We start from the raw sequence: 57,671 nt of genomic DNA on the forward strand, positions 1-57,671 counted from the left end.
GAATCCGACTACCAATGGCAGGAATGCGCGTCCGTCAAGTCCGACGATGCGCATGGCCTTGTCCATGACGAATGCGGCTCTCGAAAGATATCCCGAATCTTCGAGCAGCGAGAGAATCATGAACATGATTCCCATCGGAGGGACGAAGGTCAGGACGGTGACCGCGCCATTGAGCACGCCGTTTATCACCAGGTCATGGAACCATCCTTGAAGTGCCTGCGAACCCAGAGATACGTTGAAGACCCAGTCGATTGCATCCGTAAGCCACTGCCTCAACGTGACGTCGACGAAATCTATGCAGGGGTTGGCGAGTGTGGTGATCGATTCGAATACGAGATACATGACAGCCAGAAACACGGCAATTCCTGATACCGGGTGCAGCAGTATGCGGTCTATCCTGTCGGACATCGTGACCCTGTCAGACGAGGGATTCTGCCGTGCCAGATCATGCATGATGTCGGCGACCCAGTCGAATCGCTCGTCCGCTGTCTCCTCGACCCAGGCGGAGACTTCCTTCTGGCCTGCCTGTGCATCTGGAACCGCGCGGACGCCTGTGGCGCGTCTTTTCTTGCCCTGCGTTCGCCGGTGTCCGTTCGGACTCGGTGTCGATGGTGTGGATAGCGCCGACTTGATTGCCTTCAGGAGGCTGGTCCTTCCCTCCGAAGTCCGGCCATCGACGCCGACAAATTCGAGATCGGGGAGTGCCATTCGCAATCCGTCCAAGGTCACAGGAGAGCCTTGCCTCTTCGCAAGATCAAGCATCGTGACGGCGACGACTATCGGACGGCCCAGATCGATGAGCTGGCTGAGAAGATACAGCGATCTTGATGGCGACAGGGCATTGATGAAGGCTACGATCACGTCGGGAACCGCGTTTGCCTCTATTCCCATTGCCGCCTCGCATGCGACCTGCTCGTCCGGACTGATCGCCTCCAATGATGATGTTCCAGGAGTGTCGACCAGGGTCCACTCCTCTCCGAGATGTCGCAGATGGGCGGTCTCGATCATCACCGTGGTCCCTGGGGCGTTCATGACCTTTGCGTTGCCGCCCGCAAGAGCATTGAACATGGTGGATTTGCCGACGTTCGGATTTCCGACAAGCACGACATGCGGTTCCCCCGTCCTCCGAGGTGCGCTGCCATTGCTGGCAGCGTCGGAAGCGCAGGTGCACCGCGAAGCATGCCATTCATGGATGCGTTGCGTTGTCATGATGATTTCCTCAGGTGTGTGGCTTGTCGACGTCTCTTTGGATTGCAGTCGCTCACCGGGCTCGGCAAGCTCGCTGCACCATGTTCTGAATGAATGAATGATTGATTGAATCCTAGAAATGCCATAATGTCATTGCACTCCCAGACCCTCATGCGACCGGTGAGCAGCCGCTAGCTGGGACGAACAAGGATGTGCGTCGCCGTCGATCCGTCCACGGCGATTCGATCAAACCCATGTGACACGACGCGGCCTCCGAAGTTGGTCTTCTGAATGACCGTGATTCGCTCGTGCTCTCGGAACCCGAGCTCCTTCAGGCGAAAACGATAGTGCTCCGCGAGGTCGATCGCGCAGATTTCAATTTCCATGCCGAGTGGGCAGGTGCGCAATGTTTGGGTCATGCATTCGACAGTACTGTCATCATACGGTGTTTGTAAAGGTCTGCCCTTGCGCCATGAACGGCCGCTGGGAGTTGCGTTCGATCACGAGGTCCGCCACGGTCAGATCTGCCGTGCTGAGCGCATTCTCGAGAAGCATGTGCGCGACATCCTTCGGATTCATGAAGCTGCGCTGTTTCTCGATGTCGACGTAATCCCTGCTGTCCGTATAGAAGTCGGTGTCGATGCCGCCCGGATAGAATCCCATGACTTTCACGCTGCTTCCCTTATATGCCGCCTTGAGACTTTCGGTATATCCGCGTTCCCCCCATTTTGCGGCGCAATAGACGGATTCATGGGGATTGCCCCGCAATGCGGCTGAGGACATCACGTTGACTATCTTGACGTCGCGTTCATGCGTGGCCTTCAGGATGGCGGTGGTCCAGGCGATCATGCCGCGAAGTCCTGTCAGGCAGCGTTCGACGTCCGCCGACGAGTAGTCTGTCGGAGACTTGAACGATGGCTGGCCGGCATTGTTGATCAGCAGGGAAACATGTCCGATTGCTTCGATCGCCGCCACTGACGAAAGCGTGAAATGGTCATCTGAGACATCTCCGACGAATCCGTGGTATCGGGAACCCAGAGAGGATGCCAGCGAAGCCATCGCCGTGGCGTTGAAGTCGATGCCGCAGACGGTAAAGCCCCGTGCTATGAGCTCCTGCACCATTTCCAGTCCAAGACCCGCCGCTGCGCCGGTGACCACCGCAATGGGTGCCGAATGATGTTCCATGGGATCCCTTTCGCCCTTGACGTGAAGCCCATCTGTGGCTGCGGTCCGACCGCATCCCTTGAGCGTTCAGACAAGTCTATATGAGCGCTTTCATGGACTCGCCATGTCTGCGATCGGAAGCCCTATGTTTCCTGGATTCGCATGGGTCAGAGAAAGGCGCCCACCATGTCTTGGCTGTTCGGGTCGCTGCTGATCGCGCTTGCCGATATGCTTCGAAGGATGTCCGCCAGCGTGACCTGCCTCATCGCATCCTCCGCGGCTTGCTGCAATCGAGCATATTCCTTTTCCAGAGCCTGCTGGATGTTTGCCCCAATGATGCAGCGTGGGTTGGTGTGCTCGTCGACTTCGATGAGCTTGGCCCCTCCCTGGATGCTGGTGAAGACGTCATGCAGGGTGATCTCTTCGATAGGTCTGCTCAGCGTCGGTCTCGCCTGACCGTTGACGGTGTGGATGAGATCGCTCTGTCGCAGTTTCCCCATGATCTTGCGAACATTGGTGGGATTGGTCTCTATGCTTGCGGCAAGCGCGTCGCTCGTGATCGCTTCGGTCGGGGAGAAGACGGCGATGTATGCGAGGATGTGCACCGCATCGCTGAGCTGTGTCGAATACCTCATGTCGGTTCTCCTTCTTGCCGTATCTGGTCGATGCCGATGTGGCAGGCAGCATTTCAGCATCATCGGACTTGACGCACCAGCGATTATTATATATTCTCAAGCTGTACATTATAAATATACAGCAAGTGGTTGATGACATGTGTGCATCGATCCCTGCATGAGCTTGGTCACCTTGGACTTGGTCACCGTGGTTTCGGTCACCGTGGTTTCGGCCACTGTGGTTTTGAGGACCTGGTTTTCTGGACTTGCGCCTCTCCCTCTGCGATGCAGGGGTGTGAAGCTTCGCAGGTTCTTCGGTGCTGTGCAGCGGGATCGTCCTGTCTCAACGGCGAAAGGAATGAACAATGACATATTTGGTGACTGGTGCGACCGGTGGTCTGGGTGGATATGTGCTTGGATATCTCAGGAATCTGGTGCCATCCTCGCAGATCGTCGCGTTGGCTCGCAGCCGAAGCAAGGCTGCGGATCTTGAGAAAGACGGCATCGCCGTTCGCGTGGGGGATTATTCCGATGCCGCATCGCTGAGAAAGGCCTTCGAAGGTGTCGACCGCATGCTGTTCATTTCGGGTGCGCCTGGCAACCGCGAGGCGGAACATGCCAACGTCGTCGATGCGGCGAAGGCCGAGGGTGTCTCCTTCATCGCATACACGAGTTTTGCGAATGCGGGCAATGTAGACAACATGCTCTCCTCCGATCACCAATTCACGGAGGACCTGATCGAACGCTCGGGTATCGCGCACACCTTCCTTCGGAACAACTGGTATCTCGAGAACGAGGAGACGCTGCTGAGGCTTGCGCTTGAATCCGGTGAACTTGACTTCTCTGCTGGCGACGCAACCGTTGGCTGGGCCTTGAAGCGCGAATATGCCGAAGCGGCGGCTCAGGTTTTGGCGGGGCTCAAGGCCAGTCCGAGCATACTTGAGCTCTCTGGTCCGGCGCATACGTATCGCCAGCTGGCTCAGGCCCTGTCGCGGGCATCGGGCAAGTCGATCGAGGCGCGCGATCTCGATGGGACCCATTTCGTGCAGGCCATGGGAGCAGCCGGAATCCCCGAGGCTGGCGCGAAGGGAATTCTTGGCATACAGGAGCTCATCAAGGCGGGTGATCTTGAGTTGCAATCCCAGGATTTCGAAGCCGTTCTCGGTCATTCACTGACAGCATTTGACGAAGCGGTGAAAGAGGTGCTGCACCTATAGTTCGCGTCTGAGATGCACTTGCCGCGGCCTGTGCCGAACGTCCGCCTGCCGGGATGGTGCCGTCGAGGACCATGGGACCGGAGCCCTACCGATGGGTAGATGCGATGCAGTCGGTCGTGGCATGCCATGAATCAGAACGGTGCATAAATAAAAGGGAAGCCCCCTTTCGGGGGCTTCCCTGCAAGTTCAACATAGGCAGAATCTCTGCACAACATCCTTGTCGTAACGGTAAGTCCATCCAATGCCCGTCCAACATAATAGTCCTCGTGACCATATACCTTTGTGGGCTTCTGCTCTTCTGTTTTCCTTGCAATTACTATTATGCTCATTCTGCGCCACGTTTCAACCTGGAATGGGAGCATATTTGACATTGTGATGTTTTTTTGTTTTTTGTTATCAGAAGTGAGTTGCAAAGGCATTTTTGTCGCTTGATGTGCCCTATCCTGATTCGAATGTGCGGTTCTGTGCGCTACCGAAAGAACGCGGCTTCTTCGGCGTGTCGCGTTCGGGATTTCACATTCGACCACATTGCCGAACATGGCTTGAATGCTGCGACGAAGCGGATTTCAATGGCAGCATGACCATGGAAAAAACATCGTTGGCGACACCGTCGCCGAACATGCATTTGGGGATGGATCGCATTGTGCTGTTCACTGCCCCAAGCGGCGGAACAGGGCTTACGACCCTCGCTTCCATGTTCGCTCTGCGTACCAGCGCCGCAGGTGCGAAAACGGCGCTGGTCGACTTGAATGTCCATTCTGGCGGCATGGATGTCACACTCGGCATCGAAGGCGAGCCCGGACTTCGGATGAGCGGGATCTCCGCACCTCTCGGACGCCTTTCCGGCGCGGCCTTGGATGCGGAGCTTCCGCATTGGGAGGGAATCTCCGTATTGGCTGCGGATCCCTGGAACAACGCGATTCCAAAGGTCTGGGAGATCAGAGCCGCAATCGAGGCCTTGGCGCAGACCCATGACGTTGTCGTCCTGGATTCCGGACAGGCGATTGAGTTGGAGGAATACGGCCTTTCCGATCAGATGCGTGCCGTCATGCTTGTCGAGATGTCAGTGCTCGGCATGGCGCGTGCGAAGAGCCATGTCACGAGAGTGACCAGACAGGTGAAGCACGCGGACATGCAGGTCGTCGGCATCCATCCACGCATGGCATGCAGCCAATCGGTGCGTATGCATGAGGCCGATGCGAGGGCATATCTGCAGCTGCCTGTGATCGGTTCGATCATGCCAAGAAGAGCCTTGGGACTGTCGATAGTTCAGGGCCTTGGAATTCCAGGGATACCCAGGTCATACCGGCATCTCTTCGACAGGCTCGTTCATGATGTCCTGTCATTTGCAAGCGCTCCGTCACCCGTTTCCCGACGTCGACATGTCACAAGAAGCTGAGTGAGCGATGCTGATAGCGACGAAAGACCCTTCACCGATGGCGAGAGGCGGAAACGAGGTCGGTCTTAATGCGATTTCATTCGGGCCATTGCGAGAATTCGCGAACGACGTCAGAGTGACGGATCTGGCGATCACGTCCGACGGACGCGTGTGGACTGACACTGGCGAGGGCATGAGAGAGCGAAGCAGACCTCAATGGCTGCGCTCGCCGCATGTGGTGCGCGAATTCGCCGTGCAGCTCTGCGCCCAATTCGGCAAGAGGCTTGATGATTCATGCCCGATTGCGGACGCCTCGACCTATGACGGATTGCGAATAAATGCGGTCATCGCACCCTTGGTTCCTGGTGGAGCCTCGATTTCGATCCGTTTCCCAGACAGAGTCCAGGCCTCGCTTGCCTCCTTGCGCGACGAAGGAATGATTGTCGGGGAATGGGTTCCGCTCCTGAGAAATCTTGCTCGAAGACGGGCGAACATGCTGATTGCCGGTGGAACCGGCACTGGGAAGACCACACTGCTGAAGGCTCTGCTCAGGGAATGCCCGGAAGGCGAAAGAATCGTGACGGTGGAGGAGACGCGGGAACTTGGTGACATCGGACGCCTGAACCATGTTGCGATGGCAACGCGTGACGCGAATGTCGAGGGAACGGGCGCTGTCTCCTTGAACGCGCTGTTGCGTGCCACGCTGCGGATGCGCCCAGATCGTGTGATTCTGGGGGAATGCAGGGGCAGTGAGCTCGCTGACCTATTGATGGCTCTCAATTCCGGGCACCGTGGTGGCATGACCACCCTGCATGCAGACAGCGTCGAGCGTGTGCCAGCTCGTCTGCTTTCGTTGGGATTGCTGTCAGGACTGACCGAACGAAGCTTGAATATGCTCACGATGGGAGCGTTTGATTTCGTCCTTCACCTGGTGAGGCACCAAGGCCGACGTCGTCTGGCTCAGATCGGAAGGCTGGAATCATTCTCCGGCAGTGGCATCGCAGGTAGGAGCCTTGCGATCTGGGATGGATTCAATCCCGTTCAGCGATCTTCCTCGTGGTCGCATGTGATGTCGCGGTGGAACGATGAAAGTCTGGATTTCGCTTCGCTTACCTCCGAGATTCCCATGGTCAGGTACGAGGCGAGTGATGTGGCGCAGGCATCGACTCAATCCGTCGGTCATCCCGGCGTCTGGCCGACATGCCAGAGAGAGGATGCCGAACATTCATCACAAAGGCAGCCCATCGCAGGCGGGTGGAGTCATGCCAAGCCATAGCCTGGTGCGAGCCGTCATGCTCATCATGGGATCGTTCGCGTGCGCCTCGTCCCTGTGGTGGGTGTGCGCTTCAGTGCCTGGACTGCTTCTCAATGCAAGGTTGAGATCGATGAGTCGGGTCTGTGAGGGTTCGGCATCGTCCGCGCGGCCCGAAGCGGAAGGTCTGGATTATGCCCATCCGCCCAGGGTCGGCAGCCGCCCGATGGGAACCGCGGCACTTGTGGCATCGTTGGCGTCGCTTATGCGCAACGGCTCTGATGTCGTCGCCGCATTCGAGGAACTTGCAGGACGTCGGTTTGCGACAGGGAACTTGACCTTCCATCGCGCATATGCCCTTGTCAAGGATTCCTGCCGTGGCGATGTCCAGGACGGTGAGGCGACCAGCGCCGCTCACCATCTGCTTGCAGCCTATAGACTCAGTGCCCGGTCCGGGTGTGAGATGGTGAGATGCCTTGATGCGGTCGGTGCTTCGCTGAGCAGGTCGAATCATCTGGAAGAGCTGCGGCGTCAGGCGCTTTCGATGCCCATGGCAACCATACGGCTGCTGTCCTGGCTACCGGTGGTGTCGATGGGCTTGGGGGAGCTCATAGGTGCGAAGACCCTGCTGTTCCTGTTCACCACCCTTTCCGGAGCGGCTTGCCTCGCATCGGGGCTTGGGCTATACGGTGTGGGACTGCTCTGGACTCATGCTCTTACCCGGGGCTTGCGCTCGTCTGGGACAGTTGCGACGAAGGATGGGCATGGCGGGCGCAGCCCAATGCATGGCCCAGGCGCATCAGATGGATCTCCACCTCGGGCTTGCATTTTTGCCATTGGAGTTTCGCAGTGATGAGCGCACTGCTTGCAGCGGTTATGGCCTGCTGCCTGGCCTGGGTCTGTCTGCGTGGAAGCCGTCACGCGCAATATCGGCCGAAACGGATTGAGCTCCATGTTTCGCTGCCATTCATACTTGAAATGGTGACGGTCTGCGTGCGGCTGGGCGCTTCGATTCCGCGTGCTCTCGAAATGGTGGGAACGGCGCTTGAAGGCGAGTTCGGTGAGGGCCTGTGCGCCGTCTCGCAGGAGTTGCAGGCCGGAACTGCCTGGCATGAGGCGTGGATGCTGACCGGACATGCACCTTGCATGGATGGCACCGCCGATCAGCAGAGTGGCCGCGATGGCAGATACGCTTTCTACGCTTTTCGTGACAGTGGCGCATTGGGTTATCGGGGATTCACGGCACATTATGCACGGCTTGCCGAAGCTCTTGAACCCTCCTGGAGACACGGCGTCTCGCCCGTGCTCAGGATCGAGGCGGTAATCGAGCAGCTCGACAGAGATTATAGGCGCGACATCGAAGAGGCTGGTTCCCGTCTTGCCGTGAGGGTGCTGTTACCGGTCGGCCTGTGCTTCTTGCCGTCGTTCATCATGGTCGGTGTGATTCCATGCCTGGCAGCGTTTGCAAGCGATATGTTCTGAGAGTCTCATGCAAGGGCAAGCAATGGGTGAGGACTGTGACAGTGAGGGCTGTGACAGTGAAGACGGTGACGGTGAGAACTGTAGCGGGTGAAGCTTCGGTGGCTGCTTGTCAGATGCAGGCGAGGATGAAGCCGTCGCCGCTGAACGATATTCCACATTCGACCACATTGCCAGACTCCGGTTTCGTCATCGAGATGGCGTCTTCATAATGGGACGACCCCTATGCAAACCATTCGCTTCCAAGGAGCTCATCATGAAGGACAGAAAACCGGATTCATCGACTCCAATCCAATCACGGCCTGTGCGGGACATGGGCAGGCTTCATGGTCGACGGATCATGAATATGCTCATGAATGCGCTCATGAATATGCGAATGCGAGTCCTGCTTCAGATATGCAGGGCTCAGCGAAGCGTCCACATGCTCGCATCCCACCCTGAATCGGGCATGGCGACCGCGGAATACGCCGTGGTTCTGATTGCGGCAACCGGCTTTGCTGGATTGCTTGTGGCGATTCTCAAGTCAGGTGCGGTGAAATCCCTGCTGACCGAATTGGTTACCCGTGCGCTCAACGTGTAGCAGGCGCCAAAGATGGGTGTTTGTGGAATGGCGAAGGCACATGAGCAACCTCATTGCCGGTGGGCGAGGGACTGACTCGTGCGGCGACCGTGGCACCGTCACAGCGGAGTTCGCCATCCTGCTGCCCATCGTCATGGCGCTGGCCATGCTGGTTCTTGGGCTGACGCGGACGGTGATCGTTGGATTGAACTGTCAGGAAGCGGCGCGCACGGTTGCCCGCGAAATCGTGGTGGCCGGGGATTCAGCGCGCGCAGCCTCGCTCGTGCATGCCATGGCGGGTGGCTCGGCTACCGTCTCCCTCGCAGGCGATGCCGATGCCATAACCGTTTCGACGCAATGTCCAATAGTTCCTGACTCACTTGGAGTTCTGCCACTGCGGATGACGGGTCGTGCAGTCGCGTTTCGTCATGAAGGGAACTGACATGGGTCTGCCTCCTTACCTTCGAATCCGACATGCCCGAATCCGAATCGTTCTGCATCGCCATCTGATTCAGTCCACTGCTGGGCTGTGGGCAGGCAAGGATCGAGGTTCTGGAACGATGGCCGCTGTGGCGCTGACATGCTGCGTCGCCGTGGCATTGACGATAGGTCTTTTACTCGGTGCGGTATTGACTGCGCGGGCCCGCGCGAGAACTGCTGCCGACGCAGCCGCGCTCGCCGCTGCAAGTGCATGGCATGAGGGAGTGCCTGACCCATGCGAAGTGGCGCGGCAGACATCTGCTGCCAATGCTGCTGCAATCGTGGAATGCTCGGTGGCCGGTGACGATATCGTCGTCACCACACAGGTATCGATCCCGATGCCAATGATTCCTTCGGTAACATATGAGTCACGGGCAGGTCCTCGAGAATGTTGAGTGCTCGCTATGACAGCCGGCCGCGTTGGCGACGGAGTGGATTATGGCTCAGAACGTATAAGTTCGGTCCGGATTACTATGCTTGAAACGTTCAGGGCACAGTCGAGAATGGGTAAGGTTGGTTAGTATGGGACTTGCATTATATCGACGGTATCGTCCGGATACATTTGCTTCGGTCATTGGGCAGAATCAAGTGACCGTTCCTCTTTCGAGGGCCTTGGACTCTGGCAAGCTTACTCATGCCTATCTGTTTTCAGGCCCGCGAGGCTGTGGCAAGACCAGCTGCGCCCGTATTCTTGCACGATGCATCAACTGCGAGAAGGGGCCCACAAGCCATCCTTGCGGTACCTGCGAGAGTTGCAGGGATCTGGCCACCGGCGGTCCCGGCTCGATTGATGTGGTAGAGATCGACGCTGCCAGTCACAACGGCGTTGACGATGCGCGTGAGCTGCGCGAACGCGCAGGTTTCGCGCCTGCAAGGGATCGATACAAGATATTCATACTCGATGAGGCCCATATGGTCACCCAGCAGGGTTTCAATGCGTTGCTGAAAATCGTCGAGGAGCCTCCCGAGCATGTCATCTTCATCTTTGCTACGACAGAGCCGGACAAGGTGATTGGCACCATCCGTTCAAGGACGCACCACTATCCATTCCGTCTGGTTCCGCCCGAGATAATGGGACCTTACCTTGAGCAGGTCTGCGCCAAGGAGCATGTCAAGGCAGGTTCGGGGGTCTTGCGGCTTGCCATGCGGGCAGGTGGCGGTTCGGTAAGGGACACGATGTCCGTGCTCGACCAGCTCATGGTAGGTGCCGAGGATGGTGTCATCACGCATGAGGCTGCGAGTGCATTGCTTGGTTTCACTCCCGATGCGATGATTTCCGAATCGATAGATGCCATTGCCCAGCAGAATGGCGAGGCTCTCTATGGTGTGATCGAGAAGGTCGTCATTGGAGGATTCGATCCGAAGCGATTCGTCGAGGATCTGCTGTCACGGATTCGTGACCTTCTTGTGGTTGCGGTGGGAGGATCCAAGGCACGGACTGTTTTGGAATCCGACGACGATAATGAGGATTTTTCGGAGTTGCAGCGTCAGAGTGAGTCCCTTGGGTTGCGTTCGCTGAATGATATCGCCGACGCCATCAATGCGGCGCTGTCCAACATGGGCGGCGCCATCTCTCCTCGAATGCGCTTGGAACTGCTGGCTGCGAGAATCCTTGCCATGCGGGCCGATGAGCTTCATCCGCAGTCGAATGCTCCATCGGATCAGGCGGCTGAGAGGCCGCAGCATGCTGGCCGGGCAAACCGCTCTGGAGCCGATGGAGAAGCCAGCCGCAGTGGTTCGGGATTCATCGGTTCGCAGCGCAACGCGGAAGTGCCGAAGACGGCAAAAGATGCCGAAGACGGCCAGTCCATGGCCATCGACGAGGCTCCGGTCAATGCTGCGGTCAGCGGTGAATCGCATCAGGAGGTGTCCTCTGCGGCTTCGCAGGAGCTTGGATCGAATGCCGCCCCCAGTGCCGCGACCGGCAGCGGGCAGACAGGTGATGGCGGCACTCGCAGCGATGCGGGCAACATGTCTGAAACTGCTCAAACTGCTCAAACTGCTCAAACGAGTGCCATCGGCACCGACGAACGATGGGATGCATTGGTCAGCGCTCTGCCAGGCGATGTCAGGGAATATGTCGATAGGGGCAGAGTGCCCTCCGTGAAACTGATGGACGCGCCGAAGGGCAGAAAGCGTCTGCTGATGACCTTCGATGTGCCACTGAGCCAGCATGCCTTCGCACTCGCGGTCTCACGTGAATCGGTTCATGGCCAGACAAGCGTGCCGAAGATAGTGATGCATGCCGTTCAGCAGGCATTCGATACGGAGACCATGATTTTCCCCTCCGGTGTGGCAGCAAATGGTGAGCAGGTCGGTTCGACCCGAAGAATGTCTCCCGAACAGGTCGCGAACGTCAAGCGTCAGATAGCCTTGCAGAAGGCGGGTCTTTCGGCATCGAACCTTGGTTCCGCGATGAAGCCCGTGGCGAGTTCGCACAACGAGGCAACCAGGCAGAACCATGGAGGGGCGGCCTCGCAGGGGCATGCCGATTCGCCGACGGATGGCCATCATCGAAAGCGTCCGCAAGGCGGTAATGACGGTCATGGCAGTCAGAATGCCGCGAATCCCCATGGTGTTCGGGATTCGCGGGTTGTCGAGAGCGAGCAGGGCTGGCCAATGCCTCATGGCAATGAGCATGCCGGACGAACCGAGAGTTCCAATCGTTCGGATGACTTGCGGCACTCGCATAACGTCAAGCATGTCGCGTTGCCGGACCTGAACAATTCGGATGACCCGTGGGCTCCCACGGTCGCAGCGGATTCGAATCCTTCACAGACAGCTGAGACGAATCCGAGTGGACAGCCTGACGCCAATGACGCCGGCACGAACTCAGCAACCGGTGCAGTCTCAGCAGCCAGCGCAGCCTCCACGCCAGGTCCAGTCTCCACCGCAGCTGCATACTCCGCGACAGGTTCAGGATCCGTGCCAGCTTCGGACGACAGATCGAGGGGCTCGGTGCAGGCTGCGAAGTCCAGGCCAACCCAGCTCGTGCGCGTAGACATGTCTGAGAACGGCCAGGACGGCCCGCATGCGGAGCCGCAGGGGAACGCTCATTCGGAAAAGCGAATGGATCCCTCGCAAGACACCTATTCCATGGACGATCCTGCGCTCAACACGGATCAATCCCTGAATATGGACGATATCAGGCAATTGTTCAACGTAAAGAAGATAGAGGAATTCGCAGCGGACGATCCGAAGAATCCAAGGAATGTCCAGCGCCGCAACAACCAACAGCATGCACAGGGGAATGAGTAATGGCACTCGCTTATGATGGGGCAATCCAGCAACTGATAGATTCTTTCGCACGGTTGCCGGGAATCGGTCCGAAGGGTGCGCAGAGGATAGCGTTCTATCTGCTTGGCGCCGACCAGCAGGAGGCACAGGGGCTCGCTGATGCGATAACGACGGTGAAGGCCAGAGTGAGATTCTGCGAGATCTGCGGAAACGTATGTGAGACAAGCCCATGCTCGGTTTGTTCCGATCCACGGCGCGACCACGGCACGATCTGCGTGGTCGAAGAGCCAAAGGACGTGATGAGCATCGAGCGGACGCGCGAGTTCCAAGGTGTATATCATGTGCTCGGCGGCGCCATCAATCCGATGTCGAACATCGGTCCCGCCGATTTGAGGATTCCCAGTCTTCTGGAGCGTCTGAAGACGAACGAGGTCAAGGAGATCATACTCGCGCTGGACCCGAATATCGAAGGTGAGGCGACGACGACATATCTCAGTCGATTGCTCCTTCCCCTCGAGATCAAGGTGACGCGTTTGGCCAGTGGACTGCCAGTCGGCAGCGATTTGGAATACGCCGACGAGGTCACGCTCGGCCGTGCCCTGTCCGGCAGACGTCCGGCATGATTCTGCCCGTCTGGACAAGATGGTCAGCTTTGCCCACCTGGAATGTATAATCGTTGCAACTGAAGAGAAAATGTCGTGCCTGATGAGTTCGGCTGTGAGATTGGATTGATGTGTCACTTATCGTTCAGAAGTATGGCGGCTCCTCCGTCGCAGATTCCGATTCGATCAAAAGGGTCGCAAAGCGAATCATTACCACAAAGAAGGCCGGGCATGACGTTGCCGTGGTCGTCTCTGCCATGGGGGACACGACTGACGATCTGATCGACCAGGCAATGGACATCGATTCGAATCCTCCCGCTCGCGAGATGGACATGCTCATGACAGCCGGTGAGCGGATTTCAATGAGTCTGCTTGCAATGGCAATCCATGCCCAAGGGGAGAAGGCCAATTCCTTCACCGGCTCTCAGGCGGGCTTCGTCACGGATGCCAGATACGGCGCCGCCCACATCCGCTCGGTAAAGCCTCAGCGTGTTGCTCGAGCGCTTTCAAAGGGCAACGTCGGGATTGTGGCTGGCTTCCAGGGGGTGAGCACTGAGGGCGATGCCACGACGCTTGGGCGAGGTGGTTCCGATACGTCGGCAGTCGCCTTGGCGGTGGCACTGGGTGCGGACGTGTGCGAGATATACACCGACGTCGACGGTGTGTTCACAGCCGATCCTCGCATCGTGCCGACGGCACGTCGCATTCCCTCGCTGTCATACGATGAGATGATGGAGATGGCGGCTTCGGGAACCAAGGTTCTTGCCCTGCGCTGCGTCGAATACGCTCAACGATTCGGCATGCCTCTGCATGTGCGCAGTTCCTTCTCGCATCGTCCAGGAACGCTGATCCTTCCCCAGAGGATGGATCCGTCTCGCATTCCGAACGTTTGACCACTCGTCTGCGGTGATATACCACAATTGCATAGACGCGGTGAGAACATCTACCATAAGCGGTATCAGGGTTTCAGCAGTATCGGCAAGACAATGAAGGCATGAAGATTATGACTAACAAAGAAGCAGGCAAGTCCATGGGCGAGCTGTTCCCAGATCTGAACGGCCCCGAGTCGCCTGTCATCTCGGGGGTTGCGCATGACAGCACTGAGGCCCAGGTGACGCTTCGAGCCGTGCCTGATCGTCCGGGCGTGGCAGCTGAGCTGTTCACCGTTCTGGCAGAGGGTGGCATCAACATCGACATGATCGTGCAGGCTGGTGCGGAGACGGGGACTGCCGACATCTCATTTACGATGCCGGAGTCGCAGACGAAGACCGTCACTGAGATTCTTGAACGTCGTGAGAACGAGGAGTGGAATTCCACAGGCATCGAGGTGAATCCCGAGGTCGGCAAGGTGACCCTCGTCGGGGTGGGAATGAAGAATCATTCCGGCATCACGGCCACGTATTTCAAGGCCTTGAGCGATGAGAACATCAATGTGCTGATGATTTCGACATCGGAGATTCGCATCTCTGCACTGGTGCCGCTCAACGACCTCGAGAATGCCGTGCGCGCAATCCATACCGCATTCAATCTCGATGCCGATCAAGTCGAAGCCGTCGTCTATGGAGGGACAGGACGCTGAAATGACCTTAATCAATGAACAGGGAATCAATGTAGCGGTGCTTGGAGCGACGGGCCAGGTCGGCATGGTGATGCGCCGAATATTGGCCGACCGCAGGTTCCCAGTGAAAAATCTGCGTTTTCTCGCTTCTTCTCATTCGGCTGGAACCGTCTTGGATTGGTGCGGCAGGAAGATAACCGTCGAAGACGTCGAAAAGGCCGACCTGAGCGGCATCGATATCGCCATCTTCTCTGCCGGTGGCGGCACTTCGAAGGTCTGGGCGCCACGCTTTGCCGAAAAGGGCGCCTACGTCGTTGACAACTCATCGCAGTGGCGTCTGCATGACGATGTTCCACTGGTGGTCTCCGAAGTCAATCCTGACGACCTGGACGATATTCCGCGCAGAATAGTCGCCAATCCGAACTGCACGACCATGGCCTGCATGCCGGTGCTGAAGCCTCTTTCGGATGCATTCGGCCTCAGCCGCCTCATCGTGTCCTCGTATCAGGCAGTTTCCGGAGCGGGGCGGGCCGGAGCGCTGCAGCTGATGAACGAGGCCAAGGCAGCGCTTGACCAGGGTGCAGACAGGCTCGTATTCGATGGCTCGGCGATTGACTTCCCCAAGCCGACGAAGGTCGCACGCACCATTGCGTTCGATGTCGTGCCCTTCATCGGAGCGATAGTCGACGATGGCAGCGAGGAGACGGACGAGGAGCAGAAGCTGCGAAATGAGAGCCGCAAGATCCTGCATCTGCCTGAGCTTGCCGCATCATGCACCTGCGTGCGCGTCGGGGTGTTCACTGCGCACGGCATGAGCGTCAATGCCGAGTTTGAAGACGATGTCACTCCTGACGATGCCAGAGCGGTGCTGGCAAAGGCGCAGAATGTGACCATCACCGACATTCCCACACCTTTGCAGGCTGCAGGGCGGGATGTGAGCTTCGTCGGGCGCATTCGTCAGGACCAGGCAGTCCCAGGGCACAAGGGTCTGTCCATGTTCATCACGAGCGACAATCTGCGCAAGGGCGCTGCCCTGAATGCGATACAGATCGCGGAGATAATCGCGAGCAAGCATTTCGCCGCCTGAACTGGGTTGCGCCACTCTTCCCAGCCAGGTAGTTTCATCTATACACGCCTTGAAAGGCAGAGCGCATGCGTGTGCATGCCGAGGCGGACGTTGGCGAGGGGGAATCGGATATGTCGAAGGCAGCGGATGAGGCTCAAAGGCAGCTTGATAGAATCGTGGCTCTGGGATACCCCGATGTGGCTGATATGAGCGATCCTGCGTTTCGGGCGCTCGCAAAGCCCATCATCCATGCTCTCGAAGGCGCCGAGCTGAATGTCGGATTCGTTCTGGTGCCAACGCGTGAGCTGGTGTCCCCAGAGTCGCTGATCGCACGGACGAGCATCAACCGGATGGCCGGATTCACCACATTGCCGCCGAGGGACATCATCTCGTTCACGCCCCAGCATGGCTTCGAACCGCCCGAAGGGCCTTTCTACATCGTGCTCGATCCCCATACCGGAACCTCATACGTCAACCGTGAACCCGATGTCGCCAGAAAGCTCATCGATTCCGATGACCGGCTGCCTCTGACGCTTGAGGAAGGTCTTGCCATCGCCACGCAGCACCCGAACTGGCTGCTTGAAAAGAACGGCTTCAACCTGCTTGGCTCCCGCAGTCCGGATGGACGCGTCCCCAGCATCTGGATGAGTCAGAATGCGCCGCGGCTGGCTTCGGTCTGGCCAAACTCAAGACACACCTGGCTTGGCAACGCCTACTGCATGGGACGTCAAGGCATCAGTCTGTTCCACTGATTCGCGTCCGTTGACATTGCCTTGTGGATGCGTCGATCCTGGGCGAAAGGCGGGTCGCGGGCGATTCCGAGTGCTGCCTCGCGTTCCTCGAAATGAACACTCCGACCATCTTCACCATGGATTCTAGGTACAATGTCCGTTTGTCACGTGCAAAAACGCGCGTGCAACGACGTCTGAAGAGGCAAAGGAGGAAGTATGGATAACGATCACGCATCTGTGTTTGATTTGGCTGCAGAAGCTGCAGGCTCCAACGGAGGTAACAATGATCTGCTGCTGCCTCCCGCGCGATTCGTCGGAGCTCCGCAGAAGCCGAGCTCGATGCCATTCCACAAATACATCGCCTATGACAGGCAGGTTCCCTTCGAGTATCCTCAGCGCACCTGGCCGAACAACAAGCTCATGAGAGCGCCGCGCTGGTGCTCGGTCGATCTGCGCGACGGCAATCAGGCCCTGGTCGACCCCATGGATCCCGAGCGCAAGCTTCGTTTCTGGAATCTGCTCATGAAGATGGGCTACAAAGAAGTAGAGGTGGGCTTCCCATCGGCTTCCTCCACTGACTACGATTTCATCAGGCTGCTCATCGAACGCGAGCTCATTCCCGATGACGTCACGATAGTAGTGCTTACCCAGGCCCGCGAACACTTGATTCGCAAGACTTACGAGGCCTTGCGCGGCGCGAAACGAGCGGTCGTGCACTTCTACAACTCCGTTTCCGTGCTTCAGCGAGAGGTCGTGTTCCGCAAGGACAAGGCAGGCATCAAGCAGCTGGCCGTCGATGCGGCGAAACTCTGCAAATCCCTCGAAAAGGATGCTGGAGACACCGACATCTATTATGAATACTCTCCGGAATCGTTCTCTGGCGCGGAACCTGAATATTCACTCGAGGTCTGCGATGCGGTGACTGACATCATTCAGCCGACGCCTGAGCACCCCATGATCATCAATCTGCCGAACACGGTGGAGATGACCACGGCGAACGTATTCGCCGATGAGGTCGAATTCATTTCAAGAAATCTCCGGAATCGCGATTCGATCGTGCTTTCGCTCCATCCGCACAACGATGAGGGCATGGCGGTCGCTGCCACGGAGCTGGGAGTACTCGCCGGAGCGGACCGCGTCGAGGGCTGTCTGCTCGGCAACGGAGAACGAACCGGAAACGTCGATCTGTGCACGCTCGGCTTGAATCTTCTGGTTCAGGGCATCGACCCGCAGATTGACTTCTCGGATATGCCCGAGATTCGCAGGACTGTCGAGTATTGCAACCAGATCAAGATTTCCGAACGTCACCCATATGCCGGGCATTTCGTCTTCACCGCCTTCTCCGGCTCGCATCAGGATGCGATCAAGAAAGGCCTCGAAGCCCGCGAGCATGCGGCGATGCGAGCGAATGCGGATCTGTCGAACTATCTCTGGCTTGTCCCATATCTCCCCATCGATCCCAAGGATGTCGGAGGCAGCTACGAAGCGATCATCAGGGTCAATTCCCAGTCCGGCAAGGGCGGCATGGCATTCCTGCTCAAGTCGAATCATAATCTCGACCTTCCGAAGCGTCTGCAGGTCGAATTCGATCGGGTCGTGCAGCATTATGCAGACCAGACGAAGCGTGAAGTCCAGGACGAAGACATCTGGCGTCTGTTCAAGGACGAATACCTTCCCGTCGAGGCCTCTGGAAGCACGAGCACCGTTGCCAGCCAGGCTCTCGGCGACAAGGCCGATGCAAGCCTCGTTCGGTGGGGCAGGCTGAAGCTGCACAATGTCTCGGTGATGTCCGGGGAAGACGGCTCGGATACGATTCTGCAGGCATCCGTCATGGATCGTGGCGTTGGCGGTGACGGGGAAGCCGTCGAACGCAGCATCCGCGGCGAGGGAAACGGCCCGCTGGCCGCATTCCTGAATGCCTTGGAATCGCTCGACATCCGCGTTTCGGTTCAGGACTACGTCGAGCATGCGATGACCGCGGGAAGCGACGCGCTTGCTGCGTCATACATCGAATGCAAGGTCGGTTCGGACGACCAGTCACAGACCCTGTGGGGCGTCGGCATCGATTCGTCGATTACCACCAGCTCCCTGAAGGCCATAATCTCTGCGATCAACCGTTCCGAGCGCTGATTCATCATCGGTGAGATAGGCCCCGCAACCAACGAATCCATGAATCCATGAATCCATGAATTCACGGTTGCGGGGCCTGTTGCCATAGCTTGGGTCAGGAACGGCCATCGTCGCTATATGGCGTAGAGGCTGGGACGGGCAGCCGGCATCCGCGCAGCGCCTAGCGCCTAGCGGAGTTTGCAGCGATCGGTTGGCTGTCGCGAAGACTTCTGGAAGGAAGCGCCCGCAACCAGACAATCCTCTGAAACTTTCAATCCGGGGGATTCCGGCGAGAATCCGCCAGGACTCCCTAAGATTCCAAGGGTATCCCTGATTCCCGTGATCTCCCTGATTCCCGTAATTCCCATGGACGATGGCAATCGAGAAGCATGTGACCCGAGCTGATGAGGGTCACTTGCCGCTGGTCGAAGCCTGTTCGTCCGCCTGTGAACCCTCTTGCCGCGTATCGGTTCCACGATTCGCTGCAGCCTGGTCGCTTTCGGTCGTCGTGCTTGTGGAGGCGCTGGTGCTTGGAGTGGTCGTTGTCGGCTGCGTCGTCGTCGGCGATGCGCTCGGCGAGGCAGAGGTGCTTGCGGAGGCCGATGGGGAGGCTGATTGGGTCGGCGACGTGGTCTGCGTCGAAGAGTAGCTTCCAGTGCCCCACGTGCCATCCGGTCCGCCGACTTTTCCAGTGTCCGTGGCAGCCGGGAAGCTTTCATCGGAGACCCCTGCGAGGGCCTGTGACATGTATTGCGAGAACATGTAGGCCGGGTATCCGGAACCGTGTGCATAGCCAAGGAATGTCGGTACCTCCTCTGCACCTCCGCTAGCCGACGGGTACCATAGGCCGAATGCGGTGAGCGTCGAAGGTGTGAATCCTACGAAGTCAGCCGCTGTATTGTCGTTCGCCGTTCCTGACTTGCCTGCGATGGTCTTTCCGATCGAACGGGCCGCCGAACCGGTTCCACTTTGAATGACGCCCGTCATGGCCTTTTGAAGCAGTGCGACATCGTTTGCGTCGAACACCCTGGTGGTGCCTGTGGAAGTCTTGTATTGCGCCTTGCCTGCCTGATTCTCGACGCTTGCGACGATATGCAGGCTTGGCTTCGCGCCGTCGTTCGCCAAGGTCGAATATCCACGTGCAAGGTCCAGAACGCTCAATGAGACGACACCAAGCGTGTTGAAGGCCGACTTGCTGTCGATGGTCCCCTGAATGCCGGCATCCTTGGCAATCGAGGCGGTCTTTGCAGGTGTGACATGGTCGTTCAGGTCCATGAAGACGGTATTCACCGAGTTTGCAAGTGCCGTATACAGATTGATGTATCCGTAGCTTACCCCACCATCGTTGGCGACCGATTTACCCACGCTTGCGAACGTTCGCGGCGAATTGCCGTTGAAGTACGTGTTCAGGCTCACGTCGTCCTGAATCGCGCCCAGCAAGGTGAACACCTTCATCGTCGAGCCGACCTGGAACGTGGATTGCGATGCGTTGTTCAGCTCACGCTTCAAATAGTCGTCGCCCGCATAGAGTGAGATGATCGCACCGGTTTTGGGGTTTACGCTGATGCCCCCGACTTCGAGGCCGGACGGAAGCGTGCCCGATTTCGTCGAAGGACTTGCGGTCTGAAACATCAGATCCTGCTTGGCCTTGTCTATGGTCGTGATGATCTTGTAGCCGCCGGTGTCCAGATTGCTTTCGGTGAAGGCCTTGCTTGCGATCAGCTCATCCTTGACCATCCGCAGAAGATATCCCTGCGGTCCGGCATACGCGTTCTGCGTCGTCGGAGTCACGGTCTTTGGCATGCTGGCATCCTTGAGCTGCTTGGCAGTTATGCGATTGTCCTCGCGCATTATTTTCAGCACCCGGGTGAATCGCAGCTTCGCCTCCTTCGCATTCGTCGCAGGGTCCCAATTCGTCGGTGAGGGTATGATTCCTGCAAGCATCGCCGCTTCGGACAGCGTCAGGTTCTTGGCATCCTTGTTGAAGTATGCCTTCGATGCGGCTTCGATGCCATATGCCCCGCGTCCCAGATAGATCGTATTCATGTAGTTGCACAGCACGGTGCCCTTGTCCTCTGTCTGCGCGATCTTCAGCGCAAGGATGGCCTCTCTGAGCTTTCCCGAGTAGCTTGTGGTCTCGCCCAGATAATAGCGTTCGGCGTATTGCTGCGTGATCGTTGACCCGCCCTGGCGCGTGCCTTGCGTCACATTGTTAAGGAAGGCTCGGGCAATGCCCCGCAGGTCGATGCCGCTGTCTTCATAGAAGCTTCGGTTTTCTGAAGAGACGATTGCGTTGCCTACGTATTTTGGCAGCGTCGAGCAGTCTACTATCTCACGATTCTGTTCGGCGTATGAACCGATCGGCGTCTTGCCATCGGAATAATAGACGGTCGTCTTCTGCGCCAATGCGATCGACTCCGGCTTGGGAATCTCGGTTTTTGCATACATGTATGCCAGGGTTCCGGCAACTGCGACCACGCCAAGAAAGAACAGGGCCACGAGGGTAAGCAGAATCCTGCGGCCGATGCTGCGCTTCTTTCTGCCGGGTCGTTTGTTGGAATTGTGAGAAGGAGCCTTGTGTGTGCTTCTTCGACGATTCGATGAACCTGCCTTCTTCGATGTGCCGCCTCTCAGGTTCTGTCTTGCGGTGCTGCGGGCCCCTCCCGCATTTGAACGTATTGATCGCGTCTCAAAATCCATGCATACAACGCTAACCAATTCCCCTGATAATCACATGCCGCTCTTAAGGATTCCTTCATTTTCGTACGTTTCGTTCACATCTGCCATGCAATTCACCGTGCGAATAATGCACATATCCGCTCCAGTCTTTGCAAACTCTCATGATTCGAAGGTATGCTAAGGGGTTGGGATTTAACGTTACTGAACTGAGGAGTGGTTTTATGTCAATTCGTGTTGCCATCGCTGGCGTAGGCAATTGTGCCTCGTCACTGGTGCAGGGTGTTTCCTACTACAAGGACATTGATGATGATGAGCATGTGCCAGGTCTGATGCACACGGTCTTCGGAGGCTATCGTGTCCGTGACATCGAGTTTGTGGCCGCATTCGACGTGGATGCCGCAAAGGTCGGCCTCGACTTGAGCAAGGCCATCTATGCTTCCGAGAACAACACCTACAAGTTCGAGGATGTTCCTGATCTGGGCGTTGAGGTCCAGCGTGGTCCGACCGGTGACGGCCTTGGCGAGTACTACCGCCAGATGATCAAGGAATCGGACGCGGAGCCTGTCGACGTTGCCAGCGTGTTGAAGGAACGTCATGTTGACATTCTCGTCAGCTACCTTCCCGTCGGTTCCGAACAGGCGGACAAGGGCTATGCGCAGGCGGCCATGGATGCGGGCTGCGCTTTCGTCAACTGCCTTCCTGTCTTCATCGCTTCCGATCCCGAATGGGCACAGAAGTTCAAGGATGCTGGAGTTCCCATCGTCGGCGACGATATCAAGTCTCAGGTGGGCGCAACCATCACTCACCGTGTCATGGCACGTCTGTTCGAGGATCGTGGCGTTCGTCTCGACCGCACATACCAGCTCAATGTCGGTGGCAACATGGACTTCATGAATATGCTGCAGCGGACCCGTCTGGAATCCAAGAAGATCTCCAAGACCCGCGCAGTGACCTCGATCGTTCCTCATGACATGGAGGATCGCAACGTTCACATCGGACCATCCGACTATGTCGCATGGCTGGATGACCGCAAGCTCGCATTCGTCCGTTTGGAGGGCACCACCTTCGGCAATGTTCCGCTGGAGCTTGAATACAAGCTCACTGTGTGGGATTCTCCGAACTCGGCAGGCATCGTCATCGATGCCATTCGCGCCGCAAAGATCGCCCTTGACCGTGGTCTCGCAGGCCCGATTCTTGCGCCAAGCTCCTACTTCATGAAGTCTCCTGCCGTTCAGCATGAAGACAATGAAGCTCGTCGTCTGGTAGAGGAATTCATAGCTGGTTCCGTGGAATCCACGCAGGATACGCTCGATGCCGATGCGGCTGCCGCAAAGGCGGCTGGCAAGGATGTGTGGAACGCCTGAATTTGCTTCGAGATGAGGCAATAGCGCGAAGTGGTCGCTGACTGTTCGACAGAATATATGGTGGGCGAGGCTGAAAGCCTCGCCCACCATATATTTTTGCCTCGTTTGCACGAAATTCTCTGTTATTCGTATCGAGATTCCGAGTTTTGCGGCAATTGCGAAGTATCAGCCTCGATTTTTGGCTTTTCCTCGTCGAGAATTCAACGATTGTTTGCCCTTATACTTCGCAATTGCCGCAAAACTCGGAATCTCGGAATTCAACGCCTGCATTGAGCGCATGATTGGGCAGTCATTTCTTGAGAAGTGGCTGAACCTCGTTTTCGAATGAGTCGAGAGCCTTGTCGATCACCTGATGCATGTCGTAGTAAGCATAGGTTCCGAGCCGACCGCCGAAGATGACCTGTGGCTCGGCAGCGACCTTCTCCCTGTATTGGGCATAGAGCTGCTTGTCTGCGGCGGTGCTCACAGGATAGTATGGCTCGTCATTGCGTGAGGCGGAACGGGAGTACTCTTCCCACACGACCGTATGCTCATGGTTCTGCCGGTCATGGCGCTCGGGATTGAAATTCTTGAACTCGATGGCACGGGTGAATGGCACATCCTCGTCGGCATAGTTCATCACGGGGCATCCGAGATGATCGTCCTCGTCATAGCGCTTCTCCTTGAACTCGACGGTCTTCCATTGCAGGTCGCCGAGCTTGTAGTCGAAATATCTGTCGACGGGACCGGTATACACGATGGGAACCTTGCCGACGAGCGCATCGCGGTTGAGTGGCTGGCTCGTATCGAAGAAGTCGGTCGAAAGACTGACATGGATGCGAGGGTCATCGATCATCCGCTCGAACCACGCCGTGTAACCGTCGACTGGCAGACCTTCCCAGGTGTCCTTGAAATAGCGGTTGTTGTAGTTGAACCGCACGGGAAGCCTGCGAATGACCGATGCAGGCAGCGTGCTTGGATCGGTCTGCCACTGTTTGGCCGTGTAGTTCTTGATGAATGCCTCATACAGTGGACGTCCGATGAGGCTGATGCCTTGGTCGTTGAGATTGTTGGGGGTGCTTCCCGCCAATTCGCCCGCCTGCTCGGCCACGAGCCTTCTCGCCTCTTCCGGGGTGTAGCTGGCGTGGAAGAACTGGTTGATGGTCCCAAGGTTTATTGGCATGGGGAAGACTTCGCCATTGTGTGTCGTGTACACATGGTGAACGTAATTCGTGAAGCTCGTGAATCGATTCACATATTTCCATACGCGGGGGTTGGAGGTGTGGAAGAGATGAGCGCCATACTTATGTATTTCGGCACCGGTCTGTTCGTCCATGTAGCTGTATGCGTTGCCGCCTATGTTCCCGCGAGCCTCGATTATCTCGACCCTGGCCCCTGTTCGTTCAACGGCCTGCTGCGCGATGGTCAGTCCGAAGAGCCCTGCACCAACGATGACGAGATCAGCTTGTTCGCTCATCTGCTTCCTTTCTCCTGTCGGATTTGGCATGGCGTCGTGGCCTTCTTCACGATGGTGTCCGAGAAGCTGCCATGCGCATGGCACTTCTCACATCGTAGCCGTGATCGCGAACCCTTGCACGAGAATGTTTTTGGTCTTGGATTGGTAAAATCCAATCAGTCGGGTAGAATACCATTTGCTCCCACGTGGCGTTACGTCACCCAATCCCCCCAGGGCAGGAATGCAGCAAGGGTAAGTGGCCTCTGACGGGTACGTGGGAGTTTTCATATTTTCATGTCCTACCCTTACAGTCGTGGGTATGAGTGAATTCAATGAAAAGTCAGACGACACGACACAGGCTGGTTCATACGGCGCCCCAGATGTCGGTCTCGTCGCAGATTCCGAGGATGCGACGCAGTCCAGTACCACGACGGGAATGGGACAGGAACCGGTCAGTCTTGCCTTTGGCATGGTTCACAAGGACCCGTTGACGGTTCGTCCACGCCGATCAAGCATCGTCATCTGCGCGTGCCTCGGCGTCGCAGCCCTGATTCTCAGTGCATGCCTGTGGCTCTTTGCGGTGCGTACGGTGACCGGACAGGAATACGACGATATGGTTTGGAGCCATTTCTCGCAGATCCTTCCCTCCTGGTTCATCGACGTGCTGAGCATATTCGTGAAAACCTATGTTGACATCGCGGTCGTCGTGGTGTTCTCTCTTGTCGCAGTCATCGTCAATGTCGTCAGAAGACGCTGGCTGCTGCTGGTGCAGCTTGCGGTGTTCGGGATGCTCTGCTTTGCCGTGGCGGCGACGGTGAAGCGTGTGCTGCCCAGACCTTTCCTGGTCAACGTGGCATCGTACAAGTCCAATTCCGCCCCATCGGGGCACACCCTGATGGCAGCTGCTGGAGCGGTGGTTCTCATATGCGCTGTCCCAAGGGTATGGCGCGCCGTCGCTGCCCTGATCGGGTGGGCATTCACGTTCCTGGTGGCGCTTTCGGTCGTTCAGGCCCAGTGGCATCGCCCCTCGGATCCGATCATGTCGATGCTCATCGTCGCGGGCTTGGCATTCATCATGCTCGCATTCACCCGTGCAAGTGGCATGGACGAACCCGGTACGCGCATGTCCTCGGCGAGCATACAGATCGTCGCCACGGTTATGATAACTGCTGGTATCGTGGCTGTGCTCTATGGCGGCTATGTATTCTGGCAAATCGAGCCCGGATTGGACCTCAGCGCCCAATGGGCGCGCTCTGGTGCATGTGCCGCGGCTTTTGCGCTTATGCTGGGGGTATCTCTGGTGACATTCGGAACGGTAGCCGCGCTGAGGCAGCTCACGGCATCTCCTCTGAGCAAGCTGGGGTTGATCGGCGCTCCACCCGAACCTCCGAAGCCATCAGAAGAACGCAATGACTGAACCGACAGCCACGTTCGACACGGGCAAACGCGAATGCCTTTTGGCTTATGTGTTTCCCTTATGAGTATGATTGCGTGCGTTGGACACGGTAAGGAGATCAAGATGGCAACCGGCAGAAAGCTCGTAATCGTTGAGTCGCCGACCAAAGCCAAGAAGATAGGCGGATATCTTGGCGATGGCTACACCGTCATGGCGTCAGTGGGTCATATTCGTGATCTCGCCCAGCCTTCTCAGGTTCCTTCGGCTGACAAGGGCCATTTCGGCAAGTTCGGCGTGGACGTCGACGACGATTTCAAGCCGTATTACATCGTCGATGGCAACAAGAAGAAGACGGTCGCCGAATTGAAGAAGGCATTGAAGACCGCCGACGAGCTCTACCTCGCAACCGATGAGGATCGCGAGGGGGAGGCCATCGCGTGGCATCTGGTCCAGACCCTGAAGCCAAAGGTTCCCGTGAAACGCATGGTGTTCCACGAGATCACACGTGATGCGATCCATGCATCCCTGAACAAGACACGCAACGTTGACGACAACATGGTGGATGCGCAGGAGACGCGTCGCGTGCTGGATCGGCTCTATGGCTATGAGCTTTCCCCTGTCCTGTGGCGCAAGGTCGGCCCCGGTCTGAGTGCGGGTCGCGTGCAGTCGGTCGCGACACGACTGATCGTCGAGCGCGAGCGAGAGCGCATGGCCTTCGTTCGCACGGCGTATTGGGATGTCGTGGCCACGCTGGTGACCAAGGATGCGCAGGCCACTCCGTTCCCAGCGCGTCTGGTCGAGTTGGATGGGCGCCGGGTGGCCGGTTCCAAGGATTTCGACGATCAGGGCAACCCCACGGACGCGGCGAAAAAAGACGATGCGATGCGCATTGACGAGACGACTGCGCGCGAAATCGCGGCAGAGCTCAAATCCGCTGACTTCACCGTCACGGGTCTGGACACGAAGCCATACCGCCGTCGCCCTCAGCCGCCGTTCACGACCTCGACCTTGCAGCAGACCGCTGGAAACCGTCTGTCCATGAGCTCAAGAAGCACGATGCGTGCCGCTCAGGGACTGTACGAGAACGGATACATCACCTATATGAGAACTGACTCGGTCACGCTCTCACAGGAGGCGATCGAGGCGGCCCGCGATGATGTCTCCAAGCGCTATGGCAAGGAATATCTCTCAGAGAAGCCGAAGCAATACACGACCAAAACCGCTGGCGCACAGGAGGCTCACGAATGCATTCGTCCTGCCGGCGCGCATTTCAGGTCTCCGGATGAGCTGGCTTCGCTGCTTCCTCCTGACCAGCTGAGGCTCTATACGCTGATCTGGCGTCGGACACTTGCGTCTCAGATGGCAGATGCCACCGGATCCACCGCAACCGTGCACATGCAGGCTCCGTCAGCGGGCCATGGAATCGCACACTTCCAGGCTTCGGGCACGGTGATAGCGTTCCTTGGCTTCATGAAGGCACTTGGGGAAGGCAACGGATCGCGCAACCAGAGGAACAAGGGCGAAAAGCATCAGGAGGAGTCTTCGAATGTCGCTTTGCCGCAGCTGGATCGTGGCGATGTTCTGAATGCCGATGACGTCGTGCCCGATGGGCATGAGACGCAGCCTCCGGCGCGCTATACCGAGGCGACCTTGGTCAAGACCCTGGAGGCGCGTGAGATAGGCCGTCCTTCGACCTATGCGAGCATCATCTCGACGATCATCGACCGTGGGTATGTCTATGAACGCGGACGAGCGCTGATTCCATCATGGCTTGCATTCTCGGTCATCAAGCTGCTGGAAGGCAACTTCCCGCAATACGTCGATTACCGTTTCACCGCGCAGATGGAAAATGGACTCGACATGATCGCCCACGGCAAGGAAAAGGGCAAGGACTGGCTGACCGATTTCTATTTCGGCGCTGGCGAGAATTCCGCGAAGACCACGTCGCAGATTCATGATGGCCTGCAGAAGCAGGTTGCTCAGCTCGGTGACATAGATGCCCGCGCCATCAACACCATCACGATCGGTGACGGACTACAGGTTCGCGTCGGACGCTATGGCCCCTATCTTGAGGACACGGTGAACACCGATGATGAGGGGAATCCGAAGCGGGCCTCTTTGCCAGAGACGGTCGCTCCGGATGAACTGACCATCGAAAAGGGACATGAGCTTATCGCCACCAACGCGGGAGGACCTCGCGAGCTGGGCGAGGATCCCGAGACCCATGGCAAGGTCGAGGTCCGCAAGGGCCGTTTCGGTCCATACGTCGCGTTGACCCTGCCTGAGCAAGAGACCGACGAGGCCAAGGCTCCCACGAAGTCGAAGACGGCCGCAAAGGCGCGAACATCGAAGAAAGCCGCTGCAGCCAAGCCCAAGATGGCATCCCTGTTCAAGACCATGGATCCGGAGACCATCTCTCTCGACGACGCATTGAGATTGCTGAGGCTTCCACGCGTCGTCGGAGAAGTGGAAGAGACCGACGAGAAGACGGGCGAGGTCTTTTCGGCCACGATTCAGGCCAGCAATGGCCGCTATGGCCCCTATCTGACCAAGTCGCTGCCCGATGGCAAAAGCGATACGCGCTCGCTTGCCGGCGAGGACGAAATATTCACCGTCGATCTTGACAAGGCCAAGGAACTCTTCGCCCAGCCCAAATATGGCAATCGCAGGCGTGGGGGCGCAAAGCCGCCGCTGCGTGAGCTCGGCCCCGATCCGGACAATGGCAAGGCCGTCACCATCAAGGATGGCTTCTACGGAGCCTACATCACCGATGGCGAGACCAACAGGACGTTACCGAAGCAATACACACCTGAATCAATCGAGCCTGCGCAGGCATTCGCGTTGCTTGCAGAAAAGCGCGCAGCGGGCCCAGCCAAGAGACGAGGCTCATCGCGCAAGGGCACGACGCGCAAGACCGCCACCAAGAAGACGCCGACAAGGAAAGCCTCCACCAAGACAACGAGGAGCAAGACAACGAGGAGCAAGACAACGACGAGCAAGTCAAAGACGGCAGCGTCAAAGGGCACGGCAGCCAAGGCGAAGCCCTCTCGCCGAGCTAGGCAATCCGTTGCCGAAAGTCAAGTGAAGGAAGCATGAACGGACTTTTCATATCATTCGAAGGCGTTGATGGCTCCGGCAAGACAACGCAGATTCAACGGCTGAATGCATACGTCATGGCCCAGGGGCGCAACGCCCTGGTAACCAGGGAACCAGGCGGAACATCCGCGGGTCTGGTCATTCGCGAGCTGCTGCTGCACGGCATCGCCTCATTCCCTTCGCTCGCGGTTCTTGGAGCTTCGGACGTGGTCGAGCATGGATCGGATCTGAACGACAAGGCCGAAGCCCTGCTGTATGCCGCTGACAGGGCGCAGCATGTGGACGAGGTCATCCGACCGGCTCTGGAACGCGGGGATGTGGTGCTGTGCGACAGATACGTGGATTCCTCGTTGGCCTATCAGTCAGGTGGCAGGGAGCTTCGGAACTCGAAGATCCTTGATATCAGTACTTGGGCGACCGACGGGCTGATGCCCCGACGCACCTATTTGCTGGATATGGATCCCGCCGTATCGCACAAGCGGCTCGAACATCAGCTCGACCGCATCGAGGTGGAGGGCGCTGGCTTCCAGAACCGTACCCGGGAGCGTTTTCTCGAGTTGGCGCAGAACGATCCAGAGCGGTATCTCGTCATCGACGCGAATCAGTCCGTCGAAGATATCTGGCAGATCATTCAGACCGATTACGACGCCTTGGTTGCTGGGGATACGGTTGCTGGAGATACAGTCGCTGGCGATGGAGCTGCCAGCGCTGCGGATGCCGATGCCGATGCGGATGCCGGTATCGATGGGGATGAGACAGCCGATTCCCAGCTGAGAACGGATCCGGCTCCGCAGATGCAAGATGAGCCGCAGCCAAGGCAAGGCATTCAGCATGCCGAGGTCGGCGAGTGAGTGTCTGGGATTCCATAGTCGGCCAGCAGCCCACTGTGGACATGCTGAGCAGGCTGGCGGAGCTTTCCGCGCTTGATCGCAGCGCTTCCAGTGATAGAAGCGATTCCAGTGATCGCAGTCCACAGGAGGCAGACAGGGAGCATCATGGGCTTGCTCAGTCGTGGCTGTTCTGCGGGCCTCCGGGATCTGGTCGTTCGAATCTCGCCCGCGCCTTCGCTGCCGCCCTGGAAAGTCCCGATCATGGCATGGGCGAGACTGCCAGCAATGTGACCAGGCAGGTTCTGGCAGGGACGCATCCTGATGTGACGGTGCTTTCGACCGACAAGGTCACCATCGGCATCGAGGAGGTACGCGGGCTGATAGCCCAGTCCGAGCAGATGCCAAGCACCGCTCCATGGCGCATCATCATCATCGAGGATGTCGACCGCATGCTCGAACGTACGACGAACGTATTGCTCAAGGAAATCGAGGAGCCTGCGGAGCATGCAATATGGATCCTGTGCGCGCCAAGCCCGCAGGACGTGCTGCCGACGATTCGCTCGCGATCGAGAACCGTCAATCTTGCGGTCCCATCGCAGGCTGCAGTCGCCAGATTCATTCAGGAAAGTACCGGCGCCGACGAGCATGTCGCTGCAAGGGCTTCCCGTCTGGCTGAAGGGCATATCGGAATAGCTCGCCTGTATGCGACCAATGAGCGCGTCATGAGCGACAGGGATGACCTGATAGTGGGAGTTCTTGGCATGGAGCGTACCTCCGATGCGGTTTTGCTCGCTCAGGGGCTCATCGACAGCGCTCAGGGTCAGGCTCAGGAAGAGGTCGAATCCCAGGTCGAGCGTGATGAGCGGGACTTTCGACGGATCAATGGTCTTGACGAAGGGGAGCGGCTCCCATCTGAGCTGCGTTCGGCCTTCCATGCCATAGGCAAGAAGGATGATGTGCGCAGGCGTATAACCCGCCGTTCACGTGACGTGCTTGACCGTGCGTTGAATTCCGTCGCGAGCATCTATCGAGATGTCGGAGTGCTTCAGAATGACGCCGAAGACTCGGCTGGATTGATCAATCTTGAGAACAGAAGCGCCATAACGGAACTCTCGATTCGGATTGACCGCAATCGGGCAGTCGCATGTCTGGAATTCATCGAGACCGCTCGGCGCAGACTCGCATCGAACGGCGCGCCTCTGCTCGTGTTTGAGGCGCTGTTCTCCGCACTTGTGCCATAGAGCTTGTGCCATGGAGCTGGTGGCATGTATCTTCTGACGCATATCCAGGCGATCGGAGCATGTTCACTTTCAGGTTGTCGGCATTGTCTGGCGAGGCACGGTGAGCGATACTGTATGCATGAACATTGAGACAGACTTTTCAACCATTCCTGATCGGTACGCCAAGCAGGCTCCCAAGGAATTCACCATCGATGGCACCCCGATTCTTTCATTCCCGTTCACGGTGGACGATGTCAGCGAAGGAGCGCTCTACCTGCACTGGATGTTCGTCGATCCCGATTCGATTCCGGTATGCGGATTCCAATGGAATCATTGGGCGGTCGCGAACGTTCCCATCGCATCGCTGAAGTCGCGGAAGGATCACGCGGTGACAGTCCCTGAGGATTTCTCACGACATGCCGAGCTGATCGCACCCGAGGCGATGCAGGCAAGGAATTCAGAGGCATCCCCGCTGCTGGGCGCAAAGAATCCGAAGATAACGACCGGCTATGTGGGGCCAACCCCTCCTGACAGGGATCACGAATATCTTCTTACCGTATGGGCGAGCACTGAGCCCTTCAGAAAGCTGTCTCAGGACTTCTGGTTCAATGAGCTGCAGAGGGAGATCCGCAATGCGCCCAAGCCACTTGAGCATGCGGACATCTATCTGACAGGCAGGGCCTGATTCTTGCTCTTGAGTGACGACAGCGTGTATTAGCGTATGTTACGGTGTCAGGCAGTGCTGGCTGCCGAGCCGGAGCGTGACTTGGGGTGATGTGGCGCTGATAGGGTTCACCATGATGCATATGGCCATGACCTATATGGGCTCTTCAGGGCTTGCAAATGTGACTTTGGTTTTAAGGGAAAGGTTTTCGGGGTATGGGGTGCACAACGATTCTGGTCGGTAAGGATGCGAGCTACGACGGCTCGACGATAATCGCTCGCAACGAGGATTCGGCCAATGGCGAGTTCGAGCCCAAGCGCTTCGTCGTGGTCCTCCCAGAGGATCAGCCAAGGCATTATCGCAGCATCATCAGTCATGTCCAGATCGACATGCCTCAAAGGCCGATGAGATATACCTCAATGCCCAACGCTGATACGAATCAGGGGATATGGGGCGAGGCCGGCGTGAACGAGGCCAACGTCGCAATGAGCGCAACGGAAACTCTCACGACCAACGAGCGCGTTCTTGGCGCCGATCCGCTCGTGGAGCTCAAGCCTGGCCAGGGAAAGCCCGATGATGTCGACTATCGGCCTGAAGTCCCCGGCGGCATCGGCGAGGAAGACATGCTCACCATCGTCCTGCCTTATATCCGAACGGCTCGCGAAGGTGTCGCTCGCCTGGGCGCGTTGCTCGAGAAGTATGGCACCTATGAGATGAATGGCATAGCCTTCAGCGATGACACCGAGATCTGGTGGCTGGAAACCATCGGTGGACACCACTGGATTGCCAAGAGAGTGCCGGACACGGCCTACGTGACCATGCCCAATCAGCTAGGCATCGATGAGTTCGACATGGACGATGCCTTCAGCGAGCAGTCCGAGCACATGTGCTCACCGGACCTTCGCGAATTCATAGAGGGCCACCATCTCGACCTCTCCGTAGAAGCCACGACGCCGTTCAATCCACGGGATGCCTTTGGCTCCCACTCTGATTCGGATCATGTATATAACACGCCAAGAGCGTGGTACATGCAGCGCTTCCTGAATCCCTACGACGAGATGTGGGATGGGCAGGATGCGGATCACCGTCCTTCGTCGGACGACATTCCATGGGCACGCCAGCCGGAACGCAAGATCACGGTCGAGGATGTGAAATACGTGCTGAGCTCGCACTATCAGGGCACGCCGTTCGATCCATACGGGGCGTTGGGCGATTCGAGAACGCGCGGCATGTTCCGGCCGATCGGCATCAACAGGAACAGTCAGCTTGCCGTGCTGCAGATACGTCCGTATTGCCCTGAGGGATACCGCGCCTTGCAGTGGATTGCCTACGGTTCGAACGCCTTCAATGTGCTTGTTCCGTTCTATGCGAACGTCGACCGCACGCCCGAGTATCTCGAACAGACACCATTGCAGGTCAATACCGGAAGCTTCTATTGGGCCAATCGGGTCATTGCCGCTCTGGCGGACTCGGCATACGCAGAAACCTCGACGGACATTGAAAATTACCGTCAGGTGGTTGGAGCCCTGGGGCATAGGCTCATTATTGACACCGACGCACAATGCTCGCAGCTCGAGAATGGCGAGCAGCAAGTCGATGCCGATGCGAGCAGCCTGTTGGAAATTGCGAACGAGACCATGTCGTCATATCTCAAGCAGGAAACCGAACGATTGCTCACAAAAGTGCTCTATGTCGTCAGCATGCGCATGAAAAACCGCTTCAACATGTCTGATGACTGAATCTCTTGCGCGAGATTGGGAGTTTTGCGGCATTTTCAAAGTATCAAGCCGATTTTTTGGCTTCCTGGCGTCGCGATTTCAGGCTTTTTGCTCGCTTATACTGGTAAAATGCCGCAAAACTCGGAATCTGGGTTCGAAAAGCTTGAGGAGGAGCCATGGTGATGCTCGATACGGCAGTTTCTGCCGTGCTTTCGAACAAGAGACGGGCGAATGCGCTCAAGGCTCTTGGAGTTGTCACCTTGCAGGATGCCCTGACCTATTATCCTTTTCGCGTCACCGACCCAGTTCCAATTCGTCATCTTCGTGAGGCGAAGCTTGATCAGAGCATGGCTTTCGGCGCCACGGTGCGTGCGATCAGAATCATGCCGATGGCGCAGCGACGCGGGCATCGCCTCGAAGTCATCATCGAAGATATCTCCGATTCATCCACAGCTTCACTGATTTTCTTCTCATACAAGAAATATTTCGTTGATTGGATGAGCACTCGGCTCAAGGTCGGCACCGACATCGTGGTGCAGGGATCTCCAACTTATTATAACGACCGGCTTCAATTCACCCATCCCGAAATTCAAGTCGTCGGCGAAGACTGCGCGAATCTCGAATCCGGGTTGGCGAGCGTCTCACGTCCGCGTCCGATCTATCATGCAAATTCGAGAATATCAAGCCAGCATATTCACGAAACCATCCTTGGCATCCTGCGCATGCTGGCATCGCACGAAGCGATTGACAGCCTGCAGACGAAAGACCCTGAAGAAGGCCCCTTGGCGGTTATTCCCGTTGAGGAACTAACCGCCAAGATTCCCGATATTCTGCCAGACACGATAATCGAAGGCAATGCCCTGCTGCATCGCGCGCAGGCGTTCCTGTCGATTCATGAGCCCGATTCGGTGCCTGCATTCAAGGCCGCCCTCGCGACCTTGCGATTCGAAGAGGCCTTCGTGTCGCAAACCGCACCGCTTCGCACAAAATCTGATGCGAAGCTTACGCCTGCATTGCCTTGCATCGGCGAACAGTCAGACGCATTCGTTCAGGAATTCATAGCTTCCCTGCCTTTCGAATTAACCAATGGCCAGCGAGAAGTGATGACGGACATTCGAGATGACATGGCTCATCCGTATCCGATGCAGCGCCTGCTGCAAGGTGAAGTAGGTTCGGGCAAAACGATTGTCTCGATCGCTGCGATGCTGCGTGCAGTTGGAGCCGATCAGCAGGCCGTGCTGGTCGCGCCGACCCAGATCCTTGCTGAGCAGCATTACCAGACATTGAAGCGCATGCTGAGCCAGAATGCGGATGAGAGCGGTTCAACGAGCGCAGATACACCTCTGAGTTCGATTCCTGTCGTGCTCCTGACCGGAGGCATGCGCCTTGCGGAACGAAGAAAGGCGCTCGCAGTGGCGTCAAGTGGCAAGCCATGCATGGTCGTTGCCACCCACGCAGCATTTTCGAAGACCTTTCAAGCCCCGAACCTCGGGCTTGTCGTTATCGACGAGCAGCACCGTTTCGGTGTCGAACAGCGCAATGTGCTGCGCAACAAGTCCGAGCATGCACCGCATCTGCTGGTGATGACGGCAACGCCAATTCCTCGAACTGCAGCGCTGACATGGTTCGGCGACCTCGACCTTTCCTGGCTCACTGAGCTTCCCGGTGGCAGAAAGCCTATCCGCACGACGGTTATCGAAGAGAGCAATGCCTCGATGATGGCGAAGATGTTCGTGCATGTTCGCCAAAGGGTAGATGCCGGTGAGCGGGCATATATCGTATGTCCCCGCATCGATGAGGAAAATTCGGATGCTGATGCAGCGCAAGGTCCGTCGTCGCCGACTTCAAAGGACAGCCAGCGGCACTCTCAGCGGAGCGAAGATGATCTTGGGTTCGACGATTTCGATGAATTCACAGTTGCGGATGCCGACGATGAAGCATCTTCCCAGGCTCTGCCGCCACTGCATTCCGTGACCACCATCGCTTCTCGTCTTGCCGGATTGCCACAGTTCGCAGGGCTTAGGATAACGACCCTCACCGGCCGCGATGACGATGAGACCAAGACTCGGGTCATGCAGGACTTCTCCTCGGGGAAGGCTCCGATCATCGTCGCGACGACAGTCGTTGAGGTTGGCATGGATGTTCCTCAGGCCACATGCATTGTCGTCTTCGATGCGGATCGCTTCGGCCTGTCACAGCTGCATCAGCTTCGTGGCCGTGTTGGTCGTGGTGGCAAGCAGAGCTGGGCGTTCTTCGTCTCGCGTGCTCAGCCCGAAAGCATTGCAGCGCAACGTCTTGATGTCATTCGTGATTCCACCGATGGCGCTGAGATCGCCCAGGCTGACATGGAATTGCGCGGTGCCGGCGATGTGCTCGGCGATGCCCAGTCAGGAGGCCAGTCCTCGCTGAAGCTGCTCCGCGTCATCACTGACGCGAAGATCATCGCACAGGCGCGCTCGCAGGCCGAGGAGCTGCTGGAATCCGACCCGCAGCTGACGCATCAGGTCCAGCTTGCCGGAGCGGTCCTCGATTTCATGCGCGGCAACGAGCGCTTCCTCACCAGCACCTGAAATAGTCGCGCTTTCGGGCCGAAACCGATCGAGGATTCAAGTTTTTGGCACTTGTCTGAGTATCTCGGCTGTTTTTTGGCGCTATGCCGGTCGAATTTTCAACGAAAATGGAGCTTTCTACTCAGGCAAGTGCCAAAAACTTGAAAGGTCATGACCCACAGTCATGAACATGAGGCATGAATATGGGCCGGAATCCGAGAACTCCGACCCACATCCATGACTTCAGCGGAACAAGCTCAGCGGAACAGGCTCAGAAGCCGCCCTGCTCGATCTTGCCGATATGCGGTTCCAGACCCTCCCTTTCAAGGAAGTATGAGAATGGCTTCAGATCCTCGGCCTCGTACCTCCTCTTGAATTCGGCGATGTCCTCCTCAGGGCTCAGCCGCGGATCTAGTTCCAGCAACTCGGCGGGCAGAGGCCGCTCGTTGCTTATCTTCGCATCGATGACCACAACACGGCCTTCGGCAATGTCCCTGATCGCAGAGTCGAAGACATCCTTCAGCTGGCTGATTTCGGTCACGGTGTATCCGACGGCGCCCATCGACTCCGCGAGCTTCTTGTAATCCGTGTCCTGGAACTGCACGCCAAGGAATCCGTTGTTGGTGTCTTCCTGCTCATCCTTGATGAAGCCATACTGCTTGTTCGCAAAGACGACGTTGATGATTGGCAGCTTGTATTGGACCTGCGTTGCCAGATCCTGCATCACCATGTTGAAGCCGCCGTCACCAGCCAGATTCCAGACCTGACGCCCCGGGAAGTCGAGCTTCGCCGCGATGGCCCCGGGAAGTCCGATGCCCATCGTCGCAAAGAGTGCGGAGGTCCTCCACATCTGCTGCGGATTCATGTGCAGATGGCGAATGGATGTCTGCGTCACATCACCGACATCGATGGAATAGATGGCGTCTTCCTCCGAGACCCTGTTGATCTGGTTGTAGACCTGATAGAGCTGAAGCTCGCCTTCGGCCTTGGTCTCCAAGCGGTGCACGTATTCGTTCCAATTGGCCACATTGGCGAGGTTCGCACGCCACCAGCCAGTCTCCGGCTTCTCGTCCACCTTGTCATAGATGGCCTTCAGCGCGTCACCCGCATCGCCAAGAATCGCGACGTCGGTGTAGTGACGCTTCCCAAGCTTCGACGGGTCAATGTCTATCTGAATGAACTTCCTGACATTCTTGAAGATCTTCGAGACCTCCGCGAAAGGGTAGTTGTTGCCGACGAACACGACCACATCGGCCTCCGGGAAGACCTCGACCGAAGGCTTGGTCGAGACTCGGTTCGGGCTGCCGAGCAGCGCCTCGAAGTCAGATGGGAAGTTGTCCCAGCTGATGCCGGTGTTGGCCAGCGGAGCCTTGATCTTGCGGCACAGGTCGATGACGACCTTGCTCTTGCCGCGCGTTCCGATGCCTGCGAAGATCACGGGCCGTTCTGCCTCGTTGAGAATGTTGGCCGCCAGCGCGATGTCTTCGGGGTCAAGCGTCGGATTCGGGAACTTGCGATGCGAATGCGCTGCCGAATACCAAGAATCCGAAGGAATGTTGACCCATCCGAGATTCACAGGGATCTGCACGACTGCAACCCCATGCTTTGCATATGCCTGACGGATCGCCTCGTCGACGACGTGCGGCAGCTGCTCGGCTGTCATCACGGTGCGGTTGTATACCGAGACATCGGCGAAGATCGGATTCTCGTTGATCTCCTGGAAGGTGTCCCAGTTCATGCCCGCCGTTCCGAACTGGCCGACAAGCGCCAGAACCGGCACATGGTCTTCGCGGGCATCATAGAGCCCGTTCATCAGATGCGTGCCTCCCGGCCCTGCCGAACCGAAGCACACGCCTATCTCGCCGGTCATCTTGGCATGCATTGCGGCCGCCATTGCGCCGACTTCCTCATGACGAACCTGAACATAGTCGATATGCTCCTGCTCCTCATACAGCGCGTCCATCAAGGAGTTGATCGAACCGCCAGGAATGCCATACAGATGCTTGACACCCCACGATTCGAGCAGCTTGACGGTTGCGACGCCAGCCTTGATGGTTCCAACCTCACGCTTGTTGGCAACCTTGGTGTCGAATCCGAATTGAATAACGTTCTTGGCCATAATCGCTCCTTTGCGTAGTGTTAGGTCACGGGCCTGTTTCCTCATTAAGACAAGCCGTCACCGAATGTTTTCACCCAATGATTTTCTTGCTGCGGCCCCAGCCTGCCGCGGCGGAAATTCAACGATAATTCAACACTATCAATCGTGGGAATTATTTGGAAGCGAATGCACTATGAGCTGCATCACAGTTCATCTAAGGTGAAAAAATGGCGCAGAGAGCGCCCTTCGGCAGCGAAGAAATTGATTCTTCTCCCATGTCCCCATTAGACTGATGTTCATTATGGCAGCTTTTACATCTTTGACCGACAGGCTTTCGCAGGCTTTCAAACACCTGCGTTCCAAGGGGAAACTCTCTGAGTCCGACATCGACGGAACCATTCGTGAGATTCGCAGGGCTCTGCTCGACGCAGACGTCTCACTTGATGTCGTCCGCTCGTTCGCCTCGCGAATCCGTGAACGTGCTCTGGGAGAGGAAGTCTCTCAGGCATTGAATCCTGCCCAGCAGGTCGTTTCCATCGTGAACGAGGAGCTGACGAAGATTCTGGGCGCTGGCGTTGACCGCCCGCTCAACTTCGCGAAGAAGCCGCCGACCGTCATCATGCTCGCCGGTCTTCAGGGCGCAGGCAAGACGACGCTTGCCGGAAAGCTCGGATACTGGCTGCGAGACACTGGCCACACCCCGCTGCTCGTCGCAGCCGATCTTCAGCGGCCCAACGCGGTCACTCAGCTGCAGGTTGTCGGTGAACGGGCCGAGGTGCCGGTCTACGCTCCGGAGCCAGGCGTGCAGGCGGATAGTTCGGATGTCGTCGAACCAGGGCAGGCCACCGGCGATCCGGTCAAGGTCGCCAAGGATTCAATCGCCTTCGCGCAAGACAAGCTCTATGACACGGTGATCATCGACACCGCAGGCCGTCTTGGCGTCGACGAGCAGCTCATGCAGCAGGCTCGCAACATTCGCGATGCGGTCAACCCGAACGAGATTCTCTTCGTCATCGATGCGATGATCGGTCAGGATGCGGTGCAGACCGCCAAGGCATTCGACGAGGGCGTGGATTTCACCGGTGTCGTGCTCTCGAAGCTCGATGGCGATGCCCGAGGTGGTGCGGCGCTTTCCGTCGCCAGCGTGACTGGCAAGCCGATTCTCTTTGCGTCGACAGGCGAGGGGCTGAAGGACTTCGAAGTCTTCCACCCCGATCGCATGGCTTCGAGAATTCTCGACATGGGCGATGTGCTGACGCTTATCGAGCAGGCCCAGCGCACCTTCGACGAGCAGGAGGCCCGCGAGGCCGCAGCGAAGATGCAAGAGGGCAGCTTCGGGCTTGACGACTTCCTGTCGCAATTGCAGCAGGTTCGCAAGCTTGGTTCGATGAAGAGTCTGCTCGGCATGATTCCTGGCATGGCCCAGCATCGCAAGGAACTCGAACAGTTCGACGAGCATGAGGTCGACCGCACCGAGGCGATCATTCATTCGATGACCCCTCAGGAACGCCGCGAGCCCAGCATCATCAACGGTTCTCGACGCGCGCGCATCGCCTATGGTTCCGGCACGATGGTCTCCGCGGTCAACGGGCTGCTGCAGCGCTTCGAACAGGCCGCAAAGATGATGAAGCGCATGAGCAACGGTTCGCGCAGCATGCCCGGCATGGCTGGAATGCCTGGCATGGCAGGAATGCCCGGGCAAGGCTCCAAGCGTGGTGGCAAGAAGAACAAGAAGCATCGCTCAAAGTCTGGCAATCCCATGAAGCGTGAGGCCGAAGACAAGGCATTGCGCGACAGGCTTTCCGGTAATGGGCCAAAGGCTTCCGGCTCCGCCTTCCAGAAGAACCCGCAGCAGCCCCAGACGCCAGACGGGCTGCCTGAGCTTCCGCCGAATCTTTCGGGAGGCCTGTCCGGATTGTTCGGGCGTTGATTCACCCGATGACGCCGATCAATCGATTCCGTGGTCAGTCATGAGCGCGCTGCTTTGGATTCCCTATGTGCTGATTGCCATATGGATGTGTCTGTGGTTCGTCCCCTATTCGGTGAATGGGAACAGACCTTTGCCCGAATGCATGGCGCTGATTCCTCTGCTGACTTTCCCCACCGTGCTGCTGATGGCTTGCTCCGCGATAGCAGGGCAATGGTGGCAAGTGGGATTTGCGGCGTCGCAGCTTGCGGTGCAGGCCTTATGGTTCGTTTCGACCCTGGTCGACATACCGCGCGGCGCCTTGCACATACTCGGGCTTCCGGAACGCCGAAGGCGTGCCGCTGACGCCCCAATGCCTGCAGAGTCTTCGGCATCGCCCCGGAATCTGCGTTGGAGTCTGATGACGTTGAACTGTCGTTTCGGCCGCGCCGATGCGAATGATGTGGTGGGGCAGATTCAGCGGCGGCATGTCGACGTGCTTGCCTTGCAAGAGGTCACTCCAGAGCTGCTGCAGCGTCTGGATGATGCCGGAATAGGTCTGGAACTGCCTTATCGCTCGCTAGGGAAGGCCTCCGACGATGACAATGGGGGCACCAACGCCATCCTGTCTCGTGTCAAGCCTGCTGAATCCAGCAGCTCCTCCATCGACATCCTTGCGGCAGGCATACCCTCCCTCTCTCTGGACATTCAGGGCAGACGAGTCAGATTCGTATCCGCGCATCCGAAGTCTCCAGGTCGTGGCGGACGATTCTGGCAGATAGGAATCGAACGACTCGCGGGGTTCTCGAAAAGAATCATCTCGACGCACGAGGCCCCAAGCTCCCATGAGCCGGGGGGTCTGCCATCATATGCGCCTCTTCCTCAGGAGACGGTCGTCATGGGCGACCTGAATTCCAGCCTGTATCATTCGGTGTTCCGCCATCTGCTCACGGGCTCGGGCCTCTCCGACGCCGCCTTCGAGATGAAGGCGGGCGTGCACCCAAGTTTTCCGGCTTCCTGGACATACGTTCCATCCATGCTGGAAATCGACCATATATTGATGACCGAAGGCCTGATTCCGCTTTCGATATCCACGGCAATCATTGCGGGCAGCGATCACAGGGCTCTGTGCTCTGAGATCTCGATGTCTGCCTGAAATCTCTCCATAGCCGCAAGGCAAAGCCCGGCAGTTCCGTAAAATCTGAACGAACTGTATTCTGTGTATTATATTGTGTGTATGATTATTAACACTATGTCTATGTTATGTCTACGCACGATTTCATAGACGGTCTACAAGATTGATTATCAGAAAGAGCGGAACCATGGGAAAACATGTTCGTTTTGAAGGAAAGCGAGGGAGCTGCAATCTCGTCAAATACCTAGCGATGCTGGTATCTATCGTGATGCTGTTCAGCTTCGTCTCGACGAATGCAAGCGCCGACAGCTCAGTGGACGAAGAATTGGAGACTCAGCTTATCGCCGTGTGTTCCGACACCGTCGCCGATGGGGTCGAAGACGAATTCTGCGAAGGGTTGGTCGAAGCGGTTCTTGACTCGTCAGGCACGTTCGAAGATGGTGAGGCAGCCACACTTGTCGAGAATCTCTCTTCTCCCATCAACGGCTACCTCGACACGGTGATTGCCAAGGTCACGGCAAAACAGCTCACCGTCGACGGCATCCAAGCCGACATCAGGAAGGAGTTCGCTCCCATTCTTGCCAAGGCGGTCGCCGATGCGAAGCAGATTGCATACGACGTCACCTACGATTACGGATACACGAAGCATTTTGTCCAAGAACCAGTTGATTCCCAAGGCCAGACGCATACCGATGCCTATTGGGCCGCGTATGACACTGAATACACCACGGCACTTGAAGAGGAGCAGGACGAGGTCAGTTACGACGAGGCTGTCGAAGCTCAGGAAGAAGCGCAGTCGGCACTTGAAGAGGCTGAGGAAACGCTCGAAACATATCAGGCCTTGGATGATGAAGATGGACTCATTGACGATGTCGTCGCCGGTGAGGATTCATACACAGAAGGCACCTTCAAGGATGAGGCTCTCGATGACGCCATGACCGCTTTGCAAAGTGCCTATGATGACTATGCCTCAAAGGATGGAGCCAGCACCGAGGCGAAGGCGGCTCTTGATGCGGCTGAAACACAGCTTGCGGACGCGATCCAGGCGTTGACTGACCAGGGCCATAACGAACAATGGTGCACTGGCGAAGGATCTTCCGATACCTTGTGCACGGGCGACACCGGCTACAACAAGTCACTTGAGAAGAAGAACGCGGCTGAAGGCGTTGTAGCTGACGCAAACAGCGAGCTGACAAGCTCCACCGAGGCATTGAATGTTGCGAAGGCGACAGCTGTCACAGCTGCACAGGGAGCGAGTGAGCGTGCGGAAGAGACTCGTGACGAAGCCCAGACAGCCCTCAACGAAGCCACCGCAACCGCTGAAGGCAAGGGCGACGCGGCTAAACAAGCTGCCATAGCCCGGGCCGAGGCAGCAGGAACCACGGCAGAAACCGCACTGCGCAATCAAGCAGTTTCCGATGCGAATAGCAGAAAAGGCTCCATCGGCGAGGCGGTCACAGCCGGAATGAACGCACTCCTTGAGGCATTCGTCACGAAGGCTGCGGCTGCGCAGCAGAGTGTCGAAGATCTGATTGACACTGCTGCAGGGGAAGAGGCAGATACCGCCGAAAGTGCTTTGGAAGAGATCCAGACCGATCTTGAATCGATCAAGACCGAACTTGAATCGATCAAGGATAACGTAAGTGGCGGGATAGCATCGGCGAAGAAGCGTTACCAGGCACTCTACAAGCGTCTTCTGGACCTCAACACCAAGGCTCAGCAGATCGCTCCCGAAGGCATCACTACCCTTGCCAGCAAGCTTCCCACCAAGGTCGATGACGCGATAGCCAGTCTGGATGCTCTCGATGGTGAGATTGAAGCTGTTCTCGAAACCATTGAAGATGGCTTCGCCGGGAATCTGTCTGAGGCTCTCTGGGCTCTGGCGCTCAACAATGATGAAGCCGCATCCAACAATGGTTGCGTGTCAATGCAGCATGTGATTGCAGCGGCTCTTGAAGGAATCGAAACCAGTGAGAATTCGAACGATGATCTGTCGGTCGAAGAGAAGCTGACGAACGCCTCCGCAGCCATTCTCAATGAGTTCGATGCCAGGCTCAAGGCTGGCTGCAAGGTCATCCTCAACGACGGCGTGCAGGTCTGGGCGAATGAAATCCCCGTGGCCGAATCACACACCTATGACGGTGAAGTCGTCAGTGATGTTGTCGGCGACATCACGTTGCAGGTCATCGAACAGGGTCATGTGACGACGGTTGATGGCGAGCAATACACCCTTGCCTATGCCGCAGTCAAGGGCACTGCTTCCAACACCTCAAACTGCCCCGCACAGGAAACATGGGTAGGCAGTGAGTCTGAACTCGCATTGAAGAACGCTGGAATCTACAACATCTGCATCCGCGCCACATATGATGCGACTGCGTATTACACCCAGGTGAAATATACGATCAAGCAGAAGGACATCTCGGTGCGTGCCAACGCAGCGACATCCGAATACGGGGAGGAGCTTCCAGGATTCAGCTATGCAGTGAGTGGAGAAACCCTACTTATCGAAGGCGACTCGCTCACCGGTTCGCTGACCGTCGGTACCGCCACAAATGTCGGTGCTCATGCGATCACGCAGAACAAAGATGACCTGATCAGGGATTCCAGCGGCAACGACAACTATAAGATCACCTTCACTTCGGGAACCTTGACGATAACCCCGCGGGAGATCGTGGTGTGCGCCGCGGATACATCCAAGACCTTCGGAGACAAGGATGTGTTCTCCTATGAGGTCGGAAGATACCTTGAGGACGATGACAACGACGACTGCGACGCAGAAGGCGGACTTGTCGGATCGGACACCCTAAAGGGCGTGACGTACGACCGTGACGCAGGCGAGAACGCGAACCAGGATTATACGGTCCGTGTGCTTGTCGACGTTGAAAGCAATCCGAATTACGACGTCAAGGTCAATGTTGACGGCAAGCTGACCATCAACCGCCGACCATTGACCATCGACGTGGATAAGAAAGCGATCACCTACGGCGACGCCAATCCCAAGCTGACCTACACCTTCGGTGACAAGACCGCTCCTGTCGACGACAAGGCATTGACCATCGCGCTCGCCGTGAACACCGGCGACTCGACGTACGCGCCAGTCGGTACCTATGACATCACCGCCACGGTGACCGGCAAGGACGTCGATAACTACACCATCACGAAGCATGAGAACGTGCTTCAGGTGAAGCAGCGTGCGATAGCCATCAAGGCATCGGACACGGGCAAGGTTTATGGCTATTCCGATCCAGGCTCGCTGCAATATGCGGTCAGTTCCAAGATCGGTCTTGTCGAAGGCGATAAGCTCAATGGCATTTCGGTCATCCGAGATGACGGAGAGAACGCAGGCACCTATGCGCTGCGCTTCGCCGAGGCCGAGTCGGAAATCAGCGCGGCGAACCCCAACTATGCGCTGACATTCGAAAACGGCATCTTCACCATCAAGCCGCGCCCGCTGACCATAACCCCGAAGTCGCTTTCCAAGACCTTCGGCGCAAAGGATCCAGCATCATTCCCCTATGTGATAAGCGCGGGAACCGTGTTTGGCAACGATGATCCGGGCATCGTGGTCATTCGTGAAGCTGGCGAGAATGTTGGCACCTACAAGTATCTCGTTGATGCAGCAAAGACAAATAAGAATTATGCGATTTCGGTATCGAAGTCTGCCACATTCAAGATTGTCAACAATGCTGCCATGGACGAGGTGGTCGACATCATCAACGATCTTCCTGACACGATCAAGACCCCTGCCGATGCAGAGAAGGTTCTTGAGGCCACCAAGGCTCTTGAATCGCTCACTGATGCTGAGCGTGCCCAGATTCTCGCCAAGATCAAAGAGAAGCTGGCCGCTTTGCAGAAGCAGGCGCAGCAGGTCAATCAGTCAGACAGCAAGGGCAACACCGTCGAATCGAAGCCTGCCCTGCCTTGGTACGTTCGTCTGGTGGTCGAACCGGAGAATACGGCAGACCACACCCAGCGCTTTGCAAGATTCATCGACGGCAATACGAAGCTCGAGGCCGTGTTTGACATTCATCTGGTGGACTCAAGGAATGGCAAGGAATTCGAACTGGCCAAGGGTCAGGCGGTAACGGTGACGATCGACGATGAAAGACTGTCAAGGCTTTCTGGCGGCAAGGTCATCCACGAGATAGCTGCAGACAGCTTCGAAGAGGTCGAATCTGCCTTTGACGCGCAGTCAAAGACGGTGAGCTTCAAGACGTCATCGTTCAGCTATTTCGCTGTCTTCTCCACAGGTCAGGGTGACGCTCTTGGAAAGACGGGCTCTGCGGCGCTCCCGGTTGCCATCATCGCAGTCGCTTTGACTCTGTGCGGCGTGGGAGCTCTCCTGTCAAGGAAGTTCGGAATCCTCAAAAGGTGAATCGATGCGATGACGATCAATCTGCATTGAGATTCATGTGAGATGAACAATGGTGCTCTGGCTTGCCAGAGCATCATTTGCATGTCTGCAGCTGATGATGGTCATAGTGGGAATTGGGGTCATGGCGGCAGCAACCGCTTTAGCTGCTCGCATAACGATACACTCTGTCTGAAATTTCCTTGTAAGTTCAATACTGTCTGTTTAACAACATTCAGCATGTCCAATTTGTTGACATGGAAACCTAACGAAGGAAACCATTCAGGAATGAGAATGAATCAGAAAAATCAGGATGTGCCGGTATGGAAGAGAGGGAGACGCAATCCCGTTCAATACATGGCATTATTCGTCTCGATTGCAATGTTCTTTGGCTGCTTCGCGATGAATCCCAGTGCGTATGCGGCTCCTATCGATGATGCGAAGGAAGCGCTGAGGGCCGAACTGATCGCTCAATGCAAGTCGAGCATCGCGTTTGATGATCCGTCAATTGCCGAATCTGTCTGCACACAGATTGTAGAGACCTCACTGGATTCGCTATCAAGGTTGGATGAGGCAAGCGCCAAGCAGCTCGTCAAGGAACTGGCGCAGACAGTGGGAAGCTATCTCAACGATATCGTCAGCAAAGTCGTTTCAGGCGATGTGGCCCTTGACGATGTGGACGATGAAGTCAAGCAGTCCATCAGTTCCCTTATCGACCAGGTAGGGGAGCGAGTTGGCAATATCGCGTACGATGCTGCTTTCGACTCGCTTTATGCAAGTCGCATGGTGAGTGCACGAACAGATTCACATGGAGCTGAGCACACCGACGCGTATTGGACAGCGTATGACGATGCCTATGACGATTTGCTCGCAGGATTTGAAAGTGACGAGGGTCTGGCAGCCGCCGAACAGGCGCTTTCAACTGCGCAGACGGCATTGACGGCCGCAACGGCGACGCTTGCAATCTATCAGACTGTGGTCGGTCCAGAAGGATTGATCTCTGGTATTGCAAACGGCTCGGCAGTGTATTCCAATGGGCAGATTGCCGATGCCGGTTTGAATGCAGCGCTCAAGGCACTGCAGGCCACCAAGAACGATTTGGCCAACTTTGACAACAACAAGGTTGCTGCTCAGCAGGCGGTGACCGATGCTCAGCAAGCGTTTGATAGTGCCAAGACGGCGCAGACTCAGGCAGAACAAGCCGTTACTGACAAGGGCTGGACGCTTGCATCATGTGCTTTGTTCGTCGGAGCGAACCGTAATGCGGTCGAATGCAAGAATTATCGCAATGCAGTATCTTCGACGGCGACTGCGACGGCGACTTTGGGTGCTAGGCAAGCAACGTTGGCGACCTATTCCGATACCGCACGCGATATCAAGCAGGGCGCCTTTGACCTTGCAGTCGGCGCTGCACAAGGCGTCGCACAGACTGCGGTCAACGAGGCTCAGAACGCCCTCGGCGCTCCTTCGTCTGGTGGAAGTCCGGCAACAGGACTGTACGAGGCTCTGGAAGATGCCCAGGCCGTTGTGAACGATAAGAAATCGACAGCAGAGCAGAAGGCGGTCGCCGCTGCCGAGTTGCTAGGTGAAGCTGCAGAAGCGTTGTTGAAGGCATCGGCCGTTGCTGCTGCGACGGGAGCTAAGTCGGTAGTGTCGAGCGCAGTGAAAAGCGTGCTGAACGGCGCTGCTCAAACCATATATGACGAGGTCGAAAAGATTGCTGCACAGATCTCCACTGCAATAGACACTGCAGTTGATGCCGCGACCACCGAAGCCCAGAGGCAGCTCACAGCGATCAATGCCGAGGTTGCTCGAATCAAGGCTGAGCTTGAACGTATCGAAGCGCAGGTCAATGCGGGCGCTGATTCAGCGCGCCAGCAGTATGAGGCCTTGCGCGCTCAATTGCAGGACTTGGTTGAAGAAGCACGTTCCATCATATCCAGCGGAATCTCTGAACTCGATCCTGCTGATTTGAACACCATCGAGGACCTGCAGAACGCTGTGGCGAAGTTCCAGAAAGAAGTCAAGTGTGCTCTGGATTATGTGAAAACCGCTGAGTTCAAGGCGGCGTTGCAGAAGGAGATAAAGGACTTCCTGAACAACGAGCCTTCCACAGCTCAAGGATGCGCAACCATGTCCGCCATCCTCGCCACGCTCATTGACAAGGTAGGTGCTGCGTCAAGCTCAAGCAACATCGGTCAGACCATTCAACAATCTGTGGTAAAGGCATTGGAAGCGCTGAAAGCGAAGCTTGATGCCACCTGTGCAATACTCACGTCGGAAAGCAAGTTGGAGGTATATGCCGACGAGATTCCCGCATCGAATGCGAAGACCTACGATGGACAACCGGCTTCATATGTAGCCACCGGCATCACTGTTCAGAGTGTAAAGCACGGTCATGTGCACACCATCTCGGATGGCTACACCCTGAAATATGCGGCTGTGCAGGCAGGCAATGCAACTGAGCCGGCAGCCGATACGGACTGGGTGGACACCCAGCAGGCTTTGAAACTTGTGAATGCCGGCACCTACACGGTGTTCATACAGGCGGGCTACAAAGGCCAGACTGCCGTATCGTCAGTGCGCTTCACTATCGGCAAGCGAGTCGTTACTGTAAAGCCCGTCGGTGGCGAAAAGAAATATGGAGAAGCAGATTCCGTTTCTTTCACGTATGTGGTGAGTAAGGGAACGGTTGTCGGAGATGATGATTTGGGTATCTCATTCTCTCGCGAAAGCGGCGAGAATGTTGGCAGCTACAAATTCATCGTTGACGCGTCTGCTTCCAACAGAAACTATTCGATTGTTGTTTCGGCAACAGCCCGCTTCACCATCACCAACAATGCCGCGATTCAAGCAGTGATTGATGCAATCAACGCGCTTGCAGAGAATCCGACAAGCATTGACGATGCTGATGCAGTTGCGGAGGCAACGAATATGTATGATGAGCTGACAGATGGCGAGAAAGCGCAAATTGAACAGCCGATAATGGACACGCTCGAAAACAGGCAAGACGGCGTTGCAGCCATCAATATGACGACCGACATTGCGCGAGTGGATGTTTCTACAAGTGCACTTCCTTGGAATGTGCGTCTTGTTGTGGTTGCAGAAACAGTATCTGTTCATGCTGATCGTTTCTCAGCCTTGAGTCAAGATGGGCGTGAGTTGAAGGGTGTGTTCGACATTTACTTGAAGGACACGCTCACCGGAGAGAAGTATGAGCTCGATGATGGTCAGTCAGCCACCATTGCGATACGTAACGCAGAATTGGCGGCACTGAAAGGTGGAAAGGTAATTCACGAAAAGAGTGATGGTGGTTTTGAAGAGCTGGAATCTGACTTCGACGCAGATAGTGGCTTACTTCATCTCACCACGTCATCCTTCAGCTATTTTGCCGTGACTGCCAGTGCTGCAACTGTGGATGATGAACGAACTGAGGGAGCATCTGACAAAGTTGCTGAGAAAGAACACTCAGTAGCTCCGAAGGCTTCCACTGTTGAAAACAAAGCATCCAAGGTCATGTCGTTAGCCAAGACCGGAGTTGCAACTGCGGTAATACTCTATGCGATTATTGCTTTCTCGGTTTGTGGCGCATCACTTCTTGCGGCGCAAAAAATGAAAAAAGAGTAGCGCGCACATTAGTCAAATGAGCTTTGGTGTTGCTCACTTGCCCTGAATCCATGAAAGCCAATCGGGCATCTGGTTGATCGACCAGATGCCCGATTGCTGATGGAGAACAGGTAGCGAGCGTTCATTGGCACTTGGCATGTCTAAGTGCGTTCCTTAGGAGCATAGAGCGTTACGTTACAATTGATGAAAGTGAAATAGGAGCGAATTCGATCATCTGCTCATAATCCGTAATGCCCATCATCGTCATCATGCCGAATGATTGAGAAGAGGAGACTGCTATGGTTCAACACCGCGAAGCCACATTCAGTTACGACCCCATGATCTACGACGTGATGCGTGAAAGCGCGAACTATCTCAAAGGCACATACAGCCATCTTGCAGATCTTGCAGAAGATCCCAAGATCAAGGCGGCACTCATGGAGACAGTGTGGCAGATTGGACGCGAAGTAGAGGAAGTCAACGCCTCTGACATGCAAGCTGTAGAGAGCAAAAGCAGGGAATTCACGCAGCGGCTTCAATACATCAGCAACGCAGGCAAGAAATTGAAAAGGGCAGCGGCGTGAACGATTCTCGCTGCCAGCTTGACGAGGAAACTCTCCTTGAAATCTGGACGGAAAAAATTCTGCCAGAATTCTCCCTCGCCACGGTCGAGACATCACCGACGCTGTTCATGGTTGCAGCACAGCCAGGAGCTGGCAAAACCAGGCTCGTCAGTTCAATCCAACGAGCCAACAGGAACGCCAAGGCGATAATCGGAGATGACTATCGCCCGTTTCACCCCATGTAGATGGAACTCTTGAGCGTGCATCCCGAAATCATGCCCGACGCCACTGCACAGGCAGCGGGAAGATGGGCGGAAATGAGCTTGAATTGGCTGCGGAATCATCGAAGAAGCGTGATCGTGGAAACGACTATGAGACATCCCAGGGCGACTGAGAATACCCTGAAGCAATTCAAAGCGGCCGGATACAGAACGCAAGTCATTGTCGTTGCGGTACCGCGAGAACTGAGTCTCATGGGCACATTGACCCGATACGTGAACCAGATATTGGCTCAGGGCCAGGATAGATGGGTCAATCCTATGGTTCACGATGAGGCAGCGACACAGCTTATTGAGACGTTGTCCAACCACATTGCGAACGGAGTCGTGGATAAGATCGATATCGTAGAGCGCTCAGGTAAAGAGCTGTTCTCGAAGACGATATCTGATACCAACAGAATGACCATCATCGAGCAAACATTGGCAGCAATCGAAAAGGTCGACGATTTGATGGACTCGATGAAGAGCAACGCAAACAATGGTTGGCCGAACTCAAAACAGTCCAAGATTTTGTCAGACAGCATCCAGACATGAGCACTCTGATTGCAACACTCAAGAGATTTGAACATGCCACGGAGTCCCTGATGGCCTCACAATCATTCGCACCTTTGGGATCTGAGGAAATTCCAGACAGTGCAGCCCCAATGACTGTCGAATGGTGGCTTGGTTTTCAGGAGAAAATCGGCAGTTTTGATATTAGGCATTCGAATTCGCTAAGAACAGAAAGCACCATCCGGCATGTTTATTGAGAGCAGTTGGCAATTTGACCATGCATGTGCCTATAATTGCACACTGTTATTCATGCGAACGGCGCCCTCTAAACCCGTTTTCATGAGGACACGCTGAACAACCGTTGTGCCCCACACATCTGGCTCGGGAAGCACCTATTGTACAAGGAGAGCCATTTTGGCAACCAAGATTCGTTTGAAGCGCCTGGGTAAGAAATTCTATGCCTTCTATCGCGTTGTTATCGTTGATTCACGCAAGAAGCGTGATGGCGAGGTCATTGAAGAGGTCGGCGTTTACGATCCGAATAAGCAACCTTCGTTGATCCAAATCGATTCAGAGCGCGTGCAGTACTGGCTCGGCGTTGGCGCACAGCCATCTGAGCCTGTTTTCAAGCTGCTGAACATCACTGGTGATTGGCAGAAGTTCAAGGGTCTTCCAGGTGCCGAAGGCACGCTGAAGATGCCTGAGGGCCACGCAGATGCCGCAACACGCATCGAAGAGGCTGAGAAGTCCGCACAGAAGCTGAAGGCAGCGAAGTCCGAGAAGGACGCCAAGGCCAAGGCAGAGGCAGAAGCAGCGAAGACTGCAGAAGCTCCAGCCGAGGAAACTGCCGCTGAGGAGAAAGCCGAGTAAATCATGTTGGCACAAGCTGTCGAGCATCTTATTCGCAACATCGTCGATTTCCCTGATGATGTTTCAGTGAAGTCACACGAGAACAATCGCGGCGAATTGCTGCGCGTTCGGGTCAATCCTGAAGATATCGGCCGAGTGATCGGTCGTAGTGGGCGCACGGCCAATGCCATACGCACCATCATTCAGGCTTTGGCCGACCATAAGGTCCGTGTGGACATCATGGATGTTCGAAAATAGCGTGCCGAACGTGAGCGGTTTGAACCATGGCAACGATGTTGACAGCACTGTTGTCAACGATGTTACCAACGATGACCCTCAGCAGCGTGAGTTGCTGAGGGTCTGTCGTATAGGTCGCGCGCAGGGCATCAAGGGCGAGGTGAACGTATGGGCATTCACCGACGAACCTGAGCTGCGCTTCGCGCCTGGAGCGGTCCTCGCGGATTCAGCGGGTCATGAATATCACATCGTGAGGTCACGCCAATTCAAGAAGCGCTGGATCATCTTGTTCGAGGGCATCGCCGATAGAAATGCAGCGGAAGCCCTGAACGGCATCGAACTGTTCTGCGATGCGGATGACCCTGACGAGATGGAAGACGAGGAAGCCTGGTATCCATCCGACCTGATCGGTCTGGAAGTTCGTCTTGACCCCGGATTCTGCGAGAGGAATCATTGCGACGGCACGGTCACGATTGCGAAGGTAGGCGATGTGCTCGATGGCGCGGCACAGTCCTTGCTCGAGCTGAAGTCCATCGCTGCCTCTGATGCCAATGCCGATGCCAATGAACATGCCAATGAACATGAACCAATGAGTGTGCTGGTTCCGTTTGTCGAAGCAATAGTTCCTGAAATCGATCTTGAACACGGGTATGTGTCTATCGACCCGCCGAGTGGACTGCTTCCTGATGCAATGCTTGATGTGGCAAAGAAAAGTTAAGTGTATCTGCAATGAAGATTGACATCGTTTCCGTATTCCCGGAATATTTCGAAGTGCTGAATCTGAGCCTTCTTGGCAAGGCGCAGGAGCGTGGGCTGCTTTCTATCGATGCGCATGACCTGCGCGATTGGACTCACGACGTCCACCATTCCGTTGATGATACGCCGATTGGCGGCGGTGCAGGCATGGTCATGAAACCAGAGGTATGGTCCGAATGCCTTGATTCGCTGCTTGGCGAACGGTCCCTGGTCAACATCGAACAGTCGGATGTAAAAAAGCCTGATGGAGAACACTCTGATGTAGAAAAGCCTGATGCCGAACAGCACAGTGCCGAACAGTCGGACGAGGGCTATGCGGCGAGCGATCCCGCACCAGGGACCACGATTGTTTTTCCGAATCCGTCGGCTCCACTGTTCACTCAGGACGATGCCCAGGAGCTTTCTCACCAGAACAGGCTTATCTTCGGATGTGGCCGCTATGAGGGCTATGATGCCCGCATTCCCGCATACTATTGCTCCAAAGGCTATGATTTCCGGGAATATTCGATTGGTGACTACGTGCTCAATGGGGGAGAGGTGGCGGTGTCGGCGATGGTCGAGGCCATCACCCGTCTGCTTCCGGGGTTCATGGGCAACCCCGACTCGATTGTTGAGGAATCGTACACGGGCAAGCAGGCGCTTTTGGAATACCGTCAATACACTCGCCCCGCGCAGTGGCGCGGTCGAGACGTGCCAGATATTCTGCGCAGTGGCGATCACGCCAAGGTCGACCGTTTCCGCCGAGACGAGGCACTCGTGCGAACCGCCAACATCCGCCCCGATCTGATCGAGCAGCTCCGAGTCGAAGACCTCGACAAGGCCGATCGCAAGCTCCTGACGAGCCTGGGCTGGGATCTGACGAACAGCTATCCCGAAGCTCACTGACTCATTGGCGCTGACTCATTGACGCTGATTCGTTGATGCAAACTCATTGGCGCGATTCATTGATACTGACTCATTGATACTGACTCATTGTGCGAGCTCGCTATCGAGAGACACTCCAGACAAGACATGCCATGGCACCTGGCCGCGATCAACGATTGCGATTGAGCGATGGGACCGTCTCCATGCGATGCCGAGCCCGACTGTCGAAAGAAACGCCGTCGGAACTTGACTTGGAGTTAACTCCAAGTTTTAGAATCATGTCTTATGGAAGACAGCAATGAGAAGTCTCAAGACAGATTGCTGGGCGAATCGGATGGAGTGCCCAGTGAATGGATGCAGCCTCAGTACTCGATCGGGCGTGCAGCCGAACGCACGGGTGTGCCAGCGGACACCTTGCGATACTACGAGCGCGAAGGCATCATGGCGCCGGCAGGTCGCACGTCTGGCGGTTCACGGCGATACAGCGAGCTCGATCTCGAGAAGATCGCATGCGCGCACTGGCTGCGGGAGGCAGGCGTGCCAATCGCCGTCATCAAACACTTTGATGCACTGCGTGATCAAGGTCGTGAAACGGTAAGTGCCAGAAGGAGTCTGCTTATCGCCCATCGAGACGAACTGCAGAGGCGTCGAGACCGCATAGAGGCTTCCATGGTGGCGATCGAAGAAAAAATCGCCAAATATGACAGAATCATGGAGGCTCGCCGATGAAGCGGCACACGAAGGCCATCGTCGCACTCGTCGCAGCGTCGGCATTCTGGGCAGGCAACTATGTCTTCGGCAAGGTCGCCGTCGAAGACATGTCTCCGTTCAGCATCGTGCTGCTGCGCTGGGCCATCGCGCTCGTTCCGCTGGCGATCATCGCCCAGACGGTCGAGCACCCTGACTGGCTGGCGGTGATGCGGCACTGGCGCTTTCTGCTCATGCAGAGCCTGCTTGGACTCTTCGCATATAACTTTCTTCTCTACGAAGCCTTGCGCGGATCGACGGCGTTCGGGGCATCCCTGATCAATGCTGCGAATCCTGCGTTGATCGCATTGGCGGCGCTGTTTGTGTTGCATGAAGGCATTGGTTGGAGAGGTGGCGCTGGCATCGCGCTGGCACTCGTTGGGGTTCTTATCGTGCTCACTCACGGCGACTTCACGACTCTGACGACCATATTCGATCCGAGCAGCATACTCATGCTCGCTGCGATCGGCGTCTGGACCGCCCACACGATTGCGGCGCGCAAGGGCCCTCGACTTCCTCCGGTAACCGCAGTAACCATCCAAGTCGCCTTCATCGTCGTAGGGCTGGGCGTGGCGGCACCATTCGTAGGGGTCACCCTGCCAAGCACTGGATCCGCATTGGGTTCGCTGCTGTTCATCGCCATATTTCCCTCATGCCTGTCATATGTGCTATGGAACACTGCACTCACCGTCATATCGTCGGGGAAGGCAGGGGTGTTCCTCAACCTCATCACGGTATTCACTGCGCTGTGGGCGCTCGCCACAGGCGAAGCCATAGGAGCCTCGCAGATCGTCGGGGGAGTGACCATCATCGTGGGCGTTCTTCTCACATCATGGTCTTCGCAAGGCGCTTCTGGCTCACCCATTCATGGGCGCGACCGGGATTGACCGGAATATGGCCGCTCGGGCCCCATGGCCGGATGCCATTGTCATGAGCTCCCGAGCGGCGTCATCGAGCGTCTCCCAAGGTGTCGCCTGCCACGAATGACGTCTCGAAACGAATATGCTCAACGGCGTGAGTGTCTTCGATGATCTGATTTGCCAGACGATCGGCGCAGCGGCCACGTTCCTCCAAGGGCTGGCTCATGGTCGTCAGAGATCTTGCGAGCCATGGCAGATGCAAGCCGTCAAAGCCGGTGATGCTCAGATCTTCCGGTACGCGAAGCCCGGATGCCTGAGCGGCGCGCAGTGCACCTTCCGCAAGCAGATCGTTCTGCGCCATGATGACTGAGATGTCAGGATTTGAGGTCAGCAGAGCGCGCGCTGCCGCTTCGCCTGCGTTTGAGTCGCGCGCTGCCGCTTCGACGCGCACCGCCTGGGGGAACCTTTGAGCAACCGCTCTGAGTCTTCCCTGAATCGTTGGATTGGCGATGAGATCGATATCGGTGTCTATGGGAATGACGTCTCCTGGCGGACCGCAATATCCCAGCCGTGTGGTTCTCATAAGAACTCCCACATTTCTGTGGCCATGAGCCTGCACTATGTCGGCGAGCTGGCCCATGCCCTCTTCGTCGGCGATCTCCACGGAGGAGATGTCGTCGGCATAGGGCCCTTCGACTCCCACCATCGCAATGCCATGCTTGCGCGCCAGCTCAACCAGTTCAGTGAATGGCTCTCCACGGCTGATGAATATCAGGGCATCCAGCGGCACCGTGCTCAAGCGTCTCAGGGTCCTGGCATCGACCTTCGCACTTGCCTGAAGCAGCAGCATGCTGTGGCCTGCCTCTTCGAGTGCAAGGCTCAGGCCATTCATGGTTTCGATGGTCGTCGGATTGTCAAAGGCGTGCGCGATCTGTTCGGCGATCGCGACGCCCACGATTCCCATGCTTCCACTCTTCAAGGAGTGGGCTATGGGATTCGGCCCCGTGTAGCCGACTTCGCTGGCAACCTGCAGCACATGGGAACGCATCCGAGCCGATATCGGACCCGACTCCCGAAAGGCCAGGGAGACGGTCGATACGGAAACATGTGCACGATCCGCTACCTGGGTGATGGTCGCCCTGGAACCATTCAGACGCGATGAACGATCGATGCTCAATGGCCTGGCTTTCTGTGAGATGTGGAGGTGCTGATTGCAAGGCTATGCCCCAGAACGGACGACTGGGAAGCTGCGGGATTCACTCGCGCATCAGCGATTCATGCCATACGTCGATTATCGCATTCGCGCAGCGTCTGTCGCGTGCAGCCAGGAATCCTGCATTCCGGGGGTTCAGGGTTTCCTTGCCCGTCTCGTCCATGATCACCCCGCCCGCCTCATGAACGATGAGCACTGCGGCGAAATGATCCACGGTTCCGAACTTTCCGATCAGAGTCGCCACGCCACGTCCGAGTGCGACGCCGGTCACGCTTGCCGTGCCGGTTCCTGGCACTCGCATCGTGCAGAAGCGCTTCGACAGCCGTTCGAAGATTCCGGGCAATCCTGGCCATGCATAGTTATTGGCCAGTTCGACGGAGACGATGGTTCCTTCGACGGGGTCTTCGGCATTGTCGAACGAGCGTTCGGGAATGGTGATTCTCCGATCGCCAATCCATGCGCCCTTGTTCTTCTGGGCTGTGATGACCCGCCAGCCTGCGGGGTCTATCACGGCGCCGACTATCGGATCGTCGCCGTTGCGAACCAGCGCGAGAGAGAAGCTGAACCAGGGGATTGCATTGGCATAGTTGATCGTGCCGTCCAAGGGATCGAGGAACCAGCAGTCACCCTGTCTGGGCTCGTTGCCGCCCATCTCCTCGCCAACGACGGGCGTCTCCGGAAACTGTGCATGCAGCGCCTCCCGAACTTCCTGCTCGATGAGCCCGTCGAGGTCGGTCACCAGATCTGCCGGGGTTGCCTTGCCATGTATGTTGGTTCGGAACTGGCCGTTTGACTCCTGGATTGTCTCGACAGCAGCAGCGGCGATTTCACCGGCTATGAATCGCGCCCGTGCATCATGCTCTTCGACGCTCTCTTGAGCATTTCCATCCACTAGCTGAAGCGCATCGCGAACGGCATTCATACGGTTCGAGGTTATGCCGTCGACGCCGACGCTGCGTAGATGGGCGGCCTGCATGGTGTTGTCCACGGTCCAGCAGGAAACCCCGAGGCCGAGGGCGTGAGCGCTTTCCACCAGTTCGCTTCCCACCATCAGATAAGGCAGATTCAGCATCTGCGGATGCAGTTGTTCGATCTCCGATTCATCCGGTGCCTGGGCGTGCCGCCACGGCATCCAGATGAACGCCTCCCTGTCGAGTGAACGAATGTCAAGCATGGCTTGGTATTTGCCGCACCACTCGACTTCGTCGTTCAGCCCGAGTGCCTTGACGACATCGTATGCCGGTTCGGCGAAGCGTTCATCATCCATGTCGATGAGCAGACGGGATCCACTGTCATGGATGACGTTCAGCACCTCTTCCAGCGTTGGAACGCATGAATCAGGGTCGCCTTGCATGGCGCGCAGCTCATCGAAGCCAAGATCCTCGACCTTTCGGGAATCGCCCCACACGCGCAGCAGGTCAGGGTCATGAAGGACGATGACGCGTCCATCGCGCGTGCATCGCACATCGATTTCGACCAGGTCGGCGTGGGCGGCGATCGCTGACTTCACCGAAGCCAGAGTGTTTTCCTTGATTCCCAATCGATCTGGATGAACTCCGCGATGTGCGGCGAAGCGCATGGTGCTACTGATCGTCATTGCATAACCTCCAATAATGCATTGTCCTTATAGTGATAGATTCTTGTGGCGCTCAGATGGACCTGGGCTCCCAGGGCGATGGTGGGCTGATCCAGCTGACGCAGTCCTGTGATGGATGTGCCGTCGAATGCGTCGAAGATGACTTCCTCGTATCTGCCGTGTGGAATCGTTCTGACGACCTTCGCATCGCAGACTGGAAGGGAAGTGCTGCCGAGCTCGCTGCCTTCGGATGCATAGCGTATGTCCTCTGGACGAACGAGCCAGTGTTCCTTGGGCTCAGATGGACCGAAGGCACCGTCAAAATCGCTCATCGTACCGATGAAGCGGGCTATGTTCTCCGTTTCCGGTCGCATATAGAGATCTTCGGGAGCGCATACCTGTTCCAGTCTGCCGTCGTGCATCACTGCGATTCGATCGGATATCGCCATCGCCTCCTGCTGATCGTGGGTCACCATAATCGTCGTGATGTTCAAACGCTGCTGAATCTCACGGATGTCCTCGCGCACGCGCTCCCTCAGCTTCGCATCCAGATTG

At 56.7% G+C, this 57,671-nt stretch carries 42 protein-coding genes, 1 other RNA gene and 3 pseudogenes (2 of these 46 cut by a window edge); 36 read left to right on the forward strand and 10 right to left on the reverse strand.

The genetic code is table 11. The features are described from left to right. The 4 genes from feoB to QN062_RS07655 form a co-directional block, all read right to left on the reverse strand. Positions 1-1,209, reverse strand: the 5' portion of a protein-coding gene (gene feoB / locus QN062_RS07640) for a ferrous iron transport protein B (RefSeq protein ID WP_369341229.1). 873 nt of this gene lie to the left of the window's left edge; 1,209 of the gene's 2,082 nt are visible here — the first part of the coding sequence; its start codon is at positions 1,207-1,209; the stop codon falls past the left edge of the window. Positions 1,210-1,379: 170 nt separating this feature from the next. Beyond that, positions 1,380-1,607 carry a ferrous iron transport protein A gene (locus QN062_RS07645; RefSeq protein WP_369341230.1) on the reverse strand — a complete coding sequence of 76 codons (228 nt, stop codon included), beginning with the start codon at positions 1,605-1,607 and terminating at the stop codon, positions 1,380-1,382. A 19-nt stretch (positions 1,608-1,626) separates the two neighbouring features. Next, entirely contained in the window at positions 1,627-2,373 is a 747-nt protein-coding gene (locus QN062_RS07650; protein WP_369341231.1) for an SDR family NAD(P)-dependent oxidoreductase, read from the reverse strand. Positions 2,374-2,519: 146 nt separating this feature from the next. Continuing rightward, a complete protein-coding gene (locus tag QN062_RS07655; protein ID WP_369341232.1) occupies positions 2,520-2,987 on the reverse strand; it encodes an Rrf2 family transcriptional regulator in 468 nt (155 codons plus the stop codon). 344 nt (positions 2,988-3,331) lie between these two features. On the opposite strand from QN062_RS07655, the gene QN062_RS07660 reads away from it, so the two are divergent. The 15 genes and pseudogenes from QN062_RS07660 (at position 3,332) to leuA (ending at position 18,655) form a co-directional block, all read left to right on the forward strand. After that, positions 3,332-4,183: an NAD(P)H-binding protein gene (locus QN062_RS07660; protein WP_369341233.1), complete on the forward strand. Its 852-nt coding sequence runs from the start codon at positions 3,332-3,334 to the stop codon at positions 4,181-4,183. Between the two features lie 577 nt (positions 4,184-4,760). Beyond that, on the forward strand, positions 4,761-5,582 hold the full coding sequence (locus QN062_RS07665; protein WP_369341234.1) for a hypothetical protein: 822 nt from the start codon (positions 4,761-4,763) through the stop codon (positions 5,580-5,582). 37 nt (positions 5,583-5,619) lie between these two features. Next, a pseudogene (locus tag QN062_RS07670) lies at positions 5,620-6,642 on the forward strand (CpaF family protein); the annotation flags it as partial. A gap of 181 nt (positions 6,643-6,823) precedes the next feature. Further along, complete coding sequence (locus QN062_RS07675) at positions 6,824-7,666, forward strand: hypothetical protein (protein ID WP_369341235.1); 843 nt, start codon at positions 6,824-6,826, stop codon at positions 7,664-7,666. Further along, positions 7,666-8,295, forward strand: a complete 630-nt coding sequence (locus QN062_RS07680) for a tadC protein (protein WP_369341236.1) — start codon at positions 7,666-7,668, stop codon at positions 8,293-8,295. Before QN062_RS07675 ends, QN062_RS07680 begins: the two co-directional genes overlap by 1 nt. Positions 8,296-8,548: 253 nt before the next feature. Further along, complete coding sequence (locus QN062_RS07685) at positions 8,549-8,872, forward strand: DUF4244 domain-containing protein (RefSeq protein ID WP_369341237.1); 324 nt, start codon at positions 8,549-8,551, stop codon at positions 8,870-8,872. Between the two features lie 40 nt (positions 8,873-8,912). Next, positions 8,913-9,293, forward strand: coding sequence for a TadE family type IV pilus minor pilin (locus tag QN062_RS07690; protein WP_369341238.1), 381 nt, complete (start codon positions 8,913-8,915; stop codon positions 9,291-9,293). Beyond that, entirely contained in the window at positions 9,280-9,726 is a 447-nt protein-coding gene (locus tag QN062_RS07695; protein WP_369341239.1) for an Rv3654c family TadE-like protein, read from the forward strand. Before QN062_RS07690 ends, QN062_RS07695 begins: the two co-directional genes overlap by 14 nt. A 127-nt stretch (positions 9,727-9,853) precedes the next feature. After that, a complete protein-coding gene (gene dnaX, locus QN062_RS07700) occupies positions 9,854-12,589 on the forward strand; it encodes a DNA polymerase III subunit gamma/tau (protein ID WP_369341240.1) in 2,736 nt (911 codons plus the stop codon). Beyond that, entirely contained in the window at positions 12,589-13,191 is a 603-nt protein-coding gene (recR, locus tag QN062_RS07705) for a recombination mediator RecR (RefSeq protein ID WP_369341241.1), read from the forward strand. The genes dnaX and recR overlap by 1 nt, the downstream gene beginning before the upstream one ends. 110 nt (positions 13,192-13,301) lie before the next feature. Further along, positions 13,302-14,063, forward strand: coding sequence for an aspartate kinase (locus QN062_RS07710; protein WP_369341242.1), 762 nt, complete (start codon positions 13,302-13,304; stop codon positions 14,061-14,063). Positions 14,064-14,173: 110 nt separating this feature from the next. Then, on the forward strand, positions 14,174-14,749 hold the full coding sequence (locus QN062_RS07715; protein ID WP_369341243.1) for an ACT domain-containing protein: 576 nt from the start codon (positions 14,174-14,176) through the stop codon (positions 14,747-14,749). 1 nt (position 14,750) lies between these two features. Continuing rightward, positions 14,751-15,815, forward strand: a complete 1,065-nt coding sequence (locus QN062_RS07720) for an aspartate-semialdehyde dehydrogenase (RefSeq protein WP_369341244.1) — start codon at positions 14,751-14,753, stop codon at positions 15,813-15,815. A 110-nt stretch (positions 15,816-15,925) separates the two neighbouring features. Further along, positions 15,926-16,546, forward strand: coding sequence for a DUF5701 family protein (locus QN062_RS07725; protein WP_369342578.1), 621 nt, complete (start codon positions 15,926-15,928; stop codon positions 16,544-16,546). A 195-nt stretch (positions 16,547-16,741) separates the two neighbouring features. Continuing rightward, the gene (gene leuA, locus QN062_RS07730; RefSeq protein ID WP_369341245.1) at positions 16,742-18,655 is read left to right on the forward strand and encodes a 2-isopropylmalate synthase; all 1,914 of its coding nucleotides are present in this window, start codon (positions 16,742-16,744) and stop codon (positions 18,653-18,655) included. A 390-nt stretch (positions 18,656-19,045) separates the two neighbouring features. Here leuA and QN062_RS07735 read toward each other — a convergent pair whose 3' ends face one another. Continuing rightward, positions 19,046-21,334, reverse strand: a complete 2,289-nt coding sequence (locus tag QN062_RS07735; RefSeq protein WP_369341246.1) for a transglycosylase domain-containing protein — start codon at positions 21,332-21,334, stop codon at positions 19,046-19,048. Between the two features lie 200 nt (positions 21,335-21,534). On the opposite strand from QN062_RS07735, the gene QN062_RS07740 reads away from it, so the two are divergent. Then, on the forward strand, positions 21,535-22,677 hold the full coding sequence (locus QN062_RS07740; protein WP_369341247.1) for an inositol-3-phosphate synthase: 1,143 nt from the start codon (positions 21,535-21,537) through the stop codon (positions 22,675-22,677). A 289-nt stretch (positions 22,678-22,966) separates the two neighbouring features. Here QN062_RS07740 and glf read toward each other — a convergent pair whose 3' ends face one another. After that, positions 22,967-24,133 carry a UDP-galactopyranose mutase gene (glf, locus tag QN062_RS07745; protein WP_369341248.1) on the reverse strand — a complete coding sequence of 389 codons (1,167 nt, stop codon included), beginning with the start codon at positions 24,131-24,133 and terminating at the stop codon, positions 22,967-22,969. 175 nt (positions 24,134-24,308) lie between these two features. Between glf and ffs the strand changes: the two genes are divergently transcribed. From ffs to QN062_RS07785, 8 genes and pseudogenes are all read left to right on the forward strand, one after another. Further along, an RNA gene (gene ffs, locus QN062_RS07750) (signal recognition particle sRNA small type) lies at positions 24,309-24,399 on the forward strand. Between the two features lie 32 nt (positions 24,400-24,431). After that, a complete protein-coding gene (locus tag QN062_RS07755) occupies positions 24,432-25,529 on the forward strand; it encodes a phosphatase PAP2 family protein (protein ID WP_369341249.1) in 1,098 nt (365 codons plus the stop codon). Between the two features lie 102 nt (positions 25,530-25,631). Next, positions 25,632-28,604, forward strand: coding sequence for a type I DNA topoisomerase (gene topA, locus QN062_RS07760; RefSeq protein WP_369341250.1), 2,973 nt, complete (start codon positions 25,632-25,634; stop codon positions 28,602-28,604). Beyond that, positions 28,601-29,269: pseudogene (gene tmk / locus QN062_RS07765) on the forward strand (dTMP kinase); the annotation flags it as partial. The gene topA and the pseudogene tmk, both read left to right, overlap by 4 nt. A 182-nt stretch (positions 29,270-29,451) precedes the next feature. After that, positions 29,452-30,675 carry a DNA polymerase III subunit delta' gene (locus tag QN062_RS07770; protein WP_369341251.1) on the forward strand — a complete coding sequence of 408 codons (1,224 nt, stop codon included), beginning with the start codon at positions 29,452-29,454 and terminating at the stop codon, positions 30,673-30,675. A gap of 118 nt (positions 30,676-30,793) precedes the next feature. Next, positions 30,794-31,339: a YbhB/YbcL family Raf kinase inhibitor-like protein gene (locus QN062_RS07775; protein WP_369341252.1), complete on the forward strand. Its 546-nt coding sequence runs from the start codon at positions 30,794-30,796 to the stop codon at positions 31,337-31,339. 194 nt (positions 31,340-31,533) lie between these two features. Then, positions 31,534-33,057: a C69 family dipeptidase gene (locus QN062_RS07780; protein ID WP_369341253.1), complete on the forward strand. Its 1,524-nt coding sequence runs from the start codon at positions 31,534-31,536 to the stop codon at positions 33,055-33,057. 155 nt (positions 33,058-33,212) lie between these two features. Further along, complete coding sequence (locus tag QN062_RS07785) at positions 33,213-35,606, forward strand: ATP-dependent DNA helicase RecG (RefSeq protein ID WP_369341254.1); 2,394 nt, start codon at positions 33,213-33,215, stop codon at positions 35,604-35,606. Between the two features lie 250 nt (positions 35,607-35,856). On the opposite strand, the gene spxB is transcribed toward QN062_RS07785, so the two are convergent. Next, on the reverse strand, positions 35,857-37,704 hold the full coding sequence (spxB, locus tag QN062_RS07790; RefSeq protein ID WP_369341255.1) for a pyruvate oxidase: 1,848 nt from the start codon (positions 37,702-37,704) through the stop codon (positions 35,857-35,859). A gap of 280 nt (positions 37,705-37,984) precedes the next feature. Here spxB and ffh point away from each other — a divergent pair, with 280 nt between their 5' ends. The 12 genes and pseudogenes from ffh (at position 37,985) to QN062_RS07850 (ending at position 54,354) form a co-directional block, all read left to right on the forward strand. Further along, positions 37,985-39,613 (forward strand): signal recognition particle protein, encoded by a 1,629-nt coding sequence (gene ffh / locus QN062_RS07795; RefSeq protein ID WP_369341256.1) that lies wholly within the window; start codon positions 37,985-37,987, stop codon positions 39,611-39,613. A gap of 40 nt (positions 39,614-39,653) precedes the next feature. Continuing rightward, positions 39,654-40,745, forward strand: a complete 1,092-nt coding sequence (locus tag QN062_RS07800; RefSeq protein WP_369341257.1) for an endonuclease/exonuclease/phosphatase family protein — start codon at positions 39,654-39,656, stop codon at positions 40,743-40,745. A gap of 166 nt (positions 40,746-40,911) precedes the next feature. After that, the gene (locus QN062_RS07805) at positions 40,912-45,099 is read left to right on the forward strand and encodes an MBG domain-containing protein (RefSeq protein WP_369341258.1); all 4,188 of its coding nucleotides are present in this window, start codon (positions 40,912-40,914) and stop codon (positions 45,097-45,099) included. A gap of 270 nt (positions 45,100-45,369) precedes the next feature. Beyond that, positions 45,370-48,702 (forward strand): MBG domain-containing protein, encoded by a 3,333-nt coding sequence (locus tag QN062_RS07810; protein WP_369341259.1) that lies wholly within the window; start codon positions 45,370-45,372, stop codon positions 48,700-48,702. Between the two features lie 278 nt (positions 48,703-48,980). Further along, the gene (locus QN062_RS07815; protein WP_369341260.1) at positions 48,981-49,265 is read left to right on the forward strand and encodes a hypothetical protein; all 285 of its coding nucleotides are present in this window, start codon (positions 48,981-48,983) and stop codon (positions 49,263-49,265) included. 107 nt (positions 49,266-49,372) lie between these two features. Beyond that, positions 49,373-50,056, forward strand: a pseudogene (locus QN062_RS07820) (zeta toxin family protein). A 372-nt stretch (positions 50,057-50,428) separates the two neighbouring features. Then, positions 50,429-50,884: a 30S ribosomal protein S16 gene (gene rpsP / locus QN062_RS07825; RefSeq protein WP_369341261.1), complete on the forward strand. Its 456-nt coding sequence runs from the start codon at positions 50,429-50,431 to the stop codon at positions 50,882-50,884. Between the two features lie 3 nt (positions 50,885-50,887). Further along, positions 50,888-51,121 (forward strand): RNA-binding protein, encoded by a 234-nt coding sequence (locus QN062_RS07830; RefSeq protein WP_094694178.1) that lies wholly within the window; start codon positions 50,888-50,890, stop codon positions 51,119-51,121. Beyond that, complete coding sequence (gene rimM, locus QN062_RS07835) at positions 51,108-51,818, forward strand: ribosome maturation factor RimM (protein WP_369341262.1); 711 nt, start codon at positions 51,108-51,110, stop codon at positions 51,816-51,818. Before QN062_RS07830 ends, rimM begins: the two co-directional genes overlap by 14 nt. 11 nt (positions 51,819-51,829) lie before the next feature. Beyond that, positions 51,830-52,741: a tRNA (guanosine(37)-N1)-methyltransferase TrmD gene (gene trmD, locus QN062_RS07840; RefSeq protein ID WP_369341263.1), complete on the forward strand. Its 912-nt coding sequence runs from the start codon at positions 51,830-51,832 to the stop codon at positions 52,739-52,741. Between the two features lie 264 nt (positions 52,742-53,005). Next, on the forward strand, positions 53,006-53,449 hold the full coding sequence (locus QN062_RS07845) for a MerR family transcriptional regulator (RefSeq protein WP_369341264.1): 444 nt from the start codon (positions 53,006-53,008) through the stop codon (positions 53,447-53,449). Beyond that, positions 53,446-54,354 carry a DMT family transporter gene (locus QN062_RS07850; protein ID WP_369341265.1) on the forward strand — a complete coding sequence of 303 codons (909 nt, stop codon included), beginning with the start codon at positions 53,446-53,448 and terminating at the stop codon, positions 54,352-54,354. Before QN062_RS07845 ends, QN062_RS07850 begins: the two co-directional genes overlap by 4 nt. A gap of 61 nt (positions 54,355-54,415) precedes the next feature. Here QN062_RS07850 and QN062_RS07855 read toward each other — a convergent pair whose 3' ends face one another. The 3 genes from QN062_RS07855 to QN062_RS07865 form a co-directional block, all read right to left on the reverse strand. After that, positions 54,416-55,504, reverse strand: a complete 1,089-nt coding sequence (locus QN062_RS07855; RefSeq protein WP_369341266.1) for a LacI family DNA-binding transcriptional regulator — start codon at positions 55,502-55,504, stop codon at positions 54,416-54,418. Positions 55,505-55,583: 79 nt separating this feature from the next. Beyond that, the gene (locus tag QN062_RS07860) at positions 55,584-57,137 is read right to left on the reverse strand and encodes an inositol monophosphatase family protein (RefSeq protein WP_369341267.1); all 1,554 of its coding nucleotides are present in this window, start codon (positions 57,135-57,137) and stop codon (positions 55,584-55,586) included. Beyond that, a protein-coding gene (locus QN062_RS07865) for an ABC transporter ATP-binding protein (protein ID WP_369341268.1) crosses the window boundary here: on the reverse strand, positions 57,134-57,671 show its 3' portion. It continues 563 nt past the right edge of the window; only the last 538 of its 1,101 coding nucleotides appear in the window; its start codon lies beyond the right edge, outside the window; its stop codon occupies positions 57,134-57,136. Before QN062_RS07865 ends, QN062_RS07860 begins: the two co-directional genes overlap by 4 nt.

It is taken from the genome of Bifidobacterium sp. WK012_4_13 (assembly GCF_041080835.1).
Classification (GTDB): Bacteria; Actinomycetota; Actinomycetes; order Actinomycetales; family Bifidobacteriaceae; genus Bombiscardovia; species Bombiscardovia fermentum.

Bases quoted from the DNA above. Each gene is read 5' to 3' on its own strand.
- QN062_RS07685 (WP_369341237.1), top strand. From the start codon at position 8,549: ATGAAGGACAGAAAACCGGATTCATCGACTCCAATCCAATCACGGCCT.
- QN062_RS07735 (WP_369341246.1), bottom strand. From the start codon at position 21,334: ATGGATTTTGAGACGCGATCAATACGTTCAAATGCGGGAGGGGCCCGC.
- QN062_RS07665 (WP_369341234.1), top strand. From the start codon at position 4,761: ATGACCATGGAAAAAACATCGTTGGCGACACCGTCGCCGAACATGCAT.
- QN062_RS07675 (WP_369341235.1), top strand. From the start codon at position 6,824: ATGCCAAGCCATAGCCTGGTGCGAGCCGTCATGCTCATCATGGGATCG.
- QN062_RS07815 (WP_369341260.1), top strand. From the start codon at position 48,981: ATGGTTCAACACCGCGAAGCCACATTCAGTTACGACCCCATGATCTAC.
- QN062_RS07715 (WP_369341243.1), top strand. From the start codon at position 14,174: ATGACTAACAAAGAAGCAGGCAAGTCCATGGGCGAGCTGTTCCCAGAT.
- QN062_RS07810 (WP_369341259.1), top strand. From the start codon at position 45,370: ATGAATCAGAAAAATCAGGATGTGCCGGTATGGAAGAGAGGGAGACGC.
- glf (WP_369341248.1), bottom strand. From the start codon at position 24,133: ATGAGCGAACAAGCTGATCTCGTCATCGTTGGTGCAGGGCTCTTCGGA.
- QN062_RS07645 (WP_369341230.1), bottom strand. From the start codon at position 1,607: ATGACCCAAACATTGCGCACCTGCCCACTCGGCATGGAAATTGAAATC.
- QN062_RS07780 (WP_369341253.1), top strand. From the start codon at position 31,534: ATGGGGTGCACAACGATTCTGGTCGGTAAGGATGCGAGCTACGACGGC.
- QN062_RS07800 (WP_369341257.1), top strand. From the start codon at position 39,654: ATGAGCGCGCTGCTTTGGATTCCCTATGTGCTGATTGCCATATGGATG.
- rimM (WP_369341262.1), top strand. From the start codon at position 51,108: ATGTTCGAAAATAGCGTGCCGAACGTGAGCGGTTTGAACCATGGCAAC.
- QN062_RS07695 (WP_369341239.1), top strand. From the start codon at position 9,280: ATGAAGGGAACTGACATGGGTCTGCCTCCTTACCTTCGAATCCGACAT.
- QN062_RS07690 (WP_369341238.1), top strand. From the start codon at position 8,913: ATGAGCAACCTCATTGCCGGTGGGCGAGGGACTGACTCGTGCGGCGAC.
- QN062_RS07740 (WP_369341247.1), top strand. From the start codon at position 21,535: ATGTCAATTCGTGTTGCCATCGCTGGCGTAGGCAATTGTGCCTCGTCA.
- ffh (WP_369341256.1), top strand. From the start codon at position 37,985: ATGGCAGCTTTTACATCTTTGACCGACAGGCTTTCGCAGGCTTTCAAA.
- QN062_RS07830 (WP_094694178.1), top strand. From the start codon at position 50,888: ATGTTGGCACAAGCTGTCGAGCATCTTATTCGCAACATCGTCGATTTC.
- QN062_RS07845 (WP_369341264.1), top strand. From the start codon at position 53,006: ATGGAAGACAGCAATGAGAAGTCTCAAGACAGATTGCTGGGCGAATCG.
- QN062_RS07755 (WP_369341249.1), top strand. From the start codon at position 24,432: ATGAGTGAATTCAATGAAAAGTCAGACGACACGACACAGGCTGGTTCA.
- QN062_RS07720 (WP_369341244.1), top strand. From the start codon at position 14,751: ATGACCTTAATCAATGAACAGGGAATCAATGTAGCGGTGCTTGGAGCG.
- spxB (WP_369341255.1), bottom strand. From the start codon at position 37,704: ATGGCCAAGAACGTTATTCAATTCGGATTCGACACCAAGGTTGCCAAC.
- QN062_RS07660 (WP_369341233.1), top strand. From the start codon at position 3,332: ATGACATATTTGGTGACTGGTGCGACCGGTGGTCTGGGTGGATATGTG.
- QN062_RS07850 (WP_369341265.1), top strand. From the start codon at position 53,446: ATGAAGCGGCACACGAAGGCCATCGTCGCACTCGTCGCAGCGTCGGCA.
- leuA (WP_369341245.1), top strand. From the start codon at position 16,742: ATGGATAACGATCACGCATCTGTGTTTGATTTGGCTGCAGAAGCTGCA.
- QN062_RS07725 (WP_369342578.1), top strand. From the start codon at position 15,926: ATGTCGAAGGCAGCGGATGAGGCTCAAAGGCAGCTTGATAGAATCGTG.
- QN062_RS07680 (WP_369341236.1), top strand. From the start codon at position 7,666: ATGAGCGCACTGCTTGCAGCGGTTATGGCCTGCTGCCTGGCCTGGGTC.
- dnaX (WP_369341240.1), top strand. From the start codon at position 9,854: ATGGGACTTGCATTATATCGACGGTATCGTCCGGATACATTTGCTTCG.
- QN062_RS07805 (WP_369341258.1), top strand. From the start codon at position 40,912: ATGGGAAAACATGTTCGTTTTGAAGGAAAGCGAGGGAGCTGCAATCTC.
- QN062_RS07785 (WP_369341254.1), top strand. From the start codon at position 33,213: ATGGTGATGCTCGATACGGCAGTTTCTGCCGTGCTTTCGAACAAGAGA.
- recR (WP_369341241.1), top strand. From the start codon at position 12,589: ATGGCACTCGCTTATGATGGGGCAATCCAGCAACTGATAGATTCTTTC.
- trmD (WP_369341263.1), top strand. From the start codon at position 51,830: ATGAAGATTGACATCGTTTCCGTATTCCCGGAATATTTCGAAGTGCTG.
- QN062_RS07655 (WP_369341232.1), bottom strand. From the start codon at position 2,987: ATGAGGTATTCGACACAGCTCAGCGATGCGGTGCACATCCTCGCATAC.
- QN062_RS07650 (WP_369341231.1), bottom strand. From the start codon at position 2,373: ATGGAACATCATTCGGCACCCATTGCGGTGGTCACCGGCGCAGCGGCG.
- topA (WP_369341250.1), top strand. From the start codon at position 25,632: ATGGCAACCGGCAGAAAGCTCGTAATCGTTGAGTCGCCGACCAAAGCC.
- QN062_RS07775 (WP_369341252.1), top strand. From the start codon at position 30,794: ATGAACATTGAGACAGACTTTTCAACCATTCCTGATCGGTACGCCAAG.
- QN062_RS07860 (WP_369341267.1), bottom strand. From the start codon at position 57,137: ATGACGATCAGTAGCACCATGCGCTTCGCCGCACATCGCGGAGTTCAT.